Raw genomic sequence first — 57,268 nt, 5'->3', positions numbered from 1 at the left:
CGTGAGTTCCGGTGGATGCACCAGAAGGCACAGTCGCCTGGCCACGCGCGCCGCAAGCGAGCACGATCTCGCATGCCACTGTCGGTGTCCCGCGGGAGTCCAGGGCTTCCCACGCGAGCAGGGAGGAGATGCGGGTATCCGTCATGAGATCGCTTTCCAGAGTTCATCGAGGGACGTGGACTGCATCAGTGCGTTGACGGCCAGCCCGTGCGCCAGCTTGCGTTCGTGGAACGTGAGGTACTCCGCGGGGGACTTGCCATCCACCCGGGCGAGTAGCAGGCAACCGACATGTGCGGTCAGTTCCGGAGAGGGCCGCAGGTCCTGGCGCACAGAGTCGGCGTAGGTGGAGTTGAAGGCGTCTGCTGCCGCTCGGTAGGCGGTGGCGCTCTCAGGCCGGTGCACAGCCTTCAGCAGCAGGTGTGCGTTGAGGAATGCGAGATCGAAGACCGGTGCGCCGTAGTGGGCAACCTCCCAGTCGATGACCCAGGCGCGTTCTCCATCGGTGAGGATGTTCTTGGGGGAGAAGTCACCGTGCACCAAACACCTGGCTTCGTGAAGGAGCTGATCGGCGAGGGCGTTCACCTTGGCGGCGAGTTCTGGGTTGGCGGCCGCTGCAGCACGGTAGTAGGGGTCGATCCGCAAGCTTTCGAAGTGACCGATACCGAAGTGCGCTGCGAGCTGCTCCCGACCGGCTGTGCCGCTGTGCCATCGAGCGAGTGCGGTGGCGATCGTCCGGGCCACTGAAGGCTCGGCGGCGCCGTCGAGAAGCCTGCTTTTCCAGTCTTGCCAGTCATCCGGCGCGTGTTCGACGGTGAGAGTAAGCGCGACTTCATCGGAGTCGAGAACCTTGGGCACGGCTGTCGCATCGAGTTCGCCGGCCAGGCGAAGAGCAGCAGCCTCCACGAGAATCCTGGTGGGGTCCGCGAACCACTCCTGGGCCACCCGCAACCGCGACAGTGCCTGCTTCACCACTACATGTACACCGTCACCCTGCACAGCGAGCACTTCGTTCGAAACGCCGCCGGCCAGAGGACGCGCGTGAGCGGTGTGCCCGCGGAGCAACACCCCGCGGTCGACGAGATAGGGAGTAATCTCCTCAGCCGTGAACATGGTTCACTTCCCACCGCGCGCGTAATGCCGCATTTCGAGGTCGCCTACACGGGTCACGATCTCTTCGCCGTCGACGAGGAACCGCGGCGGACGCTGGCCGATGCCGACTCCCGAGGGGGTACCGGTCAGGATCACGTCGCCGGGCAACAGGGGCACGATGCCGGACAGGTACTCGATGAGGGTCGGCACGCTGAAGATCAGGTCTGAGCTGTTGCTGGACTGTGCCTGGTGCCCACCGATCTCGCAGGACAGCGGGACGGCGTCGGGGTCTTCCCACTCGTCGATGGTGACCAGGACCGGGCCCAGCGGGGTAAAACCGGGGAAGGACTTGCCGAGGTTGAACTGCGGTGTGCCGGACGGACGCATCTGCACATCGCGCGCAGAGATGTCCTGCGCCGCAGTCAACCCGGCCACGAAGTCCCAGGCACGGTCGGCGGAGACGTGGTGGGCGCGGCGGCCGATCACGACTGCCAGCTCGACCTCCCAGTCCACCTGGTCGGTCGGCAGCTCGATACTGCCGGTCGGGCCCGTGACCGAGGTGGGGAACTTGGTGAACACCAACGGGAACTCGGGCTCCGGCAATCCCGTCTCGATCTGGTGGGCCCGGTAGTTGAGCCCGATCCCGAATATCTGCCGGGGGAGTGGCACCGGAGAGTCGGCCTTCTCGATGTCGAACGGTTCACTGCCCGCGGCCGAGAGAGTCCTTGCCCAGGCCTGGAACTGGTCCCAGTCGTCGTACACCGCCAGTGCATCGGGTCCGAAACGTCCCTCGCTGGCTTCTGCGATGTCGATTGCGCTGTCGCCGGTGACGATCTTCGCGCGGCCTGCTGTCACACCAATACGCATGGGTTTGTCCTCTTCTTATGTGTCTGCGGGAGGTCAGCCGGCCAGGATTCCGCCGTCGACGACGAATTCGCTGCCGGTGACGAAGGCTGCGTCGTCGCTCGCGAGGTACAGCGCCGCCTTGGCTACCTCCACGGGCTGGGCCAGTCGGCCCAACGGCTGACGAGCGACGAGCTGCGCGCGCCGTTCCTCGGGGTCGTCGGCCTGCGCGAGCAGTCGGCCCACCCAAGGCGAGTCCACGGTGCCCGGGCATACGCAGTTGCAGCGGATGCCGTCCTTGGCCCACTGCACGGCGACCTGCTTGGTCAGGGAGATGACCGCGCCCTTGCTCGCCGAGTAGGAGGCCCGCTCGGGGAGTCCGATCATCCCCGCGACCGAAGCGGTGTTGACGATGACTCCGTAGCGCTGGGCCAGCATGTGGGGGAGCGCGTACTTGGTGCACAGAAAGGTGCCGCGGACGTTGACCGCGAAGACGCGGTCCCATTCCTCCACCGTCGCGTCCAGGACGTTGGTGGTGGACCCGATCCCCGCGTTGTTGCACAGGATGTCCACGCCGCCGAAGTGGGCGGCGGCGGTCTCGAACAGCTCTTTCACGTCGTCTTCGGAGCTCGTGTCGACCCGAACCGGGTGGGCTCCAGGAGGAAGGTCGGCGGGGTCGAGATCGGCTCCGATGACCTGCGCGCCCTCTTCCAGGAAGAGTTGGGTCATCTCCCGCCCGATACCGGAACCGGCGCCGGTGACCAAGACCTTACGGCCGTCAAAACGTGCCATGCTGTCTTCCACTCCATAACTCGCTGATGGACGAATCGCAAAGGGCGTCGGTCAGTTGAGGCCGAGCGCGTTCAGGACACCCTGCAAGTAGCCGATTGCGTGGGCCCGGCCTCGACTGCAGTAGGCCTGCGGGGAGGTGTCGCCCCAGGTGTCGATGTCCCCGACCATGGCCGGCACGTGATCGTCGATGAGGAAGCCGTCGAAGCCGACCGAGTGGAGCCGTCGGATCACGTCGGCGGGGTTGAGGTTGCCCTCACCGAGGAAGCACTCGGCGAACTTCGGGACGGTGCCCTGTACGTCCCGGAAATGCACGTAGCAGATCCGGCCGTCTGGGCCGAGCAGGTCGATGACCTCGTTGACGGCCTCCTGGCCGCCCATCTCGGACACCGTGCCAAGGCAGAAGTTGAGCCCCCAAGCAGGGCTGCCCTTGGCACGCTTGTATGCCTCGGCAATCCCCGCGGGCGAGGAGATGATGCGCTCGCAGCCGCCCATCATTGTCGCGACCGGGGGGTCGTCCGGGTGCAGCGCGAGGCGGACGCCGGCTTCCTCCGCCACGGGGAGCACCGCATCGAGGAAGTACTGGTAGTTCTCCCACATGCGTGCCGCCGACAGGGGCTCCTCGATGGGGGGAGCGCTGGAGAGCTTGTAGTCGGCCAGCGCATTGCCCTCGGTGGCCCGGCTGGCGTCGAACGCCGTTACGGCCGCACCGCCACGCCCCTGGGCGTTCATGTCGGTGCGCCACACGTAAGTGGGCAGGAAGTTGTAGCCGAGCAAGTTGTATCCGGTCTTGCCCATGTTCCGGATGGTGCGCTGATAGTTCTCGATCTGCTCATCTCGTCCGGGCGCGCCGCGCTGGATCTTCCAGAAGTGAGCGGCGGGGACGTTTTCCAGTCCCTCAATGGCCAGCCCCACCTCGTCGCACTCGTTGCGCAGAGCTTGCAGTTCGTCGACACTCCAATACCCCTCGGCTCCGGGGAGGTTGCTCGGGGTGTGGAACTGCACGCTCTTCAGGCCTAGTTGTTGAGCAAACTGGGCAACGGTGCGGTCGTACTCGTCGATGTGGCCGAGTGATATCCGGATAGGCATCAGGAGGGTCCTTCCCGAGCGCAGCAGCGTGCTGGCTCGCGTCAACGTGGTGCTGCCGGACCGAAGTTTTGTTATTCCTCGGTGAAGTAATCGGGGTGTGCGGCCGCAAGCCGCGGGTAGTGAGTGTGCGCCCGGCGGGAGTGGGCCCGGATCACCTGATGGCCGGCGCTGTCATCACCCTGCTCAAGGGCGTCGATGATCTTCGAGTGCTCCTCGATCAATTCCCTGGTCGTGGACGGCTCGGGCAGAGTGAGCCGACGCAGCCGGTCCAGTTGGAGCTTGGACTGTTCGATGATTTCCCATGCGCCTGGCTGGCCTGCCATCGTGAAGAGCGCGCGGTGCAGGGCCTCGTCCGCAGCGAAGAACAGCTCCTCGTCGCCGGCGGCGTGGGCCTGCTCCTGCTCAACCAGCAGCGCACGCAGTGGGGCTACGTCCAGATCGGGGAGCTGGCGAGCGCGTTCAAACGCGCCGATCTCCAGATACTCACGAACGAACTGCGCCTCATTGACGGCCGCGTGTGAGATGCGCGCGACCCGCGTGCCCACTTGCGGAACCACTGTTACGAGTCCGCTGGCTGCCAGCCGGGCCAGCGCTTCGCGGACAGGCGTGCGGCTGACTTCGAACTGCTCGGTGAGCGCGTTCTCCGACAGGGCGTGTCCTGGCGGGAGCCGCAGATCCCTGATTGCCGAGACGAGCGACTCGAAGACCAGGTCAGAGGTGCGTCGCCGGGTGCTCTCGCGTCGGATCGGTGACAAGCCCGACACGGGGGGCTGAGCTCCGGAGTTCTGCCGCGATGAAGAAATCATGCCAGCATCGTTGCATACAAGTAAACTGGTATGCAAGTATCCGAGCCGTCGGTCGACGAGGACGAACGGAGCTTGGAGTCATGTCAGAACTTGAGGGAATGACCGCACTGGTCACCGGAGGCACCAGCGGGATCGGCAGGGCTGCGGCAGAGGTGATGCTGTCCCGCGGAGCCAGGGTCTCGGTCTGTGGGTTCGACGACCGCGTGGCCGATGCGAGCAGGGAGCTAGCGGCCGCCTACGGTGAGAAGGCGGTACGGGTGGCCACAGTCGACGTCACCAAGGGCGAAGAGCTGCGGCGCTGGATCGACGAGTCGGCCGAGCACTTCGGTGGCCTCGACGCGGTAGTGACGGCGGCTGGAGTCCAGACATACGGCAGCGCTTCGGACACCCCGGAGCAGGTGTGGGACCGCACTCAAGACGTGAACGTCAAGGGCACGTATCTGGCCGTCAAGTACGCCACACCCCACTTGCGTCGGCGCGGTGGAGGAGCCATCGTCGCGGTCTCTTCGGTTCAGGCGTTCATCTGCCAGACAGGCGTGGCCGCCTATTCCGCGAGCAAGGGGGCGCTCAACGCCCTGATTCGCAGCGTTGCCATCGATGAGGCGTCTCATGGAATTCGAGCCAACGCGGTGTGTCCGGCGTCCGTCGACACGCCAATGCTGCGCGCCAGCGCACGACAGTTCTCCGACGGGACCGATCGGGGAGAGCAAGCTGTCATCGACGAGTGGGGCGCGATGCACCCACTGGGTAGGGTCGCTCGCCCCAGTGAGGTCGGCGAGGTGATCGCGTTTCTGGCGAGCCCCCGAGCCGGCTTCGTCAGTGGAGTCAGCCTCCCGGTTGACGGAGGACTGCTCTGCAGCGTCGCCGTTGCCCTGCCGGAGTGAATGGCGATGGGCGAAACCGAGGTCACCGTACTGGCGCGGGCAACAGCCCAGGTCGGTGAGGGCCCGGTGTGGAACGCCGAAGGCGAGGCGATCCACTGGGTGGACATTCCTGCGGGAGCGATCCACACGACCGATCTGGCCACGGGAAGCACCCGCACCGTCTGGTTGCCGACCAGCGTGGGTGCCGCGGCGATGCGGACCGGGGGCGGATACGTGGCTGCTACGGGCACGGGGTTCAGCGCCCTTGACGGCCGTGGCGCCGTGGTGAGGACGTGGGACTTCCTGCCTGAGGGAACGCGGATGAACGACGCGAAGTGCGATCCGCAGGGCCGACTGTGGGCAGGCAGCACCGAGCTGTCTTTCGCGGCAGGCCAGGGTGCCCTGCACGTCTTGGACACCGACGGCACGGTGCGGACCGTACTGACCGGCCTCACCCAGCCGAACGGGCTTGGCTGGAGCCCAGACGGCACCAGGTTCTACCTGGTGGACAGCCAGCGGAGCCTGATCCTGGCTTTCGATGTCGATCCCGAGGCCGCGGAACCCCGGCTGTCGGAACCGTGGGACTTCGCCGATCTCAGCGGCTGTCCGGGACTTCCGGACGGCCTGTGCGTGGACGCGAGCGGCTGTTTGTGGGTCTGTATGTGGGGCGGCAGCACAGTGATGCGTCTCGACCTGACTGGCCGCCCGATCAGTACCGTCCGGCTACCTGTGGCCCAGCCAAGTTCGTGCACCTTCGTCGGCGCGAGGCTCGACACCCTGTGTGTCACCAGTGCTCGTGAGGGGCTTTTCCCCGCTGGTGACTCCATCGACGGCTCACTGCTGGCCGTCCGAGGGCTCGAATGCTCGGGCCTTCCCACACCTTCCTGCTTGATCTGAGCGTTCTCCCCCGTCCGCGAGGGATCGATATTCCCGCGATGCACAACGAGGTTGGAGGTCCGCAATGGACACCTCACAAGACAGGCTTGACGCTGTGACGCCGCAAGCGCCTCCGCAGCGACACCAACGCAACGCAACCGGGCTGCTGGCCATGGTTGCCGGTACAGCCGGACTGGGCGGCCTACTGTTCGGCTTCGACACGGGCATCATCTCCGCGGCGCTGCTCTACATACGCGACGACTTCCACCTGGGCGAGTTCGAGCAACAGCTCGTGGTCTCGATTCTGCTCGTCGGCGCGATAGCCGGAGTGGTCACCGCAGGACAGATCCTCGACCGTATCGGTCGGCGCAACGCGCTGCTTCTCATGTCTGGGGTGTTTGCGGTGGCGGCGTTGGCCACCGCCCTGGCCCCCAGTGTGGAACTGCTGGCGGCCGGACGCTTCGTTCTCGGGTTCGCAGTGGGTGCCTCGTCGGTCGCAGTGCCGGTGTACGTCGCCGAGATCGCACCGCCGGCATCCCGTGGCCGGCTGGTCTCCATGTACCAACTCCTGGTCGGCGTAGGCATCTTCCTCTCGTACATCGTCGGCTTCGCACTCTCGGGCGGCGGGCACTGGCGATGGATGCTCGGCCTTGCCGTCGTTCCGTCAGTGATCATGCTGGGCGGTGCATTCTTCCTGCCGGAGTCCCCCCGCTGGTTGATGAGTAAGGGCCGAGACGAACTGGCTCTGATCAACCTCTCCAGGCTGCTGCCGCAGGCGGATGCCGACGCGGAGCTGGCCGAGATCCGGTCCGGGATCGTCACTACGACCAAAATCTCGTACCGGGAGCTGTTCCGGCCCCGCTACCGCCGCGCCGTCCTGATCGGCGTCGCCGTTGCTGCCACCAACCAGCTCGTGGGTGTCAACGCAGTCATCTACTACGCCCCGACCCTTCTGGTGAAGGCAGGCCTCGGTGATGCGGCCTCCCTGCTGTCGTCGGTCGGCATCGGGATCGCCATTGTCATTTCCACGACACTCGCGCTCCTCTCCATCGACAGGGTCGGCCGACGGCCACTCCTGCTCGGTGGCACTGCGGTGGTCATCGCCAGCCTGATCTTCATCGGCGTGGTCTACCTGCTGCCGCAGAGCCCGTGGACCGGCCCGCTGCTGGTGATCGGCCTGATCGTCTACATCGCGGCATTCTGCGCCAGCCTCGGCCTGTCCATCTGGCTGATCAACAGCGAGGTCTTCCCCACGGAGATCCGTGGGAAGGCAGCCAGCCTTGGCTCGGTAACCCACTGGGTGCTGGACTTCGTGATCGCACTGACGACCCTCACCCTGTTCCAGGTGCTTTCGCCCTCCGGTCTGTTCTGGACGTTCGCGGCCCTCGGAATCGTGGGCTGGATCTACCTCAACCGTCGGCTGCCGGAAACGAAGAACCGCAGCCTCGAGGACATTCAGCGGGACCTGGTGAGCCCCCGCCGCCAGGGCACCGAGGCCTGAAAGAGCCCCTTCGCTCCCACCCCAGCGCAGCCGCCAACACCGGCCGGCGAGGAAGTCGCACGTCTTCCAGGCCAGGACCCAGCGCTGCACTTCTGGGCTGTCAGACGAGCGCAGGGATGCGTGGTCACTGGGCCGTAGCGCCTCCGTGCCAGCCCCGGGCTGCTCTGTTCCTTCCCACCTTCAAGTACAGGGAGAGTGCCCCTCGATGGCATCGATCAGAATCAAGGTTGCCGTCGGCGTAACCGCGTTGGCCGTACTGGCCACTGGCTGTGCCGGTGCCGGCGCCATTGGAAGCGGTGGTGCCAAGTCGGTGAACGTGCTCATGGTGAACAACCAGCAGATGCAGGACCTGCAGAAGCTCACCGCCACGCACTTCACGAAGAAGACCGGCATCAAAGTCAACTTCACGGTGCTGCCTGAGAACGACGTACGCGACAAGATCAGCCAGGAGATCTCCAGCCAGGCCGACAATTACGACGTTGTCTCCATCAGCAATTATGAGGCACCGATCTACGGCAAGAACGGGTGGCTTGCCCCGTTGGACAACACCGTGGCCAAGAGCCCGGCGTTCGACCAGGACGACATCTTGCGGCCCGTCCAGGAAGGCCTGGTCCATAACAACAAGCTGTACGCCGAGCCGTTCTACGGCGAGTCGTCCTTCCTCATGTACCGCAAGGATGTCTTTGAGAAGCACGGTCTGACCATGCCACCGCGCCCCACCTGGCGGCAGGTCGCATCCCTCGCTGCCGAGGCCGATCGGGCGGAGCCGGGCATGAAGGGCATCTGCCTGCGCGGAGTGCCTGGATGGGGTGAGGTGTTCGCGCCGCTCACCACGGTCGTCAATACCTTCGGCGGTACCTGGTTCACGAAGGACTGGAAGCCCCGGGTCAACAGCCCCGAGTTCAGGCGGGCCACGCAGTTCTACGTCGACCTACTGCGTGAGCATGGCCAGGCGGGCGCTCCACAGTCCGGATTCGCGGAGTGCCTCAACAGCTTCCAGCAGGGCAAGACCGCGATGTGGTACGACGCCACCTCGGCCGCCGGCTCGATTGAGAAGAAGGGCTCGCCGGCCGCCGGCAAGGTCGGCTACGTCGCCGCACCAGTGGAGAAGACCAAGAGCTCGGGCTGGATGTACTCATGGGCCTGGGCCATTGAGAAGGCGTCAAAACGCCAGGACAGCGCGGCAAAATTCATCGCGTGGGCCTCGAGCAAGAAGTACGAACACCTCGTCGGTGAGCGCCTCGGCTGGGAGCGTGTTCCCGCGGGCAAGCGCGCTTCGACCTACGAGCACGCCCAGTACAAACAGGCAGCTGCCCCCTTCTACCGGGCCACCGAGGAAGCCATCAACACCGCAGATCCCCGAAACCCCGGTGTGCAGCCCCGCCCGACCATGGGCGTCACGTTCGTTGGCATACCTGAGTTTCCCGCGCTGGGCACCAAGGTCTCCCAGGGGATCAGCGCGGCCATCGCCGGTCGAACCTCGGTGAACTCCGCACTCGACACAGGCCAGCAACTCGCGGAGCACGTCGCCGCGAAGTACCGCGAGAACTGACATCCGCAGAGCGGAGACCCACATCATGAAAATCCAAACCACACAGGCCAGACCCCTTGGCGCGCCCAGCGTCCCCGACGGGAGCGCACGACCTCCTGGGCGCAGGAGTCCCTCGCCCCGCGCCCTCGCTTGGGCTCGGCGCGCACCCCTGATGCCCGCTCTGGTCTTCATGGTGGTCGTCACCCAGCTGCCCTTCGTGGCCACCCTGGTGATTTCCTTCATGGACTGGAACGCTCTGCGTCCCGAGCGGCGTGTCTTCGCGGGCCTCGACAATTACACCCAGGTATTCAGGGATCCGAGCCTACGAGCGTCCGTGATCACGACCATCGTCCTGACCGCGACCGTTGTTCTCATCAGTCTTGCGCTCGGCCTCGGTCTAGCGCTGCTTCTGGACCGGCGTTTCCGCGGTCGTGCGGTGGTGCGCACGATGCTCATCGCCCCGTTTCTGCTGGTGCCCGTGGCAGCCGCTCTGCTGTGGAAACATGCGCTGTTCAATCCTGAATACGGCCTGTTCAACGGCACGTTGACATGGCTGTGGAAGCTGTTCGGCGCGGATCAACCGCCCCAGCCGGACTGGATCACGGAGAACCCGCTGGCGGCGGTGGCGGCACCACTGATCTGGCAATGGACGCCGTTCATGATGCTGATCCTGCTGGCCGGCCTGCAGGGACGACCCCTGGATGCCGTGGAGGCAGCACGCGTGGATGGCGCCAGCGCCGGTCAGATCTTCCGCCATCTGACACTGCCGCACCTGCGCCGCTACCTCGAGTTGGCGGCTCTCCTCGGATCCATCTACGTCGTGCAGAACTTCGACGCGGTGTTCACGATCACCTCGGGCGGCCTTGGCAGCGCCAACCTGCCCTACACCATCTACGAGACCTTCTACCAAGCACACGACTTCGGACAAGCCTCCGCGGCCGGGGTGATTGTCGTCATCTGCACGATTGTCGTGGCCACGCTCGCACTGCGCCTTGTGTCCTCGTTGCTGCGGGAGGAAAGCTCATGAGTACGCCCACCAGTGCACCTTCGGCCGGAACGGCACCGCGACGGATCAACGTGGCGTGCGGCCTTGCAGCTTGGGGTGCCGGAATCTTCTTCGTCCTCCCGATCGCCTGGATGGTGCTCACCTCCTTCCATCGCGAGCCCGACGCCGCCACCAACCCCCCGTCCATCACCGCGCAATTGACCTTGCAGGGCTACCGGGAGTTCTTCGGTTCCTCGACCGGTGCCAGTCCCTGGCCGTCCCTGGTCAACTCCATGAGCGCAAGCATCGTCTCGACACTACTGGTACTCGCGTTGGCCCTCCCGGCCGCGTACGCCCTGTCCATCAGACCGGTGCGCAAGTGGTCGGACGTGATGTTCTTCTTCCTGTCCACGAAGATGCTGCCGGTCGTGGCCGGCCTGCTCCCCGTCTTTCTGGTCGCCCAGCACCTGCAACTCCTCGACAGTGTCTGGCTGATGGTCATCCTCTACACGTCGATGAACCTGCCGATCGCAGTGTGGATGATGCGGTCCTTCCTGGCCGAAGTCCCGGTGGCGGTCCTGGAGGCCGCCGCCATCGATGGGGCAGGGCTTCCGACGATCTTCCGGAAGATCATCGTTCCGATGGTCGCGCCCGGCATCGCGGCCACCTCGCTGATCTGCTTCATCTTCAGCTGGAACGAGATGCTCTTCGCCCGGGTCCTGACCGGCGTCCGAGCAGCCACCGCGCCTGTCTTTCTCACCAGCTTCGTCACGAGCCAGGGACTCTTCCTCGCCAAGGTGTGCGCAGCCGCCATTGCTGTGTCGCTACCAGTCCTCATCGCCGGATTCGCCGCCCAGGACAAGCTTGTCCAGGGCCTTTCGTTGGGAGCCGTCAAATGAAGGCCGCCGTCATCACCAAGCCCGGTGTCATCGAACTCGCTACCGTCCCCGACCCGACTCCAGGCGCCCGCGACGTGGTGGTCGCCGTCGCGGCGTGCGGGCTGTGCGGCACCGACTTGCACATCCTCCAGGGGCATTTCGCCCCCGAACTGCCGATCGTCCCCGGTCACGAGTTCGCCGGCGAGGTCGTCGCCATCGGCAGCGCCGTAACCGAACTGGCCGTCGGCGCGCGCGTGGCTGTCGACCCTTCGTTGCCGTGCCGGGAGTGCCACTACTGCCGCATTGGCCGCAGCAATCTGTGCGAGCACTTCGCCGGGCTGGGCGTCAGTCACTCGGGTGGCGCCGCAGAGTACGTTTCCGCTCCGGTGGCCAACTGCGTACCCCTTCCAGAACACGTGCGGACTGAGGACGCCGCCCTGATCGAGCCCTTGTCCTGCGCCGTCCGCGGCTATGACGTGCTGCGCAGCACGCTGGGTGCCCACGTAGTCATCTACGGGGCGGGAACCATGGGCCTGATGATGCTTGAGCTGGCCAAGCGCACGGGGGCCGCCTCGGTCGACGTCATTGACATCAACGCAGAGCGACTGGCCACCGCAGATCGCCTGGGCTGCTCGGCGGCGGTCCTGTCGGCAGAGGAGGCAGACCGCCCCCGTGGCTGGGACGTGGTCATAGATGCGACCGGTAATGCCAAGGCCATCCAAGATGGAATCGACCGGGTGGCGCCCGGCGGCACCTACCTGCAGTTCGGCGTTGCCGATGCTGCCACCCGGGCGGTGATCGACCCTTACAAGATCTACAACAAGGAAATCACCATCACGGGTTCGATGGCCGTCCTGCACAGCTACGAACGCGCTGCTGAACTCTTCGCCGCCGGCGTGTTGGACCCGGACGTCTTCATCAGCGACCGCTTGCCGCTCGCCTCCTACTCCGAGGCGATGGATCGCTGCCGGGCCGGCCTGGGGCGCAAGATTCAGGTTCAGCCTGCCCTCTAGGCCTGTGGGTCTCCCGTCTAGGGGTGAATTGGGCACTACCGCCTTCGGCGGACACGCGAGTGTCCGAGCGGTCTGCCCGCCGTGAGGATCCAGCGGCGGGGCGGGCCGGGCCATGGATCAGAAGCCCTTGCGGGTCTTGACAAGCGGGTTCGACCCTCCCCATCATCGAATCATATGAGCGGAGGTCGCTCTAAAGTTACCTAATGGATGGCCGGCAAGCCGCCCGATCACGGAGAGGAACGCCCTATGGCACCCGCCCCAAGTGCCCCATCGGGGCAGCGGAAGGCAGGCGTCCGCAGCGAGCTCGTCGCTCACCCCGACCAGGTGGCCGGTACTCGGCTGTCCCGGGTCGTCGGTGGCGCCGGTGACGGCGCCCTGTTGCTCACGCTGTGGACCCCCGCCGGCACTGAGGTCGACCTCCAGGTCGATCGGTCGCTGGACATCCTCTCCCTCCGGCATGCAGGCGTGCGGTACGGGTGGGCCGGCCCCACGGGCATCAGTAGCCGATTCCAGTACGAGCCCCACGAGTTCGGGTGGCAGCGAACCTTCTATGGAGGCCTGTTGACCACATGTGGGCTCGAGCATGTGGGGGACCCGGTGTCGCTGGTCAAGAGTGAGCAGCGAGCGCCGGGTACTCGCCTCGCCAGCTACGGCGAGCATGGGCGGATCTCGCACTCCTCTGCTGAGATCACGGAGCGGGCCGTCGACGAAGGGGCAGGGGTGATCCGCGTCCGTGCCACCATCCTGCAAGGCGCGATCTTTGCGGAGTGTCTCGAGCTGGATCGGACGATCGAGGTCAGCCTCGACAGGCCTGAAGTTCGTATTTGCGACACCGTGAGGAACGGCGGCCCCCTGCCTGCCAGGCACGCGATCCTCTACCACGTCAATTTTGGATATCCCGTCGCGGCGCCTGGAACCACAGTTTCGGGCGGCGGAAATCGGTACGACGTCCCACCGCTCACTCCAGAAGCGGCCGAGGACGTTCAAGCGTGGCCCATGGACGGTGACGGGAGCGGTCGGCGAACAGTGGAGATTTCCACGCCTGACGGCTCCCACACCGTGCGATGCACGCAGGACGAATCTCTGCCGCATCTCTTTCTCTGGAGCGTGCCCCGTTCTCGAATCAACGCCCTAGGGGTGGCCCCGTCGAGCACACCGCTCGACGGGGAAGTCCGCACCCTTGATGCCGGCGCAGAACGTACCTACTGCGTCACTATCGAGGTGGGAGATCGCAATCCCACACTGCACAGAGGCAAGGAAGACACAGATGTCGCCCCACCCGCATGACTGCACCGCGTCGCCCAAGGCTCTCGTCATCGGCGAAGCCTTCGTGGACTTGATCGCACGGAGCGACGAAGGCGACACCGTATACGTTCCAAAATTTGGTGGGTCGCCTCTCAATGTCGCCGTCGGCATACGCCGCCTTGGAACCCCGGTCCAGCTTGCAGCCACGCTGTCGCCCGGAGCCTTCGGCAAGGCACTGGAGCGTTTCTGCGTGCAGGAAGACGTCGATGTCGCCTCGCTGTCGACCCGCGTCGAAACAACCTTCCTCAGCGTCGCGACTCCGGAACACGGGCACGTGAGCTATGAGTATTTCGGTGATCTGTCGAGCATCACTGGAATCGAGCGTGTTGTGCCAGAAGCTGCCGAGGCCGCCCAGGTCGTGCATGCCTCTTCCACGGCCTTCCTTGCCGAACCGGCGCTCTCGACCGTGCGCCACGCCTTCGAGTCCACGAATGGCTTCTGTGCCATGGACCCGAATCCGAGGCCCACATTGATCGATGACCGTGACAGCTACCTGAAGACCATTACGCCCTTTTACGACCTCGTTGATCTGGTCAAGTTGAGCGACGAGGATCTCGCTTACCTCGTCCCCGGCGTGGACTCGGCGCAGGCTGCGCTGGCGATGCATCGCTTGCACGGCGTGACAGTCATCGTGACCCGCTCGGACTCCCCAACTCTGCTGGCCTACGACGGTCGGATTGCCGCAGTTGAGGTTCCGCCCACAACCGTGGTCGATGCGACCGGCGCGGGGGACAGCTTCATGGCATCGCTGCTCGCCGACGTCGCGCAGCACGGCAGGCCCTGCAGCGACGAAGGGTGGATGCGTTACATCGAGCGCGCGAACAGTGCGGCGGCGGCCACTTGTCAGGGGACGGGTGGCGCCGAGTCGATGCCGACAGCTGCTTCATTGGGGCGCAGCGTTGCCGACCGGGGCTGTCCGGCTGTGGCGTGAGGGCCTTCCTTCTCCTGCTGAATTAGCGTGAGCGGTTCCTCGTACTGCCAGAAGCGGTCTCAAGGTCGTAATTCCTTCCAGGCTGCCGTGCCGGCCGCCTGGAAGGAGGGAGCACCGAGAGCTCCAGTTCTCGCTGGCCGTGGGGGCCGGTTCGTCTTCCGTGGAGCACGCTCGCCACGCGCTGTCTCGCCCGGCCCTTCCGTGAGGTTGACACGCTCGGTCGGCAGTAGGCCGCCGCGCAGAGACACGGCGAACGTGACAAGCGCGTAGGCAAAGCGGGCATGGTCCCGCGACTGGCCGCCTCGCTCTGGTAGAACGCAACCGACTAGGCGGTCCGTTGAGTCGGTGCTGCCGTGGTCCATGGCGGTCCGCTCAGGATGGACTGCAATACAGAGTCCAGTTCACGCCTTGCGCCGTCCCCGACCAAGGCCGCGGCGGAAATCTTCGACCAGACGGTCTCGGCGCTGTCCGGCAGAGGCTGGCAGGCGAGCCCCGCAAGGTCGAGCGGGATCACCGAGTGGCTGAGGTGCCAGATACCCGCGTCCACTGCTCCCCGCAACACCGCCGCGGGGACATCGGGGAAGGGGTGGTCGACGTGGGCGTATCCGTCCTCGGCGGGGAAGGCTGCATCGGTCAATGCGACATGGTCGGGGGAGTCGTGGTCGATCGCGACGCGAACAGGGCGCTGTTCGGAATCGGCTGTCCGCCGGACGATGACCAGCCGCCCTGGTCCGTAGTAGGTGCCCGGTCCCAGCAGGCGCACGGGGGCATCCTGACCCAGTCGCTGTGCCGCGGCGTCGAGCACGCCCGTGGAGACGACGGCGACGTCCGCCCGCCCGGTTCCCAGGCTGTCGAGTCGAAGAGCTCCGCCGCGCTGATGGCGCACGGTGTGCGGGACGCCGACGTCTGTGAGGTTCTCGGTCAGGGCATCGGAAAGTCGGTCGATCTCGTCGGGCCCACCGGGCGGCAGGAGCAGTCGAATCGGCGGCAGGCCGGCTAGAGCCCAGGCCCGTCCGAGGTCGATGGACTGGACGATGCGTCCCCGGGGGCCGTGTGACGTCGTGGTCACCGCGCCCTGCTCGGCCAACGCCGCAGTGGCGCGCTGGAGGGTTCCCGCGGTGCCTCCGACGGTGCGGGCGTAGTGCGCATTCGTGGGAAGCCTGCCTCCGACACCGAGTCGCAGGGCATCGACGACCACGGCCCGCAACACCCGCGGGAGTGGGCGCTCCGATGCTGCCGGCTGGATGTCCTCGCTCACCACTCTCCCCGTTTCACCAGTCACTGTGCGTCCTCTTTCGCGGCAGTCTATCGCCCCCCCCTCTAGTTCTTGCTCCAAAAATGGAGTATTACTGGATGAGTACTGTTGCCGTTCGATCACCGGGGTATGCCGTGTCCGAATCGCCCAATCTCCTCAGCCTGCTGACCGTCGCTGTCGGGGCGGAGAACGTCCTCACCGACCCGGCCGCACGCGAGGCCAGCAGCCATGACACCTGGCCGGTGTCCACCAAGTGGTCCAGGCAGGGTGAGCACCCCTACCAGGCGGACGTGGTCGTGCGTGTCCACTCCGAGCAGGACGTCACGGCGGTGCTGCGGGCCGCGGAGGAATGCGGCACGCCCGTCACGACCCGCGCGCTCGGCTCCTCGGTCACCGGTCAGCCGCTGCCCACCCGAGGCGGAATCGTGCTGGACGTTTCCGGCCTCGTCGGACCGCATTGGATCGACGAAGTCGACATGACCGTGACGGCCCCGGCGGGCCTGAACGGCGGGCAGCTCGAGGACGCGCTCAACGAGGCGGGCTGGACGATGCGGTTCTCTCCGCAGTCGCTGTACCGCTCCTCGGTGGGCGGCTGGTTGGCTACGCTCGCGACCGGACAGTTCTCCTCGCGCTACGGCGGTGTCGAAGACCTCGTCGTCGGCTACCGGGTGGTGTTGGCCGACGGCGCGGTCGCCGAGCTCACGGCGAACCCTCGCGCGGCCATGGGGCCGGACCTGCGACAGCTGTTCCTGGGATCCGAAGGCACCCTCGGCGTCGTCACGCAGGTCACGCTCAAGATCTTCCCGCTCCCGGCGGTCCAGCGCGTACAGGCCTTCCTGGTTCCCGACGTGACCGCGGGGCTCGAGATCATGCGCGAGCAGGCTGCGCGTGGGCTGCGGCCCTCACTGCTTCGGCTGTACGACGCACACGAGGCCCGCCATGCCCTGGGCGACCCGCAATTCGACGGAACGGTGCTGTTCACGGGCACGGAGGGGGAGCCGGAGACAGCAGATGCCGAGATGGCGGTACTGACCCGGATCGCGGCCGCACACGGCGCGACCGAGATGGGCCCGGGGCCCGTGGAGGGGTGGCTCGGGCGGCGTTTCGACTTCTCCACCGTCGAGAAGCGGCTCGACACGCCGGGAGGCTTCGCCGAGACCATCGAAGTCGCCCACACGTGGCGGCACATCGGTGGGCTGTACGCGGATGTTCGTAAGGCGCTCGAACCGCTGGCCGACGAGGTGCTCGTCCACTTCTCGCACGTGTACCCGCAAGGCACCTCGATGTACGTGATTCTCCTGGGCCAGGTGGCCGACGATGCTGCGGCCAGCGAACGCCTCAAGGAGATCTGGGCCACGACGATGCAGGTGTGCCTCGACCACGGAGCGGAACTCTCCCACCACCACGGCGGCGGGTTGGCGCGCTCGCCCTACTCGCGGCGGTCGTTGGGCTCGGCGCACCGAGTCCTGCGCCGGGTGAAGCGGGCCCTCGACCCCGAGGGTCTGCTCAACCCCGGCAAGCTCGGACTCTGATCCAGGACATGACGAGGAGCTCAACGATGAGCGAGAACGATCGACTGCTGGTCATCGACGAGGGAACGACCGGTACGCGCGCCCTGGTCTTCGACGGGGCGGGCCGCAGACTGGGCGCCAGCTATGCGGAGTTCACCCAGCACCATCCGGCTCCCGACCGTGTCGAGCACGACGCCGAGGAGATCTGGCAGGCCAGCCTGGGCCGGGTACGGTCCGTGCTGGCCGAGTCAACCACCGCACCGGCGGACCTCGCAGCTGTGGGCATCACCAATCAGCGGGGCACCAGCCTGCTGTGGGACCGGCAGACCGGCGAGGCGGTGACGCGGGCCATTGTGTGGCAAGACCTGCGCACCGCAGGCCTTGCGGCACGGCTTCTCCCCGAGTGGGGGGAGAAGGTCCAGGCGCGGACCGGCTGGACCATCGCCCCGGTCTACTCCTGCCTGTCGCTGCACTGGCTGCTCGAGCAGGATCCCGCGCTGCGGGCGCGGGCCGAGGCGGGTGAACTCGCCTTCGGCACCATCGACTCATGGCTGATTCATCGGCTCAGCGGCGGTACCCGGCATGTGATCAGCGCGTCCAACGCCGTGGTGACCGGCGCCTACGACCTGCTCACCGGAGATTGGTACGGCGAGTGGCTCGATGCGCTGAACATCCCTCGCGCGGTACTGCCAGAGGTCGTTGACGATTCCGGAGTGATCGCCACCACCAGTGCGAGCGTCCTCGGCGCGGAGATCCCCATCGCTGCGGCCGTCGCGGACCAGTCCGCAGCCCTGTTCGGCCAGGGATGTCTGGCGCCGGGGGAGGGCAAGACCACCCATGGCACCGGCACGTTTCTCGACCTCAACACCGGTACGACGCCGGTGATTTCGTCTCACGGCCTGTCCACGATCATCGCGTGGCGCCGCGAGGGCGTGACCACCTACGGCCTCGAGGGGTACGCCCCGGTGACTGGTTCCGCGGTGCAGTGGCTGCGCGATGGAGCCGAACTCCTGCAGACCGCGGCCGAGACCCAGGAACTCGCCGAGGGAGTCGCCGACAACGGCGGTGTGTACTTCGTACCCGCCCTCACCGGGCTGGCCGCCCCGTCCTGGGATGCCACCGCGCGGGGAATGCTGATCGGTATCTCTCCGGGGACCACCCGGGGCCACCTGGCCCGGGCCGCCCTGGAAGGCATCGTCTACTCCATCAAGGACTTCATCGACCTGATGGCGGCGGAATCCGGGCAGCCCATCACCACCCTGCGAGCCGACGGCGGAGCATCGGCCAACGACTTCCTCCTGCAGTTCCAGGCCGACATGATCGGCGCCACCATTCACCGGCCTGCGGATGTCGAGGCCACCTCGAGCGGCGCTGCCTATCTGGCGGGCCTGGCCGTTGGTGTGTGGAACACACCGGAGGAGTGCTTCCAGGCCGTGAACGACGACGCCGTCTTCACACCGGCCATGGACAAGACCACGCGCGACGCGCAGTACGAGGAATGGCAGCGCGCCGTGGAACGAGCAAGGGGATGGATCCGGTCATGAAGCGATTCACCGCCGCCGACCTGCCTCGAGAGGTCGACGTACTGATCATTGGCGGGGGCATCACCGGTGCCTCCGCGGCCCGGGATGCGGCCATGCGCGGGCTGTCGACCGTGCTCATCGAGAAGGACGACTTCGCTTCCGGCACGTCATCGCGTTCGTCGAAGCTGATCCACGGAGGCCTGCGCTACCTGCAGACGTACCAGTTCAAGATGGTCCACGAGTCGGTGAGCGAGCGCGAGGTCATGATGCGCATCGCTCCGCACCTCGCCGACCTGCAGCCCTTTCTCTACTTGCTGTACCGCGGCTACCCGGAAGGCAAGGCCCTGCTCAACCTTGGGCTGACCTTCTACGACGCCTTCTCCCGGGCCCCGTTGCGCCGCTGGCACCGGATGCTCGGTCGCGCCGCCGTCCTGCGGCGCGAACCGCATCTCAATCCCGCCGGACTCACCGGCGCGGGGCTGTACCACGACGCCATGACCGACGACGCCCGCCTCGTCACCGATGTGCTGAAGTCCGCTTGGGAGGCCGGCGCGCTGCTGGCCAACCATGCCGAGGCCGTGGGCCTGGTGACCGAACGGGGGCGGGTGGCCGGCGCGGAGGTACTCGACCGGATCACCGGCGACCAGACAGTCATCCGCGCGCGAACGGTGGTCAACGCCGCGGGGCCCTGGGTCGACCGCGTACTGGGCCTTGACACCCCGGTCGCACATCCCACCCTCCGCCCCACCAAGGGCGTTCACATCGTGCTGCGCACCGAAGACTTCCCGCTGCACACGGCCGTGTTCCTACGTTCCCCGGCGGACAACCGCGTCGTATGGCCGACACCGACCCCAGACGGTCGCCATGTCTACATCGGCAGCACGGACACCACGTTCGACGGCTCCCCGGACGACGTGGTCGCCGAGGAGCAGGACATCGACTACCTGTTGGAGGTGGCCAACCACACCCTGCCTGACGCGAAGGTGGGTCCGGAGCACGTCGTCGGTACGTGGGCGGGGCTGCGGCCCATCACTGCGCCGCCTCCAGGGACATCGAACGCCGACGCTTCGCGGGAGCACACCATCACCGAGGGGCCCAACGGCCTGATCACTGTGGCCGGAGGGAAGCTCACCACCGCCCGCATCATGGGGCGCCAGATCATCGACCAGGTCGTCGGCCAGCTCGCCCGCGACCACGGTGTTCGCGCGGTACCGGGCAGCACCACGGATCGTGCCCCGATTTCGGGAGGCGACCCCGCCGATCGGTTCCGTTCGGAACGGGCGGTCGCCGTGGTTCCGCCGGCGCTGCGGGACCGTTGGCTGCGCCGTTACGGTGGCAACGCCGACCGGGTGGCTGCGTCCGGCACGCACGACGTTCTCCCGGGCACCGATCTGACCGATGCCGAGATCCGATACGCCGTCGACCAGGAGATGGCGATGACCGTCTCCGACGTCCTCGTCCGCCGTACCGGTTCGTTCTACTGGTCGCCGGACGGCGACGCCTCGGCGATCGAGCACGTCTCAGACGTTCTGAGCGAGCGCTTCGGCCACACGTCGACAGAGCGCGCCGCCCAGCAGGCGGATTACCGCCTCTGGGTCGCCCGCAACAGGGGGCAACGCACCGCCGAAGCGGGCCGCTCTTCAACCCCCTGACCCAGCGACGCTGCACTTGTTCGCCCCAGCCCTCGTGCCCGACCGGGCAATGGGGCCGGGGCGAACGCGCTCGGGAGGTACTCCCGTACAGAGGGGGACAGATTCTCCTAGGAGGGCTGCTACCCCGGCACGACTCTCCTCTTTTGCGGACGGTGAAGAGCCGTGAGCATGGTGAGTGATCGACGCACTCGAAGTGCGTCCGCGAGAGCAAAGGGTGGCTCATTCATGAAGGCCGTTGGGGTAACTGAATTCGGCGGGCCCGAGGCGTTGCGGATCCTGGACCTTCCGGTTCCCGAACCTGGGCCGGGCGAGGTCCTCATCCGGGTGCACGCGGCGGCCGTCAACCCTGTTGACCTTCTGCTCCGTCGAGGGATCGCGCATGTCGCCGACATCGAGCCGCCGTACGTTCCCGGAATGGACGCAGCCGGCGTGATTGAGCAGCTCGGTGAAGGTGTGGAAACCGGTCTGAGTGTCGGTGACCACGTGATGGCCATCGTTGTCCTCAAGGGCACGCATGGGGCCTACGCGGAGTACGTCGTCGTTCCAGCCGCGTCTGTGGTCCCAGTACCCAAGGGCGTGCCCGATGTCGAGGCGGCGACACTGCCGATGAGCGGCCTCACCGCACGCATGGCGCTGGACACATTGGACCTTCCTGCGGGCGCCACCCTCGCGGTTACCGGCGCCGCCGGTGCGGTTGGCGGATACGCCGTGCAGCAGGCGAAAGCGGACGGACTGCGTGTCATCGCCGATGCCGCGCCGAAGGACGAGCAGTTGGTCAAGAAGCTGGGCGCGGACGTGGTCGTCGCACGTGGCAGCGACTTTGCGGAGCTGGTCCGTGCGGAGGAACCGGAAGGAGTTGACGGGCTCGTCGATACGGCCGGCATCGCGGATGTGGTCATCCGCGCGGTGCGTGACGGTGGACGGCTGGTGTCCTCCGCGGCTCTCAAGCAGGTGCCTGGGGAACGCGGTATTGAGCCTCGAACGACCTTTGTGCCGAAGTACGCACACGAGCACGCGAAGCTGGACCGGCTCCGCCAGTTGGCGGCGGAAGGCAGGCTGACTCCGCGTGTGGCGCAGACCCTTCCGGCCGACCAGGCTCCCGAGGCACACCGGCTCCTTGAAGCGGGCGGGCTGCGGGGCCGCGTGGTGCTCACCTTCTGAGGGCGTTCCTACGCCTAGTTTTGGCGAGTCACAGAGCCGTCGTCGCGGCGGCACACATACTCCCGAAGGCTGAAAGTCATGATCAACGTCACTTTGAACAATGGTGTCGTCATGCCCGCCCTGGGCCTGGGGGTCTTCCAGAGCAGCCCGGAAGACACGGCTGGCGCCGTCGAGACGGCCCTCTCCGCCGGGTACCGCCACATCGACACAGCCGCTGTGTACGGCAACGAACTCCAGGTCGGTGAGGGCCTGCGCCGCTCGGGGCTGGACCGCTCCACGGTCTTCGTCGAGACCAAGGTCTGGGTCAGCGACTACGGTGCCGAGGCGACGCTGTCCGCCTTCACCAAGGCCACGCGCAAGCTCGGCTTGGACCAACTCGACCTGCTGATCCTTCACCAGCCTGCTCCGAGCCGCTTCGACGCGACCGTAGCCGCCTACAGCGCCCTCGAGAGGCTCCTTGCCGACGGGAAGGTCCGAGCCATCGGCGTCAGCAACTTCATGCCTCACCACCTGGCGGAACTGGTCGAGCGCACGAGTGTCGTCCCTGCCGTCAATCAGATCGAGCTGCACCCGTACTTCACTCAGCCGGCGGTGCAGCAGGCCAATGCCGACCAAGGGATTCTCACCCAGGCTTGGTCCCCGATCGGAGGAATCACCCATTACCCGGGCTGGGGTGACCACCGCCGCAACGTCCTGGACGACCCCGCCGTCACCGAACTCTCGCAGAAGTACGGCAAGACGCCAGCGCAGGTACTGCTCCGCTGGCACCTGCAGCAGGGACGCTCGGCCATCCCGAAGTCCACCAGCCCCAAGCGGATTCGTGAGAACTTCGACGTGTTCGACTTCTCGCTTGCAGCCGACGAACTTGCCGCACTCGATTCCCTGGACACCGGTGTCCGACACGGACCCGACCCGGACACGGCCAGAGACGACGCGTTCGACATGGTGATCCCGGACGCGTAAGGCCTGTCATGGAGGGCTCGCCCCTGCTGGCCCGGGGGGAACTGCCTCATGAGGCGGCGATGGGCCAGGGACACATGTCTCCCCTGACAACGGGGGTACCGAATGACACGCTGGCGGCATGAACCACCCTGTACACCGGAATGACCTCGGCGAGTTCCTCAAGGCGCGCCGCGCCGAGCTCACCCCGGATGCTGTGGGCCTGCCCGCAGGGGGTTCCCGACGCGTCCCGGGACTGCGGCGTGAAGAAGTCGCGGTACTCGCCGCGATCAGCACGGACTACTACGTCCGCCTCGAGCAGGGACGCATGCAGGCTTCCCCTCCCGTGCTGGACTCCTTGGCCCGAGTACTACGCCTCGACGGTGATCAGCGCGCGTACCTGTACGAGCTGGCGAACCGACAGGCGGATCGTTTGCCGCCCCGAGCGGCGCGGCCCGTGGTGCAGCCGCAGTTGCAGCGAATGATCGACGACATGGCGCACACACCCGCTGCAGTCATCGGGCCCCGCACTGAGGTTGTTGCCTGGAACAGCATGGGCGCCGCGCTGCTTGCCGACTACGGGAAGGTGCCTGTGGGGCAGCGCTACTTCATTCGGATGCTGATAACCGATCCGGCGCTCCGGGAGCTGTACGACGACTGGGAAGAAGTGACTCGGCTGGCCATCGCGCAGATGAGGATGCACAACGCGCGCTATCCCGAAGACGATCAACTGGCCGCGCTGGTGGAGGAGCTCTCGGCGCGATCCGCCCAGTTCCGCGCGTGGTGGGCCGCCCACGACGTCGCCGTCCGGGACACCGGCACCAAGCACCTGCGCCATCCGGTGGTCGGGGATCTGCATCTTGACTGGAACGCTGTCACCTGGGCGGCTGGCCCCGAGCTGCAGATCATCGTCTGGACCGCCGAGCCAGGCAGTCCTTCTCACGACCGGCTGCGTCTGCTGGCCTCCTGGGCGTCGGACCCGAGCCACCCCGTCAGAGGCAGCGGTGCCTGACCCCAGGCATGCAGCTCGGCGCCGAGTGTTGCGTCAGCGGTCCTTGGAGTCGGTGCGAGGCACTGAAGAATCGCGAGGTTCCGCGGCCCAGGAGGCCAGGAGCCTGAGAGCGTCCTCGGACGGCGTGCCGGGCTCGGCGCTGTAGACGGTGATGGACAGGCCGGTGTCCCTTGGCGCTGGCAGGGCGAGGGCCTCGTGGACCAGTTCGAGTTCTCCGACGACTGGGTGCCGGAACCGCTTCATGCCCTCGTTGTAGACAAACACATCGTTCGCTCCCCACATCTTGCGAAAGACATCGCTGCGGGTGGACAGCTCGCCGATGAGGTTGGAGAGGCCACGGTCGTACGGGCTCTTGGCGACCTCCACGCGCAGTGATCCCACGCCTTGGCGGGCCACGCGCTCCCAGTCGCTGTAAAAGCGCGGAGCTCGGGGATCGAGGAAGACGAACCGAACGGTGTTGACCGGCTGCTTCTCTCCGCCGTCGAACCACTCGCAGTGGAGGGCCCGGGCGAGCGTGTTGGCTGCCAACACATCGAATCGGTGGTTGCGCACGAAGGCCGGCAAGTCCGGCATGCCGTCGACGATGCGTTGGATGCTGGGACGCACCGTCGACTTCGCTGGCGGCTGCCGCACACGGCCCGGGCTGGTGTTGGCGGTTCTGGCTAGGGCCAACAGATGATCTCGCTCGGTTTCGTCGAGTTGCAGGGCGCTGGCGATCGCGTCCAAGACGCTGTCGGACACGCCACTGAGGTTGCCGCGTTCCATGCGGGTGTAGTACTCGACGCTCACACCGGCCAGCATCGCGACCTCGCCTCGGCGAAGCCCGCTGACCCGGCGGTTCCCGTAGACGGGTAGCCCTGCCTGCTCGGGCGTGACCTTGTCACGGCGAGTCTTGAGGAAAGCACTGATTTCGCTGCGGTTGTCCACCGTTCCAGCCTAGGAGCAGGAACGTAGAAGAGAGAGTCCCTGCTGTTACCCCCCTCCTGATCCTGGCGGCAGAAGCCCGCTGCAACGCCGCGCTGAGAGAATCGCGGGAAAGCGGCGCCGTCCAAGGTCGAATCCCTTTAACTGTGACGGTGGCGGGCCAGGTGCTCGGGGGAGCGAAGGGGGCACTGGCTTTACCCCCAACGACAGACCCTGCCTCATTACTTTTCGCGCTGGCACGGTTGATCGAGTGGATCAGCATGCAATTCCTTCAAGAGCCCGTACGAGACTCGCTCTCCTCGCTTTGGCAAGTGGCGGCTTCGCCATTGGCACGACCGAGTTCGTCACGATGGGGGTGCTGCCGCAGCTCGCACGTGGCCTCTCCGTCGGTGAGCCCTCTGCGGCACATGGCATCACGGCATACGCGCTCGGTGTCGTGATCGGCGTCCCGCTCCTGGCGGTATGGGGGGCGCGCCTTCCGCGCAAGGCATTCCTGATCGCTCTGATCGGCGTGTACAGCCTGTTCAACCTGATGACTGCGCTCGCTTCGACCTACGAGGTGTTCGTCGCCGCAAGGTTCCTCGATGGTCTGCCGCACGGGGCGTTCTTCGGCATCGCCAGCCTCGTCGCGGCGGACATGGTCACAAAGGAGCGCCGAGGAAGGGCTGTGGCTTCAGTGCTGCTTGGCCTGTCCGTGGCCAACATCGTGGGCGTGCCTGCCGCATCCTGGCTCGGGCAAACGGCGGGGTGGCGCATCGCCTACATCACCTGTGCGCTTCTTGCGGCCTTCGCCGCCGCATCGATAGCCATGACCGTTCAGCGACAGCCGACTGTTCGGCCGGCGTCCGGTCGCGGGGAAGTACGGGTGTTCTTCACCAAGGGCCAGGTCTGGCTGACGCTCGCTGCCGGGTCCGTCGGCCTCGGCGGAGTCTTCGCGATCTACTCCTACATCGCCACCACGGTCACCGAGGTGGCTCGCCTTGGAGCTGGCGTCGTACCGCTGTTCCTGCTTGCTTTCGGCCTCGGCCTGACCGTGGGTACTTGGGCGGGCGGCGAACTGTCGTCCTGGTCGGTGTACAAGTCCCTGCTGCTGGCCAGTGGCGGGACGGCCGCCGCCATGCTGCTGTTCTGGGCCGCGGCGCCACACGGATGGTGGGCACTGCCGGCAGTGTTCCTCGTATCGGGAATCGGGGCGATCACTGTCACCAACCTCCAGCTGCGACTCATGGATGTTGCAGGTGAGGCGGCCACCCTGGGAGCCGCGATGACCCAGGCAGCGCTGAACATCGGCAACGCACTCGGCGCGACGGCCGGCGGCCTCGTGATCAGCGCCGGTTTCGGGCACCGGGCGCCAGCCCTCGTTGCAGTAGGCCTGGCGGTTATAGGGCTTGTCATCATCGCCGCTTCCGGAATCACCGAACGAAGCTCTTCGACAGAAAAGAAGGACGGCGGCGTGTTGCAAGATGCGCTCGTATAGCAGCCTTCAGCAAATTCAGGCTCAGGAATCTCCCTCGGGGGCGGCGAGGTCAGAGAGCGGACGGAAACCTAGCTAAGACCTGTCGGTGATTTCTCGGCCGGACCAGGGCGAGAGCGGGCGTCGCAGATCCGATCCCGTCACGTTCGACTACATTCCGGCCCACCCGAATAACCCAAGCGGCCGTGACCGCGCTGCGTTCCGGCAACTACGAACTCAACGTTAGAAGACGAAAAGGTAAGAAATGACCGCCACACTCACCCTGAACAGCGGAGTGGAAATGCCGGCTCTCGGGCTCGGCGTCTTCCTCACCCCGGCAGAACAGACCGCTGCATCGGTCACTGCAGCACTTGATCATGGCTACCGTCTCATCGACACGGCCGCGGCCTATCTAAATGAGCGAGCCGTTGGAGAAGGAATCCGCGAGAGTGATGTGTCCCGAGAGGACATATTCTTGACGACCAAGCTTTGGCCCGGGCAGTACGGCTACGACCAGGCCATGCGCGGCTTTGAGAACAGCCTCGACCGACTTGGACTGGAGTATCTGGACCTGCTCCTGCTGCACTGGCCCGTCCCCACGGATTTCGCCAAGACCGTGGGGGCCTACAAGGCCATGGAGGAACTCTTGACTGATGGGCGCGTCCGTACCATTGGCGTGTCCAATTTCCTTCCGCACCACCTGAAGCGGCTGGCGGATGAAGCGAGCACGGTGCCTGCCCTCAACCAGGTCGAGCTGAATCCGTTCTATACGCAACCGGAAGTGCGTGCAGCGAATGCCGAGCGCGGCATCGTGACGCAGGCCTGGGCACCCATCGGTGGCACCTACGTCCGTAACCAGAGCGCCGTGACCAACGGCGCGGCCACCCCCCTCGGCCACCCGGCCGTAGTCCAGCTCGCCGAGAAGTACGGAAAGACGCCTGCTCAGATCGTGCTGCGGTGGCATCTCGACCACGGCTTCGCTGTGATCCCGAAGTCGGTGCGACCCGAGCGGATCGCCGAAAACATCGGCGTGTTCGACTTCGCCCTCATGCCCGAGGAAGTCGCCCGGATCGACGCTCTCGACACCGGCGCACGGGCCGGCGGCGACCCTGAGACGTTCACCGCCGACAGCTACCCCATCGACATCGACGCCCAATGAGCGTCCCCCAGCCTGACGGCCCTCACGAAAGAACAATCTCTTCATGAACATCTCCTTCGACGGCCAGGTGGCGTTGGTTACCGGCGCGGCCTCCGGTATTGGTCTGGCCACTGCTCAGGCGTTCGCCGAGGCCGGTGCGGCGGTCGCTCTCGCGGACCTGAACGAGGACGCGGCGCGCGCTGCGGCCGAGGAACTGGTGTCAGCCGGGCATCGGGCGATCGCGATGCGCTGTGATGTCTCCAGTGAGGCGGACGCGGCGGCCATGGTCGAGCAGACCGTCGCCACGCTTGGTGGTCTCGACATGGCCTTCAACGGGGCCGGGCTGCACGTTCCGGTGGCGGAAACGGCGGATGTCCTGGGCGAGGACTTCGACCGGGCCATCGCCGTCAACCTGCGCGGCATCTTCAACTGCATGAAGTACGAACTACGTCACATGCGCGATCAGGGCAGTGGCGCGATCGTCAACTGCTCCTCGCAGAGCGGTATCGCAGGCACGGCCAACTTGGGCGCGTACACCGCCTCGAAACACGGGGTCATCGGTCTGACCAAGAGCGCCGCGCTCGAGTACGCATCCAGGGGCATCCAGATCAATGTGGTCTGCCCAGGCACCACGGACACTCCGATGGTTCGCAAGGCCGTCGCCGACGCTCCGGAGCACATGGACGCCTTGATCAGTGAGATCCCGCTCGGGCGGCTCGGCCTGTCCGAGGAGATCGCCTCTGCCGTTCTGTGGCTGTGCAGCCCCGGCGCCAGGTTCGTCGTCGGCCAGCCAATCATCGCGGACGGCGGATTCACTACTCGGTAGGCAGGCGACGCTATTGACGCCGCCCGGTGCTGATCAGTGCCGGGCAGCGTCAACATGCCGTGCGCGGGTGCTCGTAGCCGCGTGATGTCCTGCCCACGGTCTCCGCGAATTCGCCCATCGTCCGCCGCACGTGATCACGGATCCGGTCGAGCACTCCGGCCTTCGCCCACCGGAGCAGGAAGTCGTTCGTGGCCGTTACGCCCGCGTCTGCTTGGCGACGGGGGCACCTGCGAGCTCGCGGGTGACTGCGGTCGCGGAGGCCCGGACGGCCTCGCCGAGTTCGGTGATCCGCGAGGCCATACGGTAGGACGGTCCGGAGATGCTGATTGCCCCCACAGCGCGTCCGATGCTGTCGAGAACCGCGGATCCGACGCAGGTCACCTCGTCCCGATTCTCCTCATCCTCGGTTGCGTAGCCGACTTCCGCGTATCGATCGAGCATTTGCTGCAGCAGAACGGGGTCGGCGACGGTGCGGCGAGTCCGTCTCTCCAGCACGATGGAGTCGAGCAATCCACGCCGTTCCGGCTCCGCCAGCCGGGAGAGGATGGCCCGGCCCAACGCTGTGGTGTGGATGGGTTCGCGGTGGCCAAGCCGAGAGTCGAGCTTGATCGACTGTGAGGACTCGACCTTGTCGATGTAGACGACCTCGGCTCCGTCGGCGATGCCCAAGTGCACGGTCTCGTTCACTTGGTCCCGCAACCTGCGCAGGTGCGGCCGGGCTACGTTCCGCAGGTCGACTTGATCGCCATAACTCTCGGCCAGCGACAGCGCCTTACCCGACAGTCGGTACAGACGGTCGTTCTCGTCCTGGCGGATGAAGCCCGCCTTGCGCAGCGTTGCCAGCAGCCGGGATGTGGTCCCCTTGTCCAGGCCACTCGCCGCGGCGAGACCGCTCACGCTGCTGCCGGACGGTTCCTCCCCTACGAGTTCAAGCAGCGCAAGGCCGCGCAGCAGAGTGCGGGTTCCGACCGGACTGTCGGGCATTCTTCGTTCCTTCGACTCAAGCGGGTGCGGTCAGTGGTTGTCCCGAGGTGGCTCGCCACGGGATACGCGCTGGTAGGCCAGCGCAGGACGGAGGACCATGCCTTCGGAGAGCTGACCGACCATCGAACGCTGAATCTCCTGCCAGGGGGTGCGGCTTGGTGGCACCGGATAGCCGCCTTCCAGCTGCAGCGTCTCACGGCGCTCTGCCAGCTCGGTGTCCGTAAGCAGGACGTCCACGGTGCAGCGGACGGTGTCAATGCGGATGGGATCCCCGGTGCGGAGCAGCGCGAGCCCACCACCCGCGGCCGCTTCGGGCGAAGCGTTCAGGATGGACGGTGCGGCGGATGTTCCAGACTGACGCCCGTCCCCGATGCACGGCAGCTCGGTGATTCCCTTCTTGAGCAAGTGACTTGGGGCCGTCATGTTCACCACCTCCCCGGAGCCAGGGAATCCGAGCACTCCGGCCCCGCGCATGACAAGGATGCATTTCTCGTCGATGAGCAGATCAGGTTCCTCGATCCGTGCGTGGTAGTCCTCGCTGCCATCGAACACCACGGCTCGGCCAACGAACACGCCGGGATGCTCGGGGTCAGAAAGGTAACGCCTGCGATAGTCGTCCGAGATGACGCTCGTCTTCATCAGTGCCGAGTCGAAAAGATTGCCGGTGAGGTGCAGGAACCCGCCCGTTGCCCGCAACGGTTCGGCCAACGGACGTATCACGGCGGGGTCGCGTTCCGGCGCTGTGGCAGCCAGGTTTTCCGCGAGCGTGTGGCCGGTCACGGTGTGGACGTCCCCGTGCAGCAGGCCTCCTCGCAGTAGTTCGGTGAGCACGGCCGGCACGCCGCCCGCTCTGTGGAAGTCCTCTCCGAGGTAGCGACCGGAGGGCTGCATGTCGACCAGCAGCGGCACGCTGTGCCCCAAGTCCTGCCAATCCTGCATGGTCAGCTCGACACCGACGTGTCGGGCGATCGCGTTGACGTGAACCGGGGCGTTGGTGGACCCACCCAGCGCCGAGGCGGCACGAATCGCGTTCTCGAATGCGGGCCGGGTGAGGATGTCGGATGGCCGTAGTCCCTCGCCGATCATCTCGACGATCCGCTCCCCGGTGCGTTCGGCGATCTGGCCGCGCTCCCGGTACGGCGCGGGAATGGCGGCGCAACCAGGCAGGCTCATCCCAAGGCTCTCGGCCAACGCGTTCATGGTCAGAGCCGTGCCCATGGTGTTGCAGTGCCCGATCGACGGAGCCGAGGCTGCCGCGATCTCGACGAACTGTTCGTACCCGATTTCCCCGGCAGCCATCTGTTCGCGGGCTCGCCAGATCGCGGTGCCGGAGCCCAGACGCTCGCGGCCCGACCAGCCATTGAGCATCGGGCCACCGGACAGCACGATCGCGGGAAGATCCACCGTCGCTGCGGCCATCAGGCAGGCGGGCGTGGTCTTATCGCACCCGGTCATCAGCACGACGCCATCCAGCGGATATCCGTCGAGCAGCTCAACCAGGCCCAGGTAGGCGAGGTTGCGGTCCAGCGCTGCTGTGGGCCTGCGACCCGTCTCCTGGATCGGGTGAACGGGAAACTCCATCGCAATGCCGCCCGCGGTGCGGATCCCTTCCCGCACCCTCGCTGCGAGGTCGAGATGGTGGCGGTTGCAAGGCGCGAGGTCAGAACCGGTTTGTGCGATGCCGACGACTGGACGCCCGCTCTGCAGTTCGCGACGAGTGAGGCCGTAGTTGAGATAGCGCTCAAGGTAGAGCGCAGTCATGCCGGGGTTGTCCGGATTGTCGAACCAGGCCTGCGAACGCAGCAAACGGGAAGGCGGTGTCACGTCCTCACCTCTCTTTGCGGTCTTCTGCGGCTCTTCACCGTCCGCATCTCCGTTGTATGCAGTGTAGTCACGTGTGTCGCCAGTAGGGGCGAAGCTCCCTTGTGCAGGGAAAATACCTCGCAACCCCGTTGTACGTAGTGAAACGCGTTGCTAACTTCGGTGATCGCAAGCCCCGAAAGCCGGCCCGTCCCAGGGCCCGCTGAGATCCCGGGCGCCTTGGTCCACCCCGCAAGGATGCGAGGAGCGCATGACCGAACACGCCGCCGAAACGACCCGGCCGAACCGTGCCGCCAAACCCACGCCGCCCCGGAGCAACGCCCGTCGCGCCGCCTGGGGCGCTGCGATAGGCACAGCACTCGAGCAGTACGACTTCATCCTGTACGCCACGGCCTCGGCGATCATTTTCCGGGAGCTGTTCTTCCCCAATGTGTCCCCCACGGTCGGTCTGATCGCGAGCTTCAGCGCCTACGCGGTCGGCTTCCTGGCACGCCCGATCGGCGGCCTGTTCTTCTCGCACTTCGGCGACCGACTCGGACGCAAGTGGGTGCTGGTCACCACGCTGACGCTGATGGGCGTATCGACCTTCGCAATCGGTCTACTCCCCACCTATGCGCAGGCGGGCCTGCTCGCCCCGGTACTGCTGGTGCTCTGTCGAATGCTGCAGGGCTTCGGCGCCGGGGCCGAGCAGGCGGGGGGAATGGTCATGCTCACCGAGGTCGCACCGCCAGGGCGGCGTGGTCTGTTCGCCTCTTTGGTGCAGGTCGGTGCCGCGACGGGGGTCGCGCTGGGCGCGGTCGCCTGGTGGCTCGCGCAGCTACTGCCCGACGCGGCCCTGTACTCCTGGGGTTGGCGGGTGGTGTTCTTCAGCAGCGTCGCCGTGACAGTCGTCGCCGCTGTGATCCGCAGGCGGCTGCGCGACCCCGAGGTGTTCCAACAGGCCAAGGAAGAGGCGGTCGTTGCGGGGGCGCCCATCAAGGCCGCGGTCACCGACGGCCGGTCGACGCTGGCCCGGATGCTGCTAATGACCGTCGGCCCGCACGCCCATTCCTATATCATTCAAGTCTTCTTCGGCAGTTTCCTGATCACTTCAGTCGGCCTGCCCGCTGGCTTCGTTCCGCCGGTGATGTTCGCCGGCGCGGTGGCCGCGATCGTCGCAGCAGCGGTGGCGGGCTGGCTGTCCGACCGGTTCGGCCGGAAAGTCGTTTACCTTGTGTGCACCGGCGTCATGGTCGTGTACCCGTTCCCAGCGTTCATGCTGATGTCCACCGCTGACTCGCTGCTGATCTACGGCACGATCATTCTCGGCTTCGTGTTCGCCGTGGTCGGGAGCCCGGCGGTACAAGGTGCCTACTACCCAGAGATGTACGGCAGTCGCTACCGCTACAGCGGTGTGGCTCTCGCCCGGGAGGGCTCTTCCCTGCTCGGCGGCGGCATCGGCCCGCTGATCTCCTCGGCGCTGTTCGCCTGGGCGTCCGAGTCCTGGTGGCCGGTGGCCGTCTACATGGGCATCGTCGGCCTGATCAGCTTCGTAGCTACGGTAGGCGCCAAGGAGACCCGCAACCGCGACCTGCTCACCCCCACGGACGCCTGACGGGGCCGCGATACCTGACGCGCAGGGTTTCCGTTCCAACTCGCGCCCAGTTCCTGGCATGTTCCGGCCGACGCACCAGTTCCTACCTGCTCAGGTCCGAAGCTGCACATCGTCGGGAAGCACGGCAACTCCCGGGATCCAGCACCACGGTGTCGGCGAACTCTTCACGGCCGGCGGCCATGACGTCGCCCCGTGCAACCCCCATCCAATTACCTCGGCCGCTCAGGCCATTCTGCTTGCCGGAGGATTCGTGCTGTTCCGCTCTCTCTTGGCGCAGGCGCAACCTGCCGTCGCCTCAGATGCTCGTCTGATCACTGCGGCGGTCGCTTCAGTCGCGATCGTCGTGCTGTTGGTCATGGTATTGAAAATCAACCCGTTCCTGGCCTTGCTGTCGGGAACCGCAGGGCTCGTTACCATCGCGGGATTTGATCCGGTTGAAGCTGTCACCAGCTTCCAAAAAGGCGTGGGAGAAACATTTGGCAGTGTCGGGCCCCTGGTCGCCCTCGGCGCGATCGTAGGAAAGCTCTTGGTCGACTCGGGAGGCGCACGCCGCGTCGTCGAGAAGATCACCAGCAAGGTCAGCACAGGCATGCTGCCCTGGGCAATGGCCGGGGCGGCGGCGCTCATCGGGCTCCCGATGTTCTTCGAGATCGGCCTTGTCCTGCTCATACCGATCGTCCTGTTGATCGCACGGCGTACCAGACTGCCGATCCTGCTCGTCGCCATTCCCGCACTTGCAGGGTTGTCGGCCCTGCACGGATTCGTCCCGCCACACCCGGGCCCCGTAGTGGCCATCGCCTCGCTGCACGCCGATCTGGGGCTCACCCTGGGCCTTGGCCTGATAGTTGCTGTTCCCGCGGTCATACTCGCCGGACCGGTCCTGGGGCGACTGGTCGCACACCACGGTCCGGCCACCCTCCCCGACGCGCTGTACGAGCAGTTCGAAGGCTCCGGGAGCGCCGGTGGGGAGACCGAGCTCGCCAACCCCGCTCGGGTCCCCTCCTTCTCCGTGACTGTGCTGACGGTTCTCCTGCCTGCATTTCTGATGCTCGGACGGGCCGGCGTTGAGATGACACTGCCTGTCGGCGCCCCTGTGCGCACGGCGTTCGACCTCGTCGGCACGCCTCTCGTCGCGCTCTCCATCGGCACTGTCGTCGCCTTGTTCACTCTGGGAGCGTGGCTCGGCTTCAGTAGAGAATCGCTCGCCGCATCAGTGGAGTCTTCCTTGCCTCCTATGGCGGGCACCCTCCTGATCATTGCCGCAGGAGGCGGCTACAAGCAGACATTGGTCGACTCGGGTGTCGGATCCATGGTGGCCCGGCTCGCGGAGGGGGCGGACCTCAACGTGCTCGTCCTGGGGTGGCTCATCGCTGCCGCCGTACGAATCGCGACGGGCTCGGCGACAGTCGCCACCATCACCGCAGCGGGGATCGTCTCCCCTCTCGCCGCGCACCTCGACCCGGTCCATGCGTCACTGCTCGTGCTTGCCATCGGCGGGGGGTCGATCATCCTGTCGCACGTCAACGATGTCGGGTTCTGGCTCGTCAAGCAGTACTTGGGCCTCACGGTGTCTCAGACGTTCAAGACCTGGACGCTCATGGAATCCCTCATCTCCGTCCTCGGTCTCGGGTTCGTGCTCTTGCTGAGCCTCTTCTGAGCCGCCCTGATATGGAGACACACGATGCGAGGAGGTCGGCGTGGAACTGCGGTTTAGAGAGGCTGTTCGTTGCCGGGAGCGGTTGGCGTAGTTGCTGCAGCGTGTGCTTGCAGGCGCCCCAGAGCGTCCGCAGACGTGGCGGGGAGGGTGTAGGTGACGATGGTCAGGCCGGGGTCGGCGGGGATTTCGAGCGCGTCGTAGTCGAGGTCGAGGTTGCCGATGGCGGGGTGGTAGAAGCGCTGTTGTCCGCTGCGGTAGTACTCGACGTCGTGGGCGTCCCAGCGCATGGCGAACTCGGTGCTGTGGGTGGTGAGTTCGTCGATGGGGTCGGCGAGGTCGGTGTTGCCCGGTGTGCGGGCGGCTTCGGTGCGCAGGCTGCCGACGGCGTTGTGGGCGATGCCGTCCCAGTCGCGGTAGAAGCGGCGGGCCCGTGGGTCGAGGAAGACGAAGCGGGCCAGGTTCGGTGGCTGGTCCTCGGTGTCGAGTGCCTCTTCGTACAGTGCGCGGGCGAGCTGGTTGGTGGCGAGGACGTCGAGGTGGGCGTTGCGGACGAACCCGGCGGCGCCGGTCATGGCGTCGAGGATCTGCTGGAGGCTGTTGCGCACGTGTGAGACGCCGCCGTCGCGGTCGGGGGCGCGGTGCGGGGCGTTGGCGGCGCGGATGAGGGCGGCTAGGTGGGCGCGTTCGACGTCGTCGAGCTGGAGGGCCCGGGCGAGGCTGTCGAGGATTTCCTCGGAGACGCTGCCGACGTTGCCGCGTTCCAGGCGGGTGTAGTACTCGACGCTGATCGCGGCGAGCTGGGCGACCTCGGAGCGGCGCAGCCCGCTGACCTGGCGTCGTCCGCCGAAGTCGGGCAGGCCGGCCTGCTGGGGGGTGAGGCGGGCCCGGCGGCTGGTGAGGAAGTGGCGGATGTCTTCGCGAACGGTGTCGGCTGGCACGGCCTCAGCGTAGGACACGGGGTGGTCGGGAGGGGTACTGGCAGGACCCCTCCAGAGAAGGACTCCCAGGTCAGAGGGGTTGAGTAGTTCTGTGGATGGGTGACCGGCCCTGTCGGGCCGGCACCTTTCCTCGTTTCTCGGAAGGACCTCTGACCGTCATGCCTCTCACTGCTTCGCTGCGCAGGTCGTCGCAGGCGGGCGCGCCCGGAACGGACCGGCACGCCACGGCGACGCTGGCCGCTGCCGTCCTCGGCTTCTTCATGATCACCCTGGACGCGACGATCGTGAACGTCGCTCTGCCCTCGATCCATGACGCGCTGGGCGGCGGCATCACCAGCCTGGAGTGGGTGGTCGACGCCTACACGCTGATGTTCGCCGCGCTGCTGCTGTCCGCTGGATCGCTCTCCGACCGGATCGGGGCGCGCCGCGCGTTCGGTGCCGGTCTTGGCCTGTTCATCGTCGCCTCCGTGGCGTGTGGGATCGCCCCCACGCTGCCTGTCCTGATCGTCGCCCGGGTGGTGCAGGGCATCGGTGCGGCCGTGGCCATGCCGACGTCGATGGCGCTGGTACGTCAGGCGTTCCCGGACCCGGCCCGCCGCGGGCGCGCGGTGGGTGTGTGGGCGATGGGCGGCGCCGTGGCCGCCGCTGCGGGCCCGGTGCTCGGCGGCGTGCTGAGCCTGGTCTCCTGGCGGATGATCTTCTGGATCAACCTGCCCGTCGGCCTCCTCACCCTCGTCCTGCTGTCCCGGACCCCGCACTCGCCGACCCGGCCGGCCCCGTTCGACTGGATCGGGCAGATCACCGCGATCCTCGCCATGGGCGGCCTGACCTTCGGGGCGATCGAGGCGGGCGAGGCGGGCCTGACCGCACCCCAGGTGCTGATCTCGCTCGCCGTCGCGGTCCTCGCACTGGCCGCGTTCGTCATTGCGCAGGCCAAGGTGGCGCACCCGATGGTGCCGCTCACTCTGTTCCGCTCCCGGACGGTGGTCGTCGCAACCGGCATCGGCTTCGCGTTCATGGTCGGCTTCTACGGACTGCCGTTCGTGTTCTCCCTCGACTTCCAGCAGAAGCACGGCCTGTCCGCGCTCGGCGCCGGCGTCGCGTTCCTGCCGATGATGCTGCTCAGCGCCTTCCTGACGCCGTTCTCCGCCCGGATCGCCGAACGCACCGGCCCGAAGGTGCCCATCATCGCCGGTCTGGTGCTGATGGCGGCCGGATCCCTCGCACTGGCGCTGGTGCCCGCCTCGGCACCGGCGTGGGCGACCGCGCTGCTGCTGATCCCGATCGGCATGGCAGGACCGCTGGTCATGCCCCCGACCACCGCCCTGCTCCTGGAGCACGTTCCGGCCGAGCAGACCGGCACCGCCAGCGGCGTGTTCAACACCAGCCGCCAGATCGGCGGCGCTCTGGCCGTCGCCGTCTTCGGCGCCCTGGTCTCCGGCACGGCCGGCTTCCAGCACGGCTTGGTCATCAGCCTGGTCCTGGTCGCCGCCATCGCCCTGGTCGCAGCCCTGGCCACCACCCGGGTGGGGACGCGCCGCCACGCCGGCGCGTGAGCGGCAGCCGACCGGGCAACGCCATCTGCCGACACCGCACAAACGACAAGCCTCTGGCGAACGAGTATTTCGATGAGTGAGACGTTCACGGGCAAGGTGGCGCTGGTGACCGGCTCCGGAGCCGGAATGGGCCTGGCCACCGCCCGCGGCTTCGCTGCTGAGGGCGCCGCGGTGGTCCTGGCCGACCGATTGGGCGCGACGAGGAGACATGGCGTCTGGTGCGCCCCAGACGTGCACTGGGAGAGGTGTCGGGGGACGCCGGGTGCACGCAGCCTTGAGTCTGAGGCAGCAACGGGAGGTGGTGGGAGGGACAACCTCTCCCTCCTTGAGGGAACCGGTGGGCGGAGCCGCTTGCTACCGCCTCCATCCACTGTCGCCGGGTACCCGACCCGTGTGGTGCCGGACTCGCCAAGGTGACGCGGCGACCGGGCTACTCGTCCAACTCCATCAATGTCGGCGGCTGGGCCCCGGCCCGGCCCACGGCCAGCGCGGCTGAGCGTGCTGCTCGGTCGACGAGGCGGGTCAGTGTCGGCTCGGAAAGCGAGGCCAGTGCAGGGCGGCGTGCGGTGCCGAGCAGGTTGTCGCGGGCGAGTGAGTCGAGGAGGCCGGACATGAACGCGTCTCCGGCGCCCACGGTGTCGACCACGTCGACTTCGCGGGCGGGGCGGGACACGCTGGCGGCGGGCCCGGCGGCGTACGCTCCCTGGCTGCCGCGTGTGATGACGATGAGCGCCGGACCGCGGTCGAGCCAGTCGTGCGCGATTTCCTCGGCCTTCCGGTTCCCGTACAGCCAGGTGAGGTCCTCGTCGCTGACCTTGACCACGTCGGAGAGGGCCACGAGCCGCTCGACGCGCGCCAGAGCCTGAGTATGCGAGCCCATCAGCGCGGGGCGGCAGTTGGGGTCGTAGGTCACGGTTGCCGTGCCGTGCTCCCGTATGCCGCGCAGTAGGGCATCCACCGCGTCGGCGCCTGGTTCCAGGGCGGCGGCGATGGACCCCGTGTGGACCGCGACCGCGTCGCGGGGCAGGTCGACCGAGGCGGGCAGGGACCACTCCAGACGGAAGTCGTAGGTGGCGGCGCCCTGTTCATCGAGCGCGACCAAGGCCATCGAGGTCGGAAAGCCGGCCTCCGGGAGGATTCCCAGTTCCACGCCCGCTGCCGCGAGATGGCCGGTCAGGAGGTGACCGAAGGGGTCCTCGCCGATCCGTGTGATCAGCGTGACCGGCCGGTCCAGCCGGCCGAGACCGTAGGCCACGTTCATCGGGGAGCCGCCGGGATGCGCGGTGTACGTACGGCCGCCTGCTTGTCCGACGAGATCGATGAGGGACTCGCCGATGACGGCGATGCGCGTCCGGTCTGTCGGGCTCTGCCGCATGGGCGTGCTGCTCCTGGTGTGTTCGTGGCGGGAACCTGTCACTGTTCGGCCCCCACCGCAGTCGGCTGGCGGCGACTCGTGTTCCCCAGCAGGTCTTGTTCGATCTCTTCGAGGCTGCGGCCCTTGGTCTCGGGAAGCATGCGCCGTACGAAGACGTACGCGAGGAAGGTCATCAGCGTGAAGAAGAGGAAGTTGAGGCCGGCGCCAACCGCCTTCAGCAAGGACGGGAAGGCCAGCGCCACGGCCATGTTGAACAGCCAGTTGAACGTCACGCACAGGCTCACCGCGCCTGCCCGAATGCGCAGGGGGAACAACTCGGGCAGCATCACCCACTGCACCGGGCCCCAGGAGATCGCGAACGAGGCGATGTAGAGGGCAAGACCAAGCAGCGTGAGGGTGGTGAGCAGTACCCCGTAGCCGAGACCCGACAAGTTGGTTGCCGCGAGCAGAGCCATGGCCGCACACATGCCGACGGCTCCCCACCGCAGCAGCGGCCTGCGTCCGGTGCGGTCGATAAGTTTGATCGCGGGCAGTGTCACCAGCATGTTCAGGGCGCCGACACCCATCGTCGCGATCACAGCACCGCCGTCGCCGAAACCGATGTCGGTCAGCAGGGTCGGGGCGTAGTAGATGATCGTGTTGATGCCGACGAAGTTCTGGAAGAAGACCAGGAGCATGCCGACAGCGAACGTGCGGCGCAATTGCGGGGAGAGCAGATCGGCCACACGCAGGGAATCCGTCTCGGAGCGCTCGTTGCGTACGGTGTGCTCGATCTCGTCGAGTTCCTCACGGGCGGCGCTCTCGTTGCCGCGCAACCGGTCGAGGACCTGGTGCGCCTCCTCCCGCCGGTCCTTGCCGACCAGCCAGCGCGGGCTCTCCGGCTGAAGCAGGATGCCGAACGCGAGGATCACGGCGGGCACGACGCCGATACCGATCATCCAGCGCCAGGCGCCGCTGTCGTGCAACAGGTAGTCGGTGACATAGGCGAGGAAGATGCCGACGGTGACGAGGAGCTGCATCAGCGAGGTAAGCCCGCCGCGCACGTGCTTGGGCGCCAGCTCGGTGAGATAGAGCGGTACGACGACAGATGCGATGCCGACGCCGACACCCATCACCAGGCGGAAGGCGACCAGCGTCCACACGCCGGGCGAGAGGGCACAGCCGAGGGTGCCGATGATGAAGACGGCGGACGCCGCGAGGATGGAGCGGCGGCGTCCCCAGCCATCGCTGAGCCGGCCGCTGATGCCCGCGCCGAGCATCGCGCCGACGAGCAGGGAACTGACGAGGACGCCTTCCATCAGCGAGCTCAGCTCGATGTCCTTGCGGATGAACAGGAGCGCCCCAGAGATGACCCCGGTGTCGTATCCCCACAGGATGCCGCCGAGGGCGCCGAAGACCCAGATCAGCGCGTTCTGCACGGTTCGTGGCATGCGTGACATGTGAACCCTCCTTGCCGTTCCGTGTTCAGTGCCCGGCGGGCGCGATGTGGATCTTGCGTCCGGTGCCGGCGCGGAACGCGGCCACCGCGGCGTCGAAGTCGTCGAGCGCGTAGACGTCGCTCAGGAGAGGGTCGAGGTCGAGTCCCGAGGAGAGCAGGTCGATGGCGGCCGGGAAGCTGTGGTGCACGGCCATCGATCCGATGATGTCGATCTCGGAGTTGTAGATCCGGAATGGAGAGATCGCCGCCGTACGGTCCGGGTCGGCGACGCCGAATTGGAGGAAGGTGCCGCCCTTGCGGACCCGCCCGATGCCGTCCTCGATGGCGGCGACGACGCCGGTCGCGTCGGTGACGACCTCGAAACCCTCCGGCCGGGCGAGCGCGTCGGCACTGGTCGCGACGGCGTCCGCGGCGAACTCCTTGGCAAAAGCGAGGCGTTCCTCGTTCGGGTCGACGAGGGACACGGAGGCCGCTCCCGCGTGCTTGACCAGCGCGGCCATCATCAGCCCCATCGTGCCCGCGCCGTAGATGAGGTGATGTTCGGCAGGTCGCCGCGGCAGTCGGTTCAGGCCGTGGACCGCGCAGGACAACGGCTCGATGAGACCTGCGGCCGCGGCGGACATGGACTCCGGGAGCACGTACGCACAGGCGGCCGGCACTGCCACGAGCTCCGCGAAGCCGCCGTCTCTGGTGACACCCACGGCGCTGTACGCGTCGCACAGGTTGCCGCGCCCGATGCGGCAGTAGTGGCAGGCGCCGCACGGGATGTTGGGGTCGACGGCGACACGGGCGCCGATGGGAGGCGCTGTGACACCTCCGCCGAGTGCGACGACCGTGCCGGTCAGCTCGTGGCCGGGGATCAACGGGTAGTGCGCCATAGGTGTCTCACCGGCGAGGATGTGCATGTCGGTGCCGCAGAGGCCGCACGAGGCGACGGATACGACGATCTCGCCTGGTCCGGGGGCCGGATCGGGGACCTCGCGTATGTCGGTACGGCCTGGAGCGGTGACGACGAGGGCGCGCATGGGTGACTCCTTGTAAGGGTGCGGGGCATGGGCAAGGGGACTCGTTGCGGCACATCAAGTCCCGCCCCGGGCACGTGGTTTGACGATGTGCTTGGGGTGGCGACGGTCAGGCGCGAATTACCTGCGGTCCGAGGTGCGCGTAGCGCGCCGCCTCCGCTGCTGGAAGCGCGGTGTCGGTGACGATCGCCTCGAAATCGGTGACGTCGGCGAATTTACTGAAGCTCACCGAGCCGAACTTGGTGTGCACCCCGGCGAAGATCCGCCGTCGGGCAGCGCGTACGACATGGGCCTTGAGGTCGCCGACCACGGGATCCGGAGTGGTCAGGCCGTACTCCCGCGAGATGCCGTTGGCCCCTACGTACGCGACGTCGATCACGAACGTGGAGAGCATCTGCACCGCGAAGTGCCCGATGGTGGCCATCGTGCCGCCGCGCACCCGGCCTCCAAGTAGGAGTACCGAGATGTGCTCCCGGTCGGCAAGAACCGAGGCGACGCCGAGCGAGGCGGTGACGACGGTCAGCGGTACGTCGTGTGGCAGCGCCTCGGCAATGAGACGAGGAGTGAACCCCTCGTCGACGAAGACGGTCTCGGCACCGTCCAGCAGGTCCGCAGCGGCGGTCGCGATCCGAGACTTTTCCGGGACGTGCTGGGTGCGCCGGACGTCGAGGGACGTTTCGAAACCGGCGCTCTCCACTGGGTATGCGCCGCCGTGCGTCCGACGCATCAGACCGTTCCGTTCGAGCATGCCGAGGTCCCGCCGGACAGTCTCCTTGGACACGCCGAGCTCATCAGCGAGCGCGAGAACCTCCACACTCCCGGTCTTCCGCGCCAGCTCCACCATCCGCCGTCGACGTTCCTCGGCGTTCACTCCGTGCCTCTCCCTTGAGGTCTCCACCATCATGCCCGTTCGGGCTCACAGTCAGATTCAAACAGGGCGGATCCCACCTGGACCAGCGGATACATACTCCCAATGGTGACCGTTTCTGCCCGTTTCGACGCGCGCTGCGCCGCGCATGCCCATCAAGCACGTGGCGCCGGCGTGCCTGTCTCGGGCACGTGGATGACCGTTTGATGTCTGCTGGAGCTGTGTCTGGCCGGTGGGAGGGGCCGTCTGCGCAGTCACGTCTGGACCGTCGGCTCTCCGATGGCGCTGCCTACAAGCGGAGAAGCACGACGAGGCGTTGGTCAGGCTTGCTCATCGGGGCGAAGGCCATGATGCGAACTCGGATCTCCTTGCCGTCGTGGTACGGCAACGAGAAACGGCGTTCGTCGCCGTCCGGGTGGGCTTGCGCCTGCTGGGTGGCCCACAGTTCGCTGGCTTCCGGGTTTCCTTCCAGGATCTCGTCACGGAGATTGATGAGCTCTGGTGTGTCTGGGTGCGTGGCGATGGCGTATCGGATCTGCGCGAGGAATGGGATCGCCCAGTCCTCACGCCAGTTGACCAGTTGGTCCCGGGCTTCCGGGTACAGGAAAGCGAACCGCATGAGGTTGCGCTCGTACGGCAACCACGGAAACCAGTCTTCCTGCGGTTGGTTGTGAGCGAGGATGTCCCACCACAGATTGGAAACGTATGCCGGGTGGGGGAGCATCAAATTCAGCACGGACTGAAGGTGCTCGTCCGTCTGCTGACTCGAGTCCGCGTGTGCGGGCGGAGGCGTATGTCCCAGCGTTAGCTGAAACAGCACGTCCCGCTCCGCATGGTCGAGCCTGAGTGTCATGGCCAGGCGCTGGACGAATTGCTCGGATACGGGGCGCGGGCTGCCGCCCTCCAACTGGCGATACCAGGAACTCGCCACGCCCGTGAGTGATGCCACCTCGTCCTGAGTCAACCCGTTCTTCAATCGTCTTCGCCTGGCGTCGATGCCGGGAATGCGGCGGTAATCGAGCCGCTCGCGCCAGCCGCGGAGCAGAGGTCCCAGCTCGGGGGACACGGCATGCTTTCCCGTATGGGCTGCGTCACTCACGCGTCTGTCGCACCAGCCTTTCGAACGAGCGGGTTGGGTGTATATGTCCATTATCTTGACCGTCTGGCATATGCGGAGCGTGTTTTCCTGAGTGCGTGTCGCACTGCAAAGCTGGATGCGGCATCAGTAGCGCCACTCTTGGTGGCGGAAGTAGCTGTGCAGGATTGCTGGTGCAAAAGCATCATGAGCAAGGGAGCCTGCTGGCCATGTCTACGTGGTGGCGTAGAAGCGATTCGCCGCGCAATCTGCCCGAGGGGCAGATTTCTGACAGCCGAACGGCTCGGGAACACCCAGATCTGCGGCAGCCCCGACACGAGGGCGGCGTCCGAGCCAAGGACTTGGAGCGGCGCATTCGCCGACTGCTGCGGACTCTCGATGTGCAGCCGCCGCTGAGCGTGCCCGACCTGTGCGCAGCGATCTCGCGCAGGCGTGGCCGCCCGATCGAACTGAAGGCGTTCTCCATGCGGAGCGACGGGCCGCTCGGCGCGTGGCTCGAGACGGCCGCCGCGGACATCATCGTCTTCCAGCAGGAGACGACATCGCATCACCAGGACCACATCGTCCTTCACGAACTCGGGCACATCCTGGCCGATCACCCAGGCCCTGCCGGCACCGACGTGTGGGAGCTGCTTCTCCCCGGTCTCGGCGCTGACGCGATCCGACGAGCGCTCCATCGCTGCTCGTACGACACCCGTCAGGAGCAGGAGGCCGAACTCGTCGCGACCATTGTGGGGGAGTGGGCGTCCATACTCGACCACGTCGCAACGGCGGCGAGTGAAGACCCTTCGGTGCGCAAGGTGCAGGCAGCCCTCGGCGACCGTCAGGGGTGGTTGTAGGTGATCGTCCCCTTCCTCACGGGACTCGTCGTCGCGGTCGGCTGGAAGTTCTACCAGCTCTCCAAGGCCCCGCAGGATCGGTCTCTGCGCTCGGTGGCTCTGTGTCTTGCGTGCGCCGCGATGTCCTACCCCTTCGCCATGCCGGAGGGAGGGACTGAAGTCGACGCCGTGGCCGGACACGGCGCTGCCAAACTCGTGCAGAACGTGCTGCTCCTTGCCACCGTGTACTTCCTGATGTGCTTCTACTTGTATGCGTCCGACGACGAGGACGGTGCCCGGCGCCGAGCCCGCATCGAGGGCGTCCTCGTCGTTGCCGTGGCTGTCGCCATCACGGTCGCCACCGCTACGGCTCCGCACCAGGCACTGGCGGGCAGCTTCTCCACCACGGACATGACCATCCCTCAGGTCGCCTTCTTCTACGCGGGCACCGGCCTGTACCTGATGTACGCGTTGACCGCCGCCGCGCTCTGGACGCGTCGTTACGCTCGGGCCTCGGCGCCGCCGCACTCGACGGGGTTGTGGGCTGCTGGTGCCGGCATGTTCGGTATGGCGTTCGCGTGCGCGATCCGAGCCGTGATCGTCGGGGTCAGGTGGCGTGGCGGCGCGGTCCCCGATCCGGCCCTGGCCGCGGTCGCCGCGCTGCTCGTCATCTCGACACTGTCGTTCGTCTTCGGCGTCACGTATCCAGGTGTACGGATGCGGCTCGCGCTCTGTCGCCTGTGGCTGCGGCACCGGCGCGAACATGAACGACTCGAACCGCTGTGGAATCTGATGGCGCAGGCTGCGCCCCATGTCGTACTCAGCCTCGAGTCGACGTCCCTGCGGGAACGGCGCCGCGCCCGTGGCGTGCACCGCCGCCGACATCGCCGGATCGTCGAATGCCGCGATGGACTCGTCGAGATCAGCCCGTACCTGTCGGTCGCGACCGAAGGCGCACTCGGAATCCGGGAGGGCGACGCAGCGGTCATGGCCCAACGGGTTCGAGATGCCGTGCAGGCCCACCGAAACACCTCGTCCGACGCCGAGCCGGCTCGCCCCCTGACTGCCATACCGCATCAACGCAGCCGAGACGCAGACATCCAGGAGCTCCTGGCCCTGTCCGACGCGCTGCGCGCCACCAACTGAACCTGTCTCCCCCCACCAACAAAGCGAAAGAGAGCCCCACATGCTCATCACGGCCGCTCGCGTCCTGGCCGGTGCCGACCGTCACGTCATCGCTGACGGAGCGGTCCTCGTCCGCGATGGAGTCATTGCGTGCGTCGGTCCGCGTGAAGAGGTCGAGCGCCATGCCCGGCCCGGCGAGTCCCAGCTCGCGTACCCGGCCGGGACCGTCCTGCCCGGTCTGATCGATGCCCACGTCCACCTCTGTTTCGATGCGGGCGCGGACCCGGTCGCGACCCTCCAGGAGCAGGACGATGAGGCGCTGTTCGGCGACATGCAGGCCCGAGCAGAGCAACTGCTTCGCAGCGGTGTCACCACGGCCCGCGACCTCGGTGATCGCAACGGCCTCGCCGTGCGCCTCTCTGAAGCCGTAGCAGCCGGTCAGACCGCAGGTCCGCGTATCGTCTCGGCGGCCACCCCCGTCACGCCGCACGGAGGGCACTGCTGGTTCCTCGGGGGTGAGGTGTCGGGGGTCGAGGAAGTGCGTCGGCTTGTGCAGCGCAACGTCGAGGTCGGTGCCAAGGTCATCAAGGTGATGGAGACGGGCGGCGGCCTCACCAAGGGAGGTGCCAAGAGCTGGGAGTCCCAGTTCTCCCACGAAGAGTTGGAGGCGCTCGTCGACGAGGCGCACCGCGCCGGCCTCCCCGTCGCCGCGCACGCGCACGGCACCGACGGGATCGCCGCGGCGGTCGAAGCAGGCGTCGACACGATCGAGCACTGCACCTGGATGACGGCTGACGGTTTCGACGTCCGCGAGGACGTGTTCGCCCAGATCATCGAGCGAGGCATCTACGTCTGCCCTGCGGTCAGCCCGCACTGGCCGATGCTGCCCAAGTTCTTCGGAGAGGAGCGCGCCGAGGCCATGTTCGATGCCGTTCGGCAGATGGCGAACGCGGGCGCGCGGATGATCGCGGGCACTGATGCGGGAGTGCAGCGAGCAGGCTTCGACGGGCTGGCCTCCAGCCTCGCCTTTTACGCGCACCTGGGAGTGCTGAACGAGCGCATCCTTGCGATGGCCACCACGGAAGCCGCCCACGCGCTGGGAGTTGGAGATGAGACTGGCCAGCTCTCGCCGGGCTACAGCGCGGATCTGCTGGTGGTCGACGGTGATCCGCTCGCCGACCTGGGCGCGTTGAAGTCCGTCGAGACCGTCGTGGCGATGGGCGAGCGCCGAGAGGTTGGAGCCAGCGCGTAGACACGAGTTGGTGAGCTGCACGACATGAGCTGGGTCAGCGATCTGCGATCGAGAGCTGGCCTGGCGGGGCGAGACGCTTAGAGGGTGAGAGGCCAGAGGGCTTCCCGAACCGGAATGTCGAAGTCGCTTGCCGTGGGGGGGGCACTCAATGCCCGGGGCCGCTGGTCCCGGGCTTTTCGCGGTCGGCCATCTCCTCCACGACCTGGTTGAGGAAGGAGAGGAGCTCGTCCGACATGCCCTCAGGGCCGAGGCCGCGAGTGGCGACGCGCCCTACGGCTCCGGTGCGCACAGCGGCGAGGAGGCGCAGCCCTTCGACGACCTGGCGTGCGACCCTGTCGTCGGTCTGGAAGTACAACGGCGCGACGCCGAACAACTCGGCGAGCCCCTCGGCGACGATCGGGGACAGCTCCGCATCGCCGCCGGTTCTCAAGGCGCGGGCTTCGTCCGCTGTCAGGATCTGCGCCCCTGCGTGCCCATTGACGGCCTCGGCGATCTCCGCGTCCGACGGCGGAGTCTGGGTTCCGGGATACGAGTGCTCGAGGAGGTACGTGATCTTCTCGGCCGTGGTTCGAGGCACCGTCGAGACATCCGTGGGGGCCGGCGCTTCGTTGCCGAAGGAACGCTCCTGCGCCGCGAGCAGCTCGTCCACGGTCACCCCGTAGGCCTTCGCCAGCGGTTGCTGGAACTTCTCGCTCAGTCGGCGCTTGCCGCGCTCGGCGTTGGCTACCGGCCCGGAGCTCTTCGTGCCGATCAGCTCTCTGGACTGATACTGGCTGTACCCGGCGTCGCAGCGAAGATCGGCGAGGTCGGGGAGATCTCCTGCCCCCCGCGGGAAGAGCTCGTCCAGCGGGAGACCGAAGAACTTCGCCAGGACGGGGAGCTTCTCTCCGTCGGGCGACGACGAGCCCAGCTCCCAGCTGGCGACCGTGGAGTCGCCGACACCGACCGCTTCGCCCAGCTCGCTCTGGGTGATGTTCCGGGCGCGGCGCAGCGCGCGCACCCGGTCGCGGTCGAAATGGCGAGGGGCCATCGGAGGCTCTCCCGAAGCTGGTTCTCTAAATTGCGGAAACTTCAGTGTGTTGATTCAGCGCCCAAACCGGGATAGGTTCAGTTTGGCGAACCGAGGTGTTCAACTTACACCCTTCGTCACCGACCTGCCCAGGTCGAACCGGGCCGCGCAACGAACGAGGGGGCTCGATCCGGACGGCGGCGGGGCGCGACCTTGTGTCGGGCGCGCTCCTCGCCCGATGGGGCGAAGGTGTCGCGCCGACATCGAAATGGATCAGCGCAGGCTGTCCGCTGGAGTGTCGCGGGCGCCACGCATATGTTGCTGGTCGCTCGCTCGCCCGGCGGAGCCGAAACAACTGTGAGGAGACCGACTGGAGTTGCCCAGATGCCCGAGCGGGCGCCCCATGCCAGGGGAAAAGAAACCGGCGCCCAGAAGTTCGCACCTTCCGGACGCCGAGGCCGCGGCACCAGAGGGGCCACGGATTCATAACCAGAGCGGGCCGGCTGACCTTTGCGACGAGAACGGCCGTCCCACTCCACCTACGAGTGAGGAATTCTCGCATGCCTGAACACCCTCCCGGAAGGACCCGCACCACCGGTGTGCACGACCGAGTAATCGGCCCTGTCGGCGCTCGGCGTCTCCGTCTGGCCAGGGCTTTGGCGGAGATGCTCCCCGGTGCCCGCACGCTCCGAGTCACCCTTCGAGGGCCTGCTCGAACCTGGCCGAGCCCCCATGCGAACGCTCATGACGTCGGAGGGTGCCGCCTCCCACTGAGCCATTCCCAGGCACGCACCGCCGCTCTCTGGACCATTCGCGCCTTCCCCGAGACGGACTGGAGCCAGGACCGCGACTTCGATCTGCGGACCGGCAGGCTGATGTGCGCGGCGGACCTGAGGCCCGCGACGAGCGGGGGCAGCTGACCATGGCCCGCATCCGAACCATCAAGCCGGAGGCCTTCGCCTCCGAGTCCCTGGCCGCCGTTTCCCTGAGCGCGGAGCGGACGTTCTTCGGCCTGCTGACCCAGGTCGACGACCGGGGACGTATCCGCGATCAGCCTGCCGTCATCGCGGGCGTGCTCTGGTCGCTGCGGCCCGGGCACGGCCCCATGGGCGTCGAGGACGACCTCATCCAACTGGCCGCCGAGGACCTGATCTGCCGGTACACAGGCAAGGACGGCAAGGCGTATCTGCACGTCGTCACCTGGTCGCAGCACCAGAAGATCAACCGCCCCAGTGGCGTACGCACCCCGCAGTGCCCCCGACATGACGCAGCACCTGGCAATGCGGTGGACACCGGCACGCCTCCTGGAGCGCTCGCTGAGGAAGCAGGGAGCAGCCGCGGAGTTCTCGACAACGGCTCACAGTCGCCCGGAAGTTGCGTGCCAGCGCGTGACGACGCAGGTCAATCACCTGCCACGGAGGCCTCCATGCGTCCTCACGGAGCTCTCAGTGAGTCACCCGTGAGCCCTCACACTCCGGATCTAGGACCTAGGAACCTGGACCTAGGAACTACTTCCCCCGCGGGGGAGGCTGGCGCCTCCGCACCGACCAGGGCCTCAGCTCAGCAGCTGATCGCCGAGTACACCGCCGCGTGCACCCACCGGCCGCCGCGTGACGTGCTTGGACACCTGGGCCGGGCGACGGCCAAGCTCCTCACCGAGGGCATCCACCCCGACCACATCCGCGCAGGCCTCACCCGCCATCGCGCCAAGGGCCTGCACCCCAGCACCCTGCCCAGCCTGGTCCACGAGGCCATGAACGCCGCGACCGAAGGCTTTGCCCGGCCGGAATCCAGGCCTACCGTCCCCGCTCACCGGCCCTGGGCCAACCCCGCCGACCCTGCCGCCGCCTACGCCGAGGAGCTGTGATGCGGGACCACGACGCCCAGCCCGTCGGTGGCCTCGCGCGCCGACTGGCCACCATCCTCACCGCCAAGGGCATCGACCCGGCCGCCGAACCCGATGAGCGCCCCGAGCCCACCCCGGCCCTCCAGGCGGCCGACTCCCGCATCCCGCCCCGCTACCGCAGCGCCCTCGCCGACCACCCCGCCGTCACCTCATGGGTACGCGAAGTCGCCGACGCCGGACGCCCGGGCCCCGGCGGACTCCCCGGCATCGCGCAGGGCCGCTCCCTCCTGATCGCCGGAACCACCGGTACGGGCAAGACCCACCAGGCGTACGGGGCGATCCGCTCGCTCCTGATCGCCGGTGTCCGCCTCCGCTGGAAGGCGGTCACCGCAGCCGACCTCTACGCGGAACTGCGCCCGCGGCCCGGCCAGGACGGCGAACGCGAGTTCATGGATCTGGCCCGCTGCCCGCTGCTGTTCGTCGACGACCTCGGCGCAGCCAAGAACAGCGAGTGGACCGAGGAGATCACCATGCGGCTGATCAACCGCCGCTACAACGAGATGCTCCCCACCCTCCTCACCACCAACCTCGGCATGGCCGACCTCCGCGCCCACGTCGGCGACCGCGTCGCGTCCCGCCTCACCGAGATGACCGACAAGGTCATCCTCGACGGCCCCGACCGCAGACGCGCCCTGGCAGCCGAGCGCTTGCACGCCGCTGCCACCCGCTGAACACCCCCGCGAACACAGCCCGTTCGCCCCCCCACGCACCAAGCCCAGGGCACACCATGCCCAAAACCTGCCCTGGGCCGAACGGAGACACCCCCATGAGCTCCTACGAGCCCCGCACGCACCGGCTCCTCGGCGACCAGTCCTGGCACGAGCACGCCGCCTGCCGCTCGACCCCGCACCACCAGGTCGACCTCAACCTGTTCTTCCCCGAGCCCGACGAGATGGACCGCATCCACGAGGCCAAGGCCTACTGCGCCGAGTGCCCCGTGCGCCGCACCTGCCTCGACGCCGCACTCGAGAACGGTGACCGCGAAGGCATACGGGCCGGCATGACCGAAGAAGAACGCGAGCCCCTGCACAGCAAGTTGGAGAACCGCGTCGACCACTCGCGCGTCAACGCCACCCTGGCCGGACGCGATGTGCACCTCACCAAGGGCGAACGCCGCGCCGTTGTCCGGGCCGCCTACCAGTCCGGCGTCACCCCCGAACGCCTCGCCTGGCTCCTCAAGATCACGGAGGAGCACGCGGACAAGCTGTACCGGCGCACACGCCGCCAGATCCGCAACCGAGGCGCGGAGGAGAACCAAGCCGCCAACCGCACGGAGTCAGATGACTCGGCGCAGTGGGGGAGCGTCACCAGCCTGCCGCACGGTCAGGACGACCTCGGAGCGGCCGCGTGAGTGACATCGTCTCCCTGCAAGCGCGCATCACGAGGTGGGACCGCGCGGCCATCGTCTCCCTCGGCGGCGCGGGATGCGCCCTGTCCTACGACGCCCTGCAACAGATGGCCACGGCCATCCACATCCGCGGATTCCTGACATTCGTGTTCCCGCTCGTCATCGACGGGTTCATCGCCTACGGCGTGCGGGCCCTGCTCGTCCTGCGCACAGCCCCGCTCGCCGCCCGCTGCTACGTGTGGCTCCTCTTCGGCACCGCCACGGCCGCGAGCATCTGGGCCAACGCGCTGCACGCCGTCCGCCTCAACCAGCTGCAATCCGCAGGCACCGGTCTCCGCCTGGGCGATGTGACCGTCGGCGTCCTGTCGACCCTGGCCCCGCTCGCCCTGGCCGGTGCGGTTCACCTGTACATCCTCATCGCCCGCCGCGTCGCCGAGGCCGAAGCCGAGGTATCCGAAGAGCTGGACACCTCACCTGTCCGGACAGGTCAGGTCATGGCCGCTTGCCGAGACACCATGTCTCCAGGGGCATCGCTCCCGGCAGGGCACCTGGCTGCGGACACCGGCCGCCCGATGGTCACGCAGGACACGGAGACCATGAAACCGGTCGGTGAGGACACGCTGTCCGGACGCATGGACGACGCCGTGGCCGACCTCGAACCGGATCAACACGACCGAGCCACTGACCGGGTCGGACCCCTGGGCTCCAGACCGCATCCAGCTACACCTCAGCAACCGCCGATGCTGCCGGTGACCGCCACACACGCCCGCCGCCCCCAGCGCGCGGACACCCCGCACCAGTCCGACACCGCACCGACCGACGAGGACCTGCTTGCCATCGCCCGTCCTGCGGTCAAGGCCGCCGGCCGGCTGACCCGCCAGGTCGTCGGCGACGCCATCCGCAGCAACCACGGCCTCGGCAACGACCGGCTGACCCACCTCATGCGCCTTCTGCGAACAGAGGCCCAACACCAGGGCGCCAACTGACCGGCCGATCCGCGGGTGGCCGACCGAACCGGTGTCCGCGCCGCCGGTCGGCCACCGCCCCTACCCCGAAATGGAGACACCTGTGCGCACCACCCCGGTCACCGGAGCCGAAGCCGACGCGTGGATCGCCGTCCTCATGAGGTACGGACACCTGCATCATGCTCAGCCGGGCCCCGGCGGGGCGTGGACTGTGCGGCGTACCGCCACGAGCACGCCCCGCACCCTCCACCATCCGGTCCTCGTCCTCGACTACGTCGCGGAAGTCTTGCGTGACGTACGCCGAAACGCCGCCGGGACGGCCCGATGACGTCAAAGGAACCGGCCGCCGTTGCCCCTGACGCGGGGAAAGGACGCTGCCCGGCACGAGGCGGAGCAAGCTGTACCTTCCGAAACTCCTCCGCAGCCACGGGCCGCGGAGGAGTTTCGGAAGGGCTTGCCCCCGCCCCTGGGGGAGCGGGGGAGACCCGGCACCAGGGGGTGCCGGGCACGGGGGCTGCGACCGAGGGCGGATCGCAGCAGGACGGAGAAGACATCGAGCGTGCCGTCGTGCGCACGCGCCCACGCCTGCGCCAGAGCGTGCACCGCGACCAAGTCCGCAGCGTCCGCCTGACGTGCGACGAACTCGACTCAGTTCACCGCGCCGCCGAAACGGTCGGCTTGAAGGCCGCCGGATTCATGGCTGACGCCGCGGTGGCCGTCGCTCGGGCCCAAGGTGGTCCGAAAACCTGGCTGTTGGACCAGCGTGGCCGCGTAGAGGAACTGATGACGGCCAGCGCCCAGCTCGCCCGAGTCGGCAATAACCTCAACCAAGTAGCCCGTGTCCTGAACTCCGGAGGCCACTCCGAGTACGCCGACGACGCTGTGGCCCGGGTTCTCCGCGCGGCGGCCCGAGTAGAGGCCGCCGCGATCGAACTGGCACGGCGGTGACCGGCCTTGGTCCCCGACGTCTCCACCGGAGGTCGAACGTACGGCCTCCTTGCCTACCTCTACGGACCTGGCCGCCGGGACGAACACATCGACCCTCACCTCGTGACGGCTTGGCTGCCGCCCCTCGCTCCCGACCCCGGTCGAGACGGGGCCGCCACGCTGAAGCAGCTCGCCGACGCCTTGGACCTGCCGGTTCTGGCGGTCCGCGAGAACCGTCGTCCGGCCCGCCACGTGTGGCACTGTCCCGTCCGTACGGCACCGGGCGACCGCCACCTCAACGACGACGAGTGGTCCGAAGTGGCCCGCCGCATCGTCCACGCCACCGGGATTGCCGAATACGGCGACGACAAGGCCTGCCGATGGGTCGCTGTCCGTCATGCCGACGACCACATCCACATCGTCGCCACTCTCAAACGACAAGACGGCCGCAGTCCACGGCGTCACCAGGACGGCATCCGCGCCCAAGCCGAGTGCCGCAAGATTGAGAAGGAATGGGGGCTGCAGATCCTCAACGAGGGCGACCGCACCGCGGCCCAACGCCCCACCAGCGCCGAACGCGCCAAGGCCGAACGCACCGGACGCCCCGAACCCGCCCGCGAATCTCTCCGCGAGCACGTGCGCCAAGCGCTGGCCGGCGCCGCCGACGAAGCCGAGTTCTTCCACCGCCTCACCGAGGTCGGCCTCCGGCTGGAGATCCGTCGGGCTCCCTCGGGGGATGCGCTTGGGTACAAGGTCGCCCTTCCCGGCGACCGTAATCGCGTGGGAGAGCCGGTGTGGTTCCCGGGCTCCCGCCTCGCTCCTGATCTCTCCTTGCCGCAGATCCGACGACGCCTGGAGAACGTGGCTGGCGAAGACAATTTGTCTTCGCCAGCGCTGCCCGATGACCGTCCATCCTCCGCTCGCCGTGCTGCGACCCATATCGTCGAGCAGGCGACCACCCAACTCGCCGAGGATCACGGTCCCGCGAGCGGCGCGGCCCAACTCGTTGGTATCGGCGCTGTCCTGGACGCCGCCACTCAGACGGCACCCACCTCAACGCGCAAGGAACTTGCCGCTGCCGCCCGCGCCTTCGAGCGCGCGACCCGCTCGCACATCCGCGCCGAACACGCCGACCACCGAGCTCTACGCTCCGCCGCACGCGGCATCATCCGGGCCGGCAACGCGCTCGGAAAGGGCGAGGACGGGGGCACGACCGCGATGCTCCTGTCCACGATGGTCCTCGCCACCGTCGCCGCGATCCGTTGGCACTCAGCCCGAGGCCATGCCCAGCAGGTGGCCGCGGCACGTCAGGCTGCCGAACACCTCCGCACGGCGTACCGCACCGCCGCCGCTACGCCCATGAGCACGATGCGAGAACACGGCCGCCGATTTCTCACACCCCAACGTGAACGCTACGTACGCGCCCTTGAGATTGCCCTGCCAGAGCACGTCGACGCAGTGCGCCACTCATCCGGCTGGGACGCGCTGTCCGCCACACTGGAGCAGGCTGAACGGGCCGGCCACGACGCTGAAGCGCTCCTCCGAGGAGCCATCGAGAGCCGCGAGTTGGAGACGGCGGACAGCCTCTCCGACGTTCTGGTGTGGCGGCTACGCCGCCTCGCCGATCTACCTGCCGCCCCAGCGATGAGCCACGCTGCTGAGTCGCGCCCGCGACCCGCACTGTCACGCTCCTCGCAAGCCCGCACGCCGACCTCCACGCCGGCCCCCGACGCGGACGGCCCCCGCCGCCCCGGACACCGACACTAATGGCGTGAGGCAGGGGCTGGACACCTGTAGGCGGCTCCTGTTACGGCTGGTCAAGGAGAGGACTAGGAGGACGAAGCCCATGCTCAGGGAAGACGTTCAGGTACCCAGAATCCAGCCGTCGACCACCGCCGGCCACGAGGACCCGCTGCTGCGCCTGCAACACGAGATGCAGCTCGGCGACGGCGTCATCCGCCTGCGTGCCACCACTCACCCCGAGGAGATCCACATCACCGGCATCCCCGTGATGTGCCCGAAGTGCGGAGCCCGCCGCGACTGGATGGTCATCTGTGACCGCAGCGCCATCCGCATCCGCTGCCGCTGCGCCCACGAATGGGTTGAACGCGAACTGACCCGCGCGGACTACGAAGCCATGATTGTTGTTGGTGGCCGGGACCATCCGAGCCTGGACGCAGGTGCTCAGGCCATGGGTTATGACGGCTCCCTTGCTGGTACTTATTTCACCGAGCCACGTCCCGTGTAGCCAGTCCCCCAGCCCTGCGTCTTCAAGGCCGTATCCCGGTCGCTTGGGGAGCGATGCGCGTGCTTCAAGACATCCTGCGTTGTCGGCGTCAGCCAATCCGGAGCCGGCGGGGTGCACGAATCACCGCGGACATGTCGCGTCGCCGCTGTGGCGGGGCAGGCTCCACTACTTCCATGTCTTCGTGGTCTCGTCCCAGTGGAGGAGACGACCACGCACCTCTTCCGCAGTCGGGTCGAGGTCGATGAGGGCGAGGCGAGCCTCTTCGGTGAGGTCGTCGGGGAGTTCCACTCTCGTCAACACCTGCGAGTCCGGTACCCGCACGCCCAGGAGCCTGCGTTCGCCAGCCAACCGGAACAGTCTGATGCGGCTGAGTGCTCGGCCGACGGACTCCCCCAACCGCTCGCCGAGCTTCGTCGCGAAGGTCTCAAGGAACGGCCCGAGAACCTTGAGGGCGATGAACCCGACGGCCAGTTCCGCGTAGGGCGGAGATTCCATGCGGTCGCGGATTACCCCGTCGCGCTCCTCCTCAGCGCGGCGCTGCAGTTCGTGGTTCCTTTCCCGCGTCACTGCCGCGGAGTGTTGCTGCAAACCGAGATGGATCCGGCTGTCCGGCTCGCGTGACCGTTCGATCCTCGACCCGACCAGGGCGAAGCTCGTCGCACCCTCATCGTGGGCACGAAGCACGACATCGAGTGCGGGGAGGTTGTCCTGGTACCGCCACCCCTGCGAGATGAAATGTCTCAACTCAGAGCCCGAGTCGCCGGCCTCTGCCGCGAGGTCGGGCACGTTGGCTGCCTGAGCCGCCCGGGCGGCGAGGTGAAAGATAAGCACTGACTCGTCGAGACGGTCGTCCCCCTTCAGGGCGACCGCCAGGTCGTAGAGAGCCTGAGACTGGACCGCCTGATCGTCCGACGCATCGGCGATCAGAACGGCGTGGGTCGCTGCATCGATGGCGTTGCCTGCGTCCGTCATGTATCCCACCGTTTCGCAGCGCCGACGATCGGGTGGCAGCCCCAGCACTCCGGTACGGGTTCGTGACACAAGCGATCGTGGCGCGGCGAAACGATGTGTCCCGGCGCTGTGGCCGGGGCCGGGACGCAGCCAGGGCGACAGGACATGGCCAGCGCCCGCAAGTCAGTGATTTTGATCCTCATTCTCCGACTGAGGGACGCAGACACCCGCTGCTCGAAGCCAAAATGCGCGGAACTTAGCACGCAATCACCGGCCACGAGAAACCGCGACTCATCCGGATTCTTGCTCGCAGTCCGCATGGCTTCTGCCCGCGGCTACTCACGCAAGCTCTCATCTCTACGCAGAGGTCAATTCCGCATGGGCACTTCCCGCTTCGCCGCCTCCGTTGCCATCCTCGGAGCACTCACGGCCCCCGTCGTCTCCGCCACGAGCGCGATTGCCGCACCGCCCCACCCGACAGTCTCTCCGTCTCCCGGCGGCGACTGCGACCGTCGTGGACCATGGACGATCCACGCGAAGGCCGTGACCATCCGAGCCCACGCGACCAGCAACTCCACCGCGCGCGGTGTGCTCTACAAGGGACACAAGTTCACCGTCCACAAGACCAAGGGCAACTGGCACTACATAACCGACAAGGCCACCGGCGTCACGGGCTGGGTCTCCGGCTCGTACGTCTACCGCGAGGTTTACATGTGTCTGCACTAGCGAATTGGTCCCAGAGCTTGTCCTTTTCCCGGGAGATCTGAGAGGGGTCCTTTCGACCGCCTTCTGCGTTCTTCAGTTGGGTGGGAATTCGGCCCGCTCGGGGGCGAGGGGGGGGGCTTGACGACGCCCGGTATATTTTGCCTCACGCCTCGTCGGGGGCGGCACCTTCGGGGGCGTCGAGCTGCGTCTGCCCGCCTCCTGCGTGGGCTATGCGCTCGTTAGACTCGATCCTTCGCCGCTCATTGTCGGCATCGAATCGTTTTTCCAGCGCTGTGTCTTCGTCTCGATGCGTGTCTTGGCGACGCTGGCGGTGCGGTGACCGAGGCAGCCCACCGCGCCGCCCGCCAGGATTTCATTGACGACCTCGGGCTAGGCAGCGCGTTCGAGTGCTTCGCTGGTGTTCTCGATAGGGCCGCGATGGCGGCGGTACTTCGTCGTCTCGTCGGGTGGGCCACCAGCTGAGGGCGGGGGGGGGCGTTCCGAGGGCCTCCGTCAGCAAGCCCCTTATGTGCTCAACGTTTGGCCATGAACTTGCGGAGGACCTCTGGGCCGTGGCCGCCCTGATCCAGCACCCGTTGTACGTCGGGGCGCGCCCGCGCCCCCTTGGATATCGGGCTGCGATGACCAGAGCTGCTTGAATCGACGCCGGATCAGGGAGAGCGGCCGCCGCTCGTCCTTGCTGCCGACTGGTAGCTACCGGGCGTCCACAAGGGTTCCGGGGGCCAGACGGTGCAGCCTGGGCCGCATACAGGTTCACCCGCACTCAGCAGATCGGGCTGAACGTGCGACGGCAGGAGGGGGCCGAATGGGACATCACTGCTCAAGCAGGCCGCAGCCGTGCCGGTGGCGTGCCGCTCGGGGGAGAGCCCTGCTGGCGGGACGTTCCTGCGGGGTGCCGACAGCGTGCGCTTGAGGGGCTGCCCCTGAGGTCGTCGCCTCGGGGGGCGCTTCACCTCGCCTTTCCGTGCCCGATCTTTCGGCCGCGGGACCAGCGCGCCCCCCTTGGATGTGCCAAGACGACCGGGCAGGCACTCCCTTACGTCCGGCTACCCCCGCGCCCCTTGGCTACACAGACACCAGCCGTCTTTCCGACGTCTGCGACCAAGTGCAGGTTGCCTGAGGCGGCCGCCGGAGCGAAGCCGAATCCCTCTGCGCCTGGCGGCCAGTCGGGATTGAGCGGGGCCTGGATCCAGTTGCCGAAGGTGCCCAGATCGATGGCCTAGTGCGACCAAGCCGTGGGCAGAACGGGAGCAAGGAGTGCGATGAGAAAGAGCCCGACGAACGCGGCGGCGTATCCGCCCACGGCTCCGGGCAGGACTGTTCTGAGTAATTGCACAAGACTCGCGTCTACCGCGTTCCCGAATTCGGTGCGGTCCCGACGGCCAGCGTCGCGGTCGCCGGGATTCTCCACCTGCGATGCCCTTGGTCAGTGGTGATCCCAGTCAGCCTCATTCCATGGTTGCTCCGGCGGGCGAGGTTCGGCCCGCTCCTGCCGTGTCGGGATGGGGCACCTGATGGTGTCGGCCGGGGTCAGCCGACGACCGGAGGGTCGTGCTGAGTGCCGCGGCCGCGACGTAGAGGCCGACGAACGTCCAGATCAGTGCCGTCATGTGGGCGGCGCCGCCAAGTAGGCCGACCAGGGCAGGGCCCACGAAGGCGGAGAGGCCCGCGGCGAGGCTGTAGACGGCGAGGGCGTTCGCGCTGTCGGTGCGCGGGACGAGTCCCGGCATGAGGGCCGTGAGCGGCACGAA

At 67.1% G+C, this 57,268-nt stretch carries 51 protein-coding genes and 1 pseudogene (1 of these 52 cut by a window edge); 33 read left to right on the top strand and 19 right to left on the bottom strand.

All coding sequences use genetic code 11. The features are described from left to right. The 6 genes from eno to ACZ7L4_RS39170 all read right to left on the bottom strand — a co-directional run. Positions 1–145: the 5' end (the start) of a phosphopyruvate hydratase gene (eno, locus tag ACZ7L4_RS39195; protein ID WP_472109847.1), read on the bottom strand. It extends 1,139 nt beyond the left edge of the window; the window shows 145 of its 1,284 coding nt (coding positions 1–145); the start codon lies at positions 143–145; its stop codon lies off the left edge, out of view. Then, positions 142–1,110, bottom strand: coding sequence for a phosphotransferase family protein (locus ACZ7L4_RS39190; protein WP_472109846.1), 969 nt, complete (start codon positions 1,108–1,110; stop codon positions 142–144). The genes eno and ACZ7L4_RS39190 overlap by 4 nt, the downstream gene beginning before the upstream one ends. Before the next feature lie 3 nt (positions 1,111–1,113). Then, entirely contained in the window at positions 1,114–1,956 is an 843-nt protein-coding gene (locus ACZ7L4_RS39185; protein WP_472109845.1) for a fumarylacetoacetate hydrolase family protein, read from the bottom strand. 33 nt (positions 1,957–1,989) lie between these two features. Next, entirely contained in the window at positions 1,990–2,724 is a 735-nt protein-coding gene (locus ACZ7L4_RS39180; protein WP_472109844.1) for an SDR family NAD(P)-dependent oxidoreductase, read from the bottom strand. A 51-nt stretch (positions 2,725–2,775) separates the two neighbouring features. After that, positions 2,776–3,810, bottom strand: a complete 1,035-nt coding sequence (locus tag ACZ7L4_RS39175) for a mannonate dehydratase (protein WP_472109843.1) — start codon at positions 3,808–3,810, stop codon at positions 2,776–2,778. Positions 3,811–3,881: 71 nt separating this feature from the next. After that, complete coding sequence (locus tag ACZ7L4_RS39170) at positions 3,882–4,616, bottom strand: GntR family transcriptional regulator (protein ID WP_472109842.1); 735 nt, start codon at positions 4,614–4,616, stop codon at positions 3,882–3,884. 80 nt (positions 4,617–4,696) lie between these two features. Here ACZ7L4_RS39170 and ACZ7L4_RS39165 point away from each other — a divergent pair, with 80 nt between their 5' ends. The 9 genes from ACZ7L4_RS39165 to ACZ7L4_RS39125 all read left to right on the top strand — a co-directional run bounded on the left by ACZ7L4_RS39165 (position 4,697) and on the right by ACZ7L4_RS39125 (position 14,499). Then, a complete protein-coding gene (locus tag ACZ7L4_RS39165) occupies positions 4,697–5,500 on the top strand; it encodes an SDR family NAD(P)-dependent oxidoreductase (protein ID WP_472109841.1) in 804 nt (267 codons plus the stop codon). A gap of 6 nt (positions 5,501–5,506) precedes the next feature. Beyond that, on the top strand, positions 5,507–6,376 hold the full coding sequence (locus ACZ7L4_RS39160; RefSeq protein WP_472109840.1) for an SMP-30/gluconolactonase/LRE family protein: 870 nt from the start codon (positions 5,507–5,509) through the stop codon (positions 6,374–6,376). Between the two features lie 64 nt (positions 6,377–6,440). Further along, positions 6,441–7,856, top strand: coding sequence for a sugar porter family MFS transporter (locus ACZ7L4_RS39155; RefSeq protein WP_472109839.1), 1,416 nt, complete (start codon positions 6,441–6,443; stop codon positions 7,854–7,856). Between the two features lie 205 nt (positions 7,857–8,061). After that, complete coding sequence (locus ACZ7L4_RS39150) at positions 8,062–9,408, top strand: ABC transporter substrate-binding protein (RefSeq protein WP_472109838.1); 1,347 nt, start codon at positions 8,062–8,064, stop codon at positions 9,406–9,408. A 151-nt stretch (positions 9,409–9,559) separates the two neighbouring features. Then, positions 9,560–10,414: a carbohydrate ABC transporter permease gene (locus ACZ7L4_RS39145; RefSeq protein ID WP_472109837.1), complete on the top strand. Its 855-nt coding sequence runs from the start codon at positions 9,560–9,562 to the stop codon at positions 10,412–10,414. Continuing rightward, on the top strand, positions 10,411–11,271 hold the full coding sequence (locus ACZ7L4_RS39140) for a carbohydrate ABC transporter permease (protein WP_472109836.1): 861 nt from the start codon (positions 10,411–10,413) through the stop codon (positions 11,269–11,271). The genes ACZ7L4_RS39145 and ACZ7L4_RS39140 overlap by 4 nt, the downstream gene beginning before the upstream one ends. After that, on the top strand, positions 11,268–12,263 hold the full coding sequence (locus ACZ7L4_RS39135; RefSeq protein ID WP_472109835.1) for a zinc-dependent alcohol dehydrogenase family protein: 996 nt from the start codon (positions 11,268–11,270) through the stop codon (positions 12,261–12,263). The genes ACZ7L4_RS39140 and ACZ7L4_RS39135 overlap by 4 nt, the downstream gene beginning before the upstream one ends. A 207-nt stretch (positions 12,264–12,470) precedes the next feature. Continuing rightward, complete coding sequence (locus tag ACZ7L4_RS39130; protein WP_472109834.1) at positions 12,471–13,550, top strand: DUF4432 family protein; 1,080 nt, start codon at positions 12,471–12,473, stop codon at positions 13,548–13,550. Then, on the top strand, positions 13,531–14,499 hold the full coding sequence (locus ACZ7L4_RS39125; protein ID WP_472109833.1) for a PfkB family carbohydrate kinase: 969 nt from the start codon (positions 13,531–13,533) through the stop codon (positions 14,497–14,499). Before ACZ7L4_RS39130 ends, ACZ7L4_RS39125 begins: the two co-directional genes overlap by 20 nt. Positions 14,500–14,824: 325 nt before the next feature. Here the strand turns inward: ACZ7L4_RS39125 and ACZ7L4_RS39120 are convergent, their stop codons facing one another. After that, positions 14,825–15,757: a YhfZ family protein gene (locus ACZ7L4_RS39120; protein ID WP_472109832.1), complete on the bottom strand. Its 933-nt coding sequence runs from the start codon at positions 15,755–15,757 to the stop codon at positions 14,825–14,827. Between the two features lie 131 nt (positions 15,758–15,888). Between ACZ7L4_RS39120 and ACZ7L4_RS39115 the strand changes: the two genes are divergently transcribed. From ACZ7L4_RS39115 to ACZ7L4_RS39090, 6 genes are all read left to right on the top strand, one after another. Continuing rightward, positions 15,889–17,286, top strand: coding sequence for an FAD-binding oxidoreductase (locus ACZ7L4_RS39115; protein ID WP_472109831.1), 1,398 nt, complete (start codon positions 15,889–15,891; stop codon positions 17,284–17,286). A 26-nt stretch (positions 17,287–17,312) separates the two neighbouring features. Further along, positions 17,313–18,809, top strand: coding sequence for an FGGY family carbohydrate kinase (locus ACZ7L4_RS39110; protein ID WP_472109830.1), 1,497 nt, complete (start codon positions 17,313–17,315; stop codon positions 18,807–18,809). Continuing rightward, on the top strand, positions 18,794–20,440 hold the full coding sequence (locus tag ACZ7L4_RS39105; RefSeq protein WP_472109829.1) for a glycerol-3-phosphate dehydrogenase/oxidase: 1,647 nt from the start codon (positions 18,794–18,796) through the stop codon (positions 20,438–20,440). Before ACZ7L4_RS39110 ends, ACZ7L4_RS39105 begins: the two co-directional genes overlap by 16 nt. 225 nt (positions 20,441–20,665) lie before the next feature. After that, positions 20,666–21,601 (top strand): NADP-dependent oxidoreductase, encoded by a 936-nt coding sequence (locus tag ACZ7L4_RS39100; protein ID WP_472109828.1) that lies wholly within the window; start codon positions 20,666–20,668, stop codon positions 21,599–21,601. Positions 21,602–21,679: 78 nt separating this feature from the next. Continuing rightward, positions 21,680–22,564, top strand: a complete 885-nt coding sequence (locus tag ACZ7L4_RS39095; protein WP_472109827.1) for an aldo/keto reductase — start codon at positions 21,680–21,682, stop codon at positions 22,562–22,564. A 118-nt stretch (positions 22,565–22,682) separates the two neighbouring features. Next, on the top strand, positions 22,683–23,552 hold the full coding sequence (locus ACZ7L4_RS39090; protein ID WP_472109826.1) for a helix-turn-helix domain-containing protein: 870 nt from the start codon (positions 22,683–22,685) through the stop codon (positions 23,550–23,552). 33 nt (positions 23,553–23,585) lie between these two features. On the opposite strand, the gene ACZ7L4_RS39085 is transcribed toward ACZ7L4_RS39090, so the two are convergent. After that, on the bottom strand, positions 23,586–24,479 hold the full coding sequence (locus ACZ7L4_RS39085) for a helix-turn-helix transcriptional regulator (RefSeq protein ID WP_472109825.1): 894 nt from the start codon (positions 24,477–24,479) through the stop codon (positions 23,586–23,588). Positions 24,480–24,726: 247 nt separating this feature from the next. On the opposite strand from ACZ7L4_RS39085, the gene ACZ7L4_RS39080 reads away from it, so the two are divergent. The 3 genes from ACZ7L4_RS39080 (at position 24,727) to ACZ7L4_RS39070 (ending at position 27,893) form a co-directional block, all read left to right on the top strand. Further along, entirely contained in the window at positions 24,727–25,953 is a 1,227-nt protein-coding gene (locus ACZ7L4_RS39080; protein WP_472109824.1) for an MFS transporter, read from the top strand. A 241-nt stretch (positions 25,954–26,194) separates the two neighbouring features. Continuing rightward, a complete protein-coding gene (locus tag ACZ7L4_RS39075; RefSeq protein ID WP_472109823.1) occupies positions 26,195–27,088 on the top strand; it encodes an aldo/keto reductase in 894 nt (297 codons plus the stop codon). A gap of 43 nt (positions 27,089–27,131) precedes the next feature. Further along, positions 27,132–27,893 carry a glucose 1-dehydrogenase gene (locus ACZ7L4_RS39070; protein WP_472109822.1) on the top strand — a complete coding sequence of 254 codons (762 nt, stop codon included), beginning with the start codon at positions 27,132–27,134 and terminating at the stop codon, positions 27,891–27,893. A 195-nt stretch (positions 27,894–28,088) separates the two neighbouring features. On the opposite strand, the gene ACZ7L4_RS39065 is transcribed toward ACZ7L4_RS39070, so the two are convergent. Next, on the bottom strand, positions 28,089–28,877 hold the full coding sequence (locus ACZ7L4_RS39065) for an IclR family transcriptional regulator (RefSeq protein WP_472109821.1): 789 nt from the start codon (positions 28,875–28,877) through the stop codon (positions 28,089–28,091). A 30-nt stretch (positions 28,878–28,907) separates the two neighbouring features. Next, positions 28,908–30,701 carry an IlvD/Edd family dehydratase gene (locus ACZ7L4_RS39060; RefSeq protein ID WP_472109820.1) on the bottom strand — a complete coding sequence of 598 codons (1,794 nt, stop codon included), beginning with the start codon at positions 30,699–30,701 and terminating at the stop codon, positions 28,908–28,910. Between the two features lie 247 nt (positions 30,702–30,948). On the opposite strand from ACZ7L4_RS39060, the gene ACZ7L4_RS39055 reads away from it, so the two are divergent. Together ACZ7L4_RS39055 and ACZ7L4_RS39050 are read left to right on the top strand one after the other, a co-directional pair. Continuing rightward, positions 30,949–32,292 carry an MFS transporter gene (locus ACZ7L4_RS39055; protein WP_472109819.1) on the top strand — a complete coding sequence of 448 codons (1,344 nt, stop codon included), beginning with the start codon at positions 30,949–30,951 and terminating at the stop codon, positions 32,290–32,292. Between the two features lie 253 nt (positions 32,293–32,545). Beyond that, positions 32,546–33,949, top strand: coding sequence for a GntT/GntP/DsdX family permease (locus tag ACZ7L4_RS39050; RefSeq protein WP_472110019.1), 1,404 nt, complete (start codon positions 32,546–32,548; stop codon positions 33,947–33,949). Positions 33,950–34,002: 53 nt separating this feature from the next. Here the strand turns inward: ACZ7L4_RS39050 and ACZ7L4_RS39045 are convergent, their stop codons facing one another. Then, the gene (locus ACZ7L4_RS39045) at positions 34,003–34,887 is read right to left on the bottom strand and encodes a helix-turn-helix transcriptional regulator (protein WP_472109818.1); all 885 of its coding nucleotides are present in this window, start codon (positions 34,885–34,887) and stop codon (positions 34,003–34,005) included. 158 nt (positions 34,888–35,045) lie between these two features. Here ACZ7L4_RS39045 and ACZ7L4_RS39040 point away from each other — a divergent pair, with 158 nt between their 5' ends. Together ACZ7L4_RS39040 and ACZ7L4_RS39035 are read left to right on the top strand one after the other, a co-directional pair. Then, positions 35,046–36,443, top strand: coding sequence for an MFS transporter (locus tag ACZ7L4_RS39040; RefSeq protein WP_472109817.1), 1,398 nt, complete (start codon positions 35,046–35,048; stop codon positions 36,441–36,443). A gap of 72 nt (positions 36,444–36,515) precedes the next feature. Continuing rightward, entirely contained in the window at positions 36,516–36,860 is a 345-nt protein-coding gene (locus ACZ7L4_RS39035) for an SDR family NAD(P)-dependent oxidoreductase (RefSeq protein WP_472109816.1), read from the top strand. A gap of 13 nt (positions 36,861–36,873) precedes the next feature. On the opposite strand, the gene ACZ7L4_RS39030 is transcribed toward ACZ7L4_RS39035, so the two are convergent. The 5 genes from ACZ7L4_RS39030 to ACZ7L4_RS39010 form a co-directional block, all read right to left on the bottom strand. Beyond that, positions 36,874–37,818 (bottom strand): carbohydrate kinase family protein, encoded by a 945-nt coding sequence (locus ACZ7L4_RS39030; RefSeq protein ID WP_472109815.1) that lies wholly within the window; start codon positions 37,816–37,818, stop codon positions 36,874–36,876. 38 nt (positions 37,819–37,856) lie between these two features. Further along, on the bottom strand, positions 37,857–39,257 hold the full coding sequence (locus ACZ7L4_RS39025; RefSeq protein WP_472109814.1) for a sugar porter family MFS transporter: 1,401 nt from the start codon (positions 39,255–39,257) through the stop codon (positions 37,857–37,859). Between the two features lie 25 nt (positions 39,258–39,282). Continuing rightward, complete coding sequence (locus ACZ7L4_RS39020) at positions 39,283–40,281, bottom strand: zinc-dependent alcohol dehydrogenase family protein (RefSeq protein WP_472109813.1); 999 nt, start codon at positions 40,279–40,281, stop codon at positions 39,283–39,285. Between the two features lie 106 nt (positions 40,282–40,387). Continuing rightward, complete coding sequence (locus ACZ7L4_RS39015) at positions 40,388–41,149, bottom strand: DeoR/GlpR family DNA-binding transcription regulator (RefSeq protein WP_472109812.1); 762 nt, start codon at positions 41,147–41,149, stop codon at positions 40,388–40,390. Positions 41,150–41,435: 286 nt separating this feature from the next. Further along, complete coding sequence (locus ACZ7L4_RS39010) at positions 41,436–42,212, bottom strand: helix-turn-helix transcriptional regulator (protein WP_472109811.1); 777 nt, start codon at positions 42,210–42,212, stop codon at positions 41,436–41,438. Between the two features lie 203 nt (positions 42,213–42,415). On the opposite strand from ACZ7L4_RS39010, the gene ACZ7L4_RS39005 reads away from it, so the two are divergent. From ACZ7L4_RS39005 to ACZ7L4_RS38995, 3 genes are read left to right on the top strand one after another with little or no spacing between them, the layout of a single operon-like run. Continuing rightward, complete coding sequence (locus tag ACZ7L4_RS39005; protein WP_472109810.1) at positions 42,416–43,081, top strand: hypothetical protein; 666 nt, start codon at positions 42,416–42,418, stop codon at positions 43,079–43,081. After that, the gene (locus ACZ7L4_RS39000) at positions 43,082–44,206 is read left to right on the top strand and encodes an MAB_1171c family putative transporter (protein ID WP_472109809.1); all 1,125 of its coding nucleotides are present in this window, start codon (positions 43,082–43,084) and stop codon (positions 44,204–44,206) included. A gap of 40 nt (positions 44,207–44,246) precedes the next feature. After that, complete coding sequence (locus ACZ7L4_RS38995; protein ID WP_472109808.1) at positions 44,247–45,437, top strand: amidohydrolase family protein; 1,191 nt, start codon at positions 44,247–44,249, stop codon at positions 45,435–45,437. 145 nt (positions 45,438–45,582) lie between these two features. On the opposite strand, the gene ACZ7L4_RS38990 is transcribed toward ACZ7L4_RS38995, so the two are convergent. Then, complete coding sequence (locus ACZ7L4_RS38990; RefSeq protein ID WP_472109807.1) at positions 45,583–46,467, bottom strand: helix-turn-helix transcriptional regulator; 885 nt, start codon at positions 46,465–46,467, stop codon at positions 45,583–45,585. Positions 46,468–47,368: 901 nt separating this feature from the next. Between ACZ7L4_RS38990 and ACZ7L4_RS38985 the strand changes: the two genes are divergently transcribed. The 7 genes from ACZ7L4_RS38985 to ACZ7L4_RS38955 all read left to right on the top strand — a co-directional run bounded on the left by ACZ7L4_RS38985 (position 47,369) and on the right by ACZ7L4_RS38955 (position 53,840). Beyond that, complete coding sequence (locus ACZ7L4_RS38985) at positions 47,369–48,313, top strand: hypothetical protein (protein WP_472109806.1); 945 nt, start codon at positions 47,369–47,371, stop codon at positions 48,311–48,313. Beyond that, a complete protein-coding gene (locus tag ACZ7L4_RS38980) occupies positions 48,313–49,023 on the top strand; it encodes an ATP-binding protein (protein ID WP_472109805.1) in 711 nt (236 codons plus the stop codon). The genes ACZ7L4_RS38985 and ACZ7L4_RS38980 overlap by 1 nt, the downstream gene beginning before the upstream one ends. A gap of 95 nt (positions 49,024–49,118) precedes the next feature. Then, positions 49,119–49,703, top strand: a complete 585-nt coding sequence (locus ACZ7L4_RS38975; protein ID WP_472109804.1) for a WhiB family transcriptional regulator — start codon at positions 49,119–49,121, stop codon at positions 49,701–49,703. After that, positions 49,700–50,686, top strand: a complete 987-nt coding sequence (locus ACZ7L4_RS38970) for a DUF2637 domain-containing protein (RefSeq protein WP_472109803.1) — start codon at positions 49,700–49,702, stop codon at positions 50,684–50,686. Before ACZ7L4_RS38975 ends, ACZ7L4_RS38970 begins: the two co-directional genes overlap by 4 nt. Before the next feature lie 546 nt (positions 50,687–51,232). Continuing rightward, on the top strand, positions 51,233–51,613 hold the full coding sequence (gene mobC / locus ACZ7L4_RS38965) for a plasmid mobilization relaxosome protein MobC (protein WP_472109802.1): 381 nt from the start codon (positions 51,233–51,235) through the stop codon (positions 51,611–51,613). A gap of 6 nt (positions 51,614–51,619) precedes the next feature. Then, on the top strand, positions 51,620–53,359 hold the full coding sequence (locus ACZ7L4_RS38960; RefSeq protein WP_472109801.1) for a relaxase/mobilization nuclease domain-containing protein: 1,740 nt from the start codon (positions 51,620–51,622) through the stop codon (positions 53,357–53,359). Between the two features lie 79 nt (positions 53,360–53,438). Then, positions 53,439–53,840 (top strand): hypothetical protein, encoded by a 402-nt coding sequence (locus ACZ7L4_RS38955; protein WP_472109800.1) that lies wholly within the window; start codon positions 53,439–53,441, stop codon positions 53,838–53,840. Between the two features lie 165 nt (positions 53,841–54,005). On the opposite strand, the gene ACZ7L4_RS38950 is transcribed toward ACZ7L4_RS38955, so the two are convergent. Beyond that, the gene (locus tag ACZ7L4_RS38950; RefSeq protein ID WP_472109799.1) at positions 54,006–54,812 is read right to left on the bottom strand and encodes a hypothetical protein; all 807 of its coding nucleotides are present in this window, start codon (positions 54,810–54,812) and stop codon (positions 54,006–54,008) included. 522 nt (positions 54,813–55,334) lie between these two features. On the opposite strand from ACZ7L4_RS38950, the gene ACZ7L4_RS38945 reads away from it, so the two are divergent. After that, positions 55,335–55,517 carry an SH3 domain-containing protein gene (locus tag ACZ7L4_RS38945; RefSeq protein WP_472109798.1) on the top strand — a complete coding sequence of 61 codons (183 nt, stop codon included), beginning with the start codon at positions 55,335–55,337 and terminating at the stop codon, positions 55,515–55,517. A gap of 1,448 nt (positions 55,518–56,965) precedes the next feature. Here the strand turns inward: ACZ7L4_RS38945 and ACZ7L4_RS38940 are convergent. Further along, positions 56,966–57,268 (bottom strand): annotated as a pseudogene (locus tag ACZ7L4_RS38940) (hypothetical protein); the annotation flags it as partial.

The sequence above is a fragment of the Streptomyces sp. NPDC107575 genome, assembly GCF_055657265.1.
The sequence above is the reverse complement of the archived record's forward strand: the minus strand, read 5'-3'. Positions and strand labels throughout refer to the sequence as shown.

Bases quoted from the DNA above. Each gene is read 5' to 3' on its own strand.
- ACZ7L4_RS39190 (WP_472109846.1), bottom strand. From the start codon at position 1,110: ATGTTCACGGCTGAGGAGATTACTCCCTATCTCGTCGACCGCGGGGTG.
- ACZ7L4_RS39185 (WP_472109845.1), bottom strand. From the start codon at position 1,956: ATGCGTATTGGTGTGACAGCAGGCCGCGCGAAGATCGTCACCGGCGAC.
- ACZ7L4_RS39180 (WP_472109844.1), bottom strand. From the start codon at position 2,724: ATGGCACGTTTTGACGGCCGTAAGGTCTTGGTCACCGGCGCCGGTTCC.
- ACZ7L4_RS39175 (WP_472109843.1), bottom strand. From the start codon at position 3,810: ATGCCTATCCGGATATCACTCGGCCACATCGACGAGTACGACCGCACC.
- ACZ7L4_RS39170 (WP_472109842.1), bottom strand. From the start codon at position 4,616: ATGATTTCTTCATCGCGGCAGAACTCCGGAGCTCAGCCCCCCGTGTCG.
- ACZ7L4_RS39165 (WP_472109841.1), top strand. From the start codon at position 4,697: ATGTCAGAACTTGAGGGAATGACCGCACTGGTCACCGGAGGCACCAGC.
- ACZ7L4_RS39160 (WP_472109840.1), top strand. From the start codon at position 5,507: ATGGGCGAAACCGAGGTCACCGTACTGGCGCGGGCAACAGCCCAGGTC.
- ACZ7L4_RS39155 (WP_472109839.1), top strand. From the start codon at position 6,441: ATGGACACCTCACAAGACAGGCTTGACGCTGTGACGCCGCAAGCGCCT.
- ACZ7L4_RS39150 (WP_472109838.1), top strand. From the start codon at position 8,062: ATGGCATCGATCAGAATCAAGGTTGCCGTCGGCGTAACCGCGTTGGCC.
- ACZ7L4_RS39145 (WP_472109837.1), top strand. From the start codon at position 9,560: ATGCCCGCTCTGGTCTTCATGGTGGTCGTCACCCAGCTGCCCTTCGTG.
- ACZ7L4_RS39140 (WP_472109836.1), top strand. From the start codon at position 10,411: ATGAGTACGCCCACCAGTGCACCTTCGGCCGGAACGGCACCGCGACGG.
- ACZ7L4_RS39135 (WP_472109835.1), top strand. From the start codon at position 11,268: ATGAAGGCCGCCGTCATCACCAAGCCCGGTGTCATCGAACTCGCTACC.
- ACZ7L4_RS39130 (WP_472109834.1), top strand. From the start codon at position 12,471: ATGGCCGGCAAGCCGCCCGATCACGGAGAGGAACGCCCTATGGCACCC.
- ACZ7L4_RS39125 (WP_472109833.1), top strand. From the start codon at position 13,531: ATGTCGCCCCACCCGCATGACTGCACCGCGTCGCCCAAGGCTCTCGTC.
- ACZ7L4_RS39110 (WP_472109830.1), top strand. From the start codon at position 17,313: ATGAGCGAGAACGATCGACTGCTGGTCATCGACGAGGGAACGACCGGT.
- ACZ7L4_RS39105 (WP_472109829.1), top strand. From the start codon at position 18,794: ATGGATCCGGTCATGAAGCGATTCACCGCCGCCGACCTGCCTCGAGAG.
- ACZ7L4_RS39100 (WP_472109828.1), top strand. From the start codon at position 20,666: ATGAAGGCCGTTGGGGTAACTGAATTCGGCGGGCCCGAGGCGTTGCGG.
- ACZ7L4_RS39095 (WP_472109827.1), top strand. From the start codon at position 21,680: ATGATCAACGTCACTTTGAACAATGGTGTCGTCATGCCCGCCCTGGGC.
- ACZ7L4_RS39090 (WP_472109826.1), top strand. From the start codon at position 22,683: ATGAACCACCCTGTACACCGGAATGACCTCGGCGAGTTCCTCAAGGCG.
- ACZ7L4_RS39075 (WP_472109823.1), top strand. From the start codon at position 26,195: ATGACCGCCACACTCACCCTGAACAGCGGAGTGGAAATGCCGGCTCTC.
- ACZ7L4_RS39070 (WP_472109822.1), top strand. From the start codon at position 27,132: ATGAACATCTCCTTCGACGGCCAGGTGGCGTTGGTTACCGGCGCGGCC.
- ACZ7L4_RS39065 (WP_472109821.1), bottom strand. From the start codon at position 28,877: ATGCCCGACAGTCCGGTCGGAACCCGCACTCTGCTGCGCGGCCTTGCG.
- ACZ7L4_RS39055 (WP_472109819.1), top strand. From the start codon at position 30,949: ATGACCGAACACGCCGCCGAAACGACCCGGCCGAACCGTGCCGCCAAA.
- ACZ7L4_RS39040 (WP_472109817.1), top strand. From the start codon at position 35,046: ATGCCTCTCACTGCTTCGCTGCGCAGGTCGTCGCAGGCGGGCGCGCCC.
- ACZ7L4_RS39035 (WP_472109816.1), top strand. From the start codon at position 36,516: ATGAGTGAGACGTTCACGGGCAAGGTGGCGCTGGTGACCGGCTCCGGA.
- ACZ7L4_RS39030 (WP_472109815.1), bottom strand. From the start codon at position 37,818: ATGCGGCAGAGCCCGACAGACCGGACGCGCATCGCCGTCATCGGCGAG.
- ACZ7L4_RS39025 (WP_472109814.1), bottom strand. From the start codon at position 39,257: ATGTCACGCATGCCACGAACCGTGCAGAACGCGCTGATCTGGGTCTTC.
- ACZ7L4_RS39020 (WP_472109813.1), bottom strand. From the start codon at position 40,281: ATGCGCGCCCTCGTCGTCACCGCTCCAGGCCGTACCGACATACGCGAG.
- ACZ7L4_RS38995 (WP_472109808.1), top strand. From the start codon at position 44,247: ATGCTCATCACGGCCGCTCGCGTCCTGGCCGGTGCCGACCGTCACGTC.
- ACZ7L4_RS38990 (WP_472109807.1), bottom strand. From the start codon at position 46,467: ATGGCCCCTCGCCATTTCGACCGCGACCGGGTGCGCGCGCTGCGCCGC.
- ACZ7L4_RS38985 (WP_472109806.1), top strand. From the start codon at position 47,369: ATGGCCCGCATCCGAACCATCAAGCCGGAGGCCTTCGCCTCCGAGTCC.
- ACZ7L4_RS38980 (WP_472109805.1), top strand. From the start codon at position 48,313: ATGCGGGACCACGACGCCCAGCCCGTCGGTGGCCTCGCGCGCCGACTG.
- ACZ7L4_RS38975 (WP_472109804.1), top strand. From the start codon at position 49,119: ATGAGCTCCTACGAGCCCCGCACGCACCGGCTCCTCGGCGACCAGTCC.
- ACZ7L4_RS38955 (WP_472109800.1), top strand. From the start codon at position 53,439: ATGCTCAGGGAAGACGTTCAGGTACCCAGAATCCAGCCGTCGACCACC.
- ACZ7L4_RS38950 (WP_472109799.1), bottom strand. From the start codon at position 54,812: ATGACGGACGCAGGCAACGCCATCGATGCAGCGACCCACGCCGTTCTG.